At 46.2% G+C, this 57,671-nt stretch carries 50 protein-coding genes, 2 tRNA genes and 1 pseudogene (1 of these 53 running past the window's edge); 17 read left to right on the forward strand and 36 right to left on the reverse strand.

All coding sequences use genetic code 11. From position 1 onward, the window contains the following. Nucleotides 1-186: 186 nt before the first annotated feature. The 6 genes from BUB19_RS22850 to BUB19_RS22875 form a co-directional block, all read right to left on the reverse strand. Nucleotides 187-1,215 carry a PorP/SprF family type IX secretion system membrane protein gene (locus BUB19_RS22850; RefSeq protein WP_317041605.1) on the reverse strand — a complete coding sequence of 343 codons (1,029 nt, stop codon included), beginning with the start codon at nucleotides 1,213-1,215 and terminating at the stop codon, nucleotides 187-189. Then, nucleotides 1,212-3,533 (reverse strand): PKD domain-containing protein, encoded by a 2,322-nt coding sequence (locus BUB19_RS22855; RefSeq protein WP_073098092.1) that lies wholly within the window; start codon nucleotides 3,531-3,533, stop codon nucleotides 1,212-1,214. The genes BUB19_RS22850 and BUB19_RS22855 overlap by 4 nt, the downstream gene beginning before the upstream one ends. Nucleotides 3,534-3,775: 242 nt before the next feature. Then, complete coding sequence (locus BUB19_RS22860) at nucleotides 3,776-5,047, reverse strand: adenylosuccinate synthase (protein WP_073098093.1); 1,272 nt, start codon at nucleotides 5,045-5,047, stop codon at nucleotides 3,776-3,778. A gap of 115 nt (nucleotides 5,048-5,162) precedes the next feature. Beyond that, nucleotides 5,163-5,507 (reverse strand): STAS domain-containing protein, encoded by a 345-nt coding sequence (locus BUB19_RS22865; RefSeq protein WP_073098095.1) that lies wholly within the window; start codon nucleotides 5,505-5,507, stop codon nucleotides 5,163-5,165. Beyond that, nucleotides 5,504-6,001: a Fur family transcriptional regulator gene (locus tag BUB19_RS22870; RefSeq protein WP_073098097.1), complete on the reverse strand. Its 498-nt coding sequence runs from the start codon at nucleotides 5,999-6,001 to the stop codon at nucleotides 5,504-5,506. Before BUB19_RS22870 ends, BUB19_RS22865 begins: the two co-directional genes overlap by 4 nt. A 57-nt stretch (nucleotides 6,002-6,058) precedes the next feature. Further along, nucleotides 6,059-8,278, reverse strand: coding sequence for a RelA/SpoT family protein (locus tag BUB19_RS22875; RefSeq protein ID WP_073098098.1), 2,220 nt, complete (start codon nucleotides 8,276-8,278; stop codon nucleotides 6,059-6,061). A 237-nt stretch (nucleotides 8,279-8,515) separates the two neighbouring features. Here BUB19_RS22875 and BUB19_RS22880 point away from each other — a divergent pair. The 4 genes from BUB19_RS22880 (at nucleotide 8,516) to clpX (ending at nucleotide 12,007) form a co-directional block, all read left to right on the forward strand. Continuing rightward, nucleotides 8,516-8,597: transfer RNA gene (locus BUB19_RS22880), tRNA-Leu, on the forward strand. Nucleotides 8,598-8,690: 93 nt separating this feature from the next. Beyond that, complete coding sequence (gene tig / locus BUB19_RS22885) at nucleotides 8,691-10,019, forward strand: trigger factor (protein WP_073098100.1); 1,329 nt, start codon at nucleotides 8,691-8,693, stop codon at nucleotides 10,017-10,019. Between the two features lie 82 nt (nucleotides 10,020-10,101). After that, a complete protein-coding gene (locus BUB19_RS22890; RefSeq protein WP_073098101.1) occupies nucleotides 10,102-10,773 on the forward strand; it encodes a ClpP family protease in 672 nt (223 codons plus the stop codon). Between the two features lie 7 nt (nucleotides 10,774-10,780). Next, complete coding sequence (clpX, locus tag BUB19_RS22895) at nucleotides 10,781-12,007, forward strand: ATP-dependent Clp protease ATP-binding subunit ClpX (RefSeq protein ID WP_073098103.1); 1,227 nt, start codon at nucleotides 10,781-10,783, stop codon at nucleotides 12,005-12,007. A 23-nt stretch (nucleotides 12,008-12,030) separates the two neighbouring features. Here clpX and lpxB read toward each other — a convergent pair whose 3' ends face one another. The 9 genes from lpxB to BUB19_RS22940 form a co-directional block, all read right to left on the reverse strand. Then, nucleotides 12,031-13,146, reverse strand: a complete 1,116-nt coding sequence (gene lpxB, locus BUB19_RS22900; protein WP_073098104.1) for a lipid-A-disaccharide synthase — start codon at nucleotides 13,144-13,146, stop codon at nucleotides 12,031-12,033. Nucleotides 13,147-13,176: 30 nt separating this feature from the next. Beyond that, on the reverse strand, nucleotides 13,177-13,596 hold the full coding sequence (locus BUB19_RS22905; RefSeq protein ID WP_073098182.1) for a 6-pyruvoyl trahydropterin synthase family protein: 420 nt from the start codon (nucleotides 13,594-13,596) through the stop codon (nucleotides 13,177-13,179). 224 nt (nucleotides 13,597-13,820) lie between these two features. Further along, nucleotides 13,821-16,604: an aconitate hydratase AcnA gene (acnA, locus tag BUB19_RS22910; RefSeq protein WP_073098106.1), complete on the reverse strand. Its 2,784-nt coding sequence runs from the start codon at nucleotides 16,602-16,604 to the stop codon at nucleotides 13,821-13,823. 134 nt (nucleotides 16,605-16,738) lie between these two features. Next, nucleotides 16,739-17,707 (reverse strand): MlaD family protein, encoded by a 969-nt coding sequence (locus BUB19_RS22915; protein WP_073098108.1) that lies wholly within the window; start codon nucleotides 17,705-17,707, stop codon nucleotides 16,739-16,741. Continuing rightward, nucleotides 17,704-18,456, reverse strand: coding sequence for an ABC transporter ATP-binding protein (locus BUB19_RS22920; protein ID WP_073098109.1), 753 nt, complete (start codon nucleotides 18,454-18,456; stop codon nucleotides 17,704-17,706). The genes BUB19_RS22915 and BUB19_RS22920 overlap by 4 nt, the downstream gene beginning before the upstream one ends. A 1-nt stretch (nucleotide 18,457) precedes the next feature. Beyond that, nucleotides 18,458-19,255, reverse strand: coding sequence for an MlaE family ABC transporter permease (locus tag BUB19_RS22925; RefSeq protein ID WP_073098111.1), 798 nt, complete (start codon nucleotides 19,253-19,255; stop codon nucleotides 18,458-18,460). A gap of 55 nt (nucleotides 19,256-19,310) precedes the next feature. Next, a complete protein-coding gene (locus BUB19_RS24605; protein WP_245802936.1) occupies nucleotides 19,311-20,480 on the reverse strand; it encodes a response regulator in 1,170 nt (389 codons plus the stop codon). A gap of 55 nt (nucleotides 20,481-20,535) precedes the next feature. Then, the gene (locus tag BUB19_RS22935) at nucleotides 20,536-23,412 is read right to left on the reverse strand and encodes a PD-(D/E)XK nuclease family protein (RefSeq protein WP_073098113.1); all 2,877 of its coding nucleotides are present in this window, start codon (nucleotides 23,410-23,412) and stop codon (nucleotides 20,536-20,538) included. After that, nucleotides 23,413-26,670 (reverse strand): UvrD-helicase domain-containing protein, encoded by a 3,258-nt coding sequence (locus BUB19_RS22940; RefSeq protein ID WP_143156143.1) that lies wholly within the window; start codon nucleotides 26,668-26,670, stop codon nucleotides 23,413-23,415. A gap of 107 nt (nucleotides 26,671-26,777) precedes the next feature. Here BUB19_RS22940 and BUB19_RS22945 point away from each other — a divergent pair, with 107 nt between their 5' ends. After that, entirely contained in the window at nucleotides 26,778-27,554 is a 777-nt protein-coding gene (locus tag BUB19_RS22945) for a YdcF family protein (protein ID WP_073098117.1), read from the forward strand. 130 nt (nucleotides 27,555-27,684) lie between these two features. On the opposite strand, the gene BUB19_RS22950 is transcribed toward BUB19_RS22945, so the two are convergent. From BUB19_RS22950 to BUB19_RS22960, 3 genes are all read right to left on the reverse strand, one after another. Then, entirely contained in the window at nucleotides 27,685-28,143 is a 459-nt protein-coding gene (locus tag BUB19_RS22950; protein WP_073098118.1) for a CBS domain-containing protein, read from the reverse strand. 352 nt (nucleotides 28,144-28,495) lie between these two features. Further along, nucleotides 28,496-29,257, reverse strand: coding sequence for a copper homeostasis protein CutC (locus BUB19_RS22955; RefSeq protein ID WP_073098120.1), 762 nt, complete (start codon nucleotides 29,255-29,257; stop codon nucleotides 28,496-28,498). Nucleotides 29,258-29,263: 6 nt separating this feature from the next. Beyond that, on the reverse strand, nucleotides 29,264-30,256 hold the full coding sequence (locus BUB19_RS22960) for an isoaspartyl peptidase/L-asparaginase family protein (RefSeq protein ID WP_073098122.1): 993 nt from the start codon (nucleotides 30,254-30,256) through the stop codon (nucleotides 29,264-29,266). Nucleotides 30,257-30,514: 258 nt separating this feature from the next. On the opposite strand from BUB19_RS22960, the gene BUB19_RS22965 reads away from it, so the two are divergent. The 4 genes from BUB19_RS22965 to BUB19_RS22980 all read left to right on the forward strand — a co-directional run bounded on the left by BUB19_RS22965 (nucleotide 30,515) and on the right by BUB19_RS22980 (nucleotide 36,677). After that, on the forward strand, nucleotides 30,515-31,759 hold the full coding sequence (locus BUB19_RS22965) for an ROK family protein (protein ID WP_073098123.1): 1,245 nt from the start codon (nucleotides 30,515-30,517) through the stop codon (nucleotides 31,757-31,759). A gap of 27 nt (nucleotides 31,760-31,786) precedes the next feature. Continuing rightward, a complete protein-coding gene (locus BUB19_RS22970; protein WP_073098125.1) occupies nucleotides 31,787-34,114 on the forward strand; it encodes a PIG-L family deacetylase in 2,328 nt (775 codons plus the stop codon). Between the two features lie 157 nt (nucleotides 34,115-34,271). Further along, the gene (locus tag BUB19_RS22975) at nucleotides 34,272-35,171 is read left to right on the forward strand and encodes an ROK family protein (RefSeq protein ID WP_073098127.1); all 900 of its coding nucleotides are present in this window, start codon (nucleotides 34,272-34,274) and stop codon (nucleotides 35,169-35,171) included. 120 nt (nucleotides 35,172-35,291) lie between these two features. Next, the gene (locus BUB19_RS22980; protein ID WP_073098129.1) at nucleotides 35,292-36,677 is read left to right on the forward strand and encodes a vanadium-dependent haloperoxidase; all 1,386 of its coding nucleotides are present in this window, start codon (nucleotides 35,292-35,294) and stop codon (nucleotides 36,675-36,677) included. Nucleotides 36,678-36,702: 25 nt separating this feature from the next. Here the strand turns inward: BUB19_RS22980 and BUB19_RS22985 are convergent, their stop codons facing one another. The 3 genes from BUB19_RS22985 to BUB19_RS22995 all read right to left on the reverse strand — a co-directional run bounded on the left by BUB19_RS22985 (nucleotide 36,703) and on the right by BUB19_RS22995 (nucleotide 38,530). Next, a complete protein-coding gene (locus BUB19_RS22985) occupies nucleotides 36,703-37,248 on the reverse strand; it encodes a DUF1349 domain-containing protein (RefSeq protein ID WP_073098131.1) in 546 nt (181 codons plus the stop codon). Between the two features lie 71 nt (nucleotides 37,249-37,319). Next, a complete protein-coding gene (locus tag BUB19_RS22990; protein WP_084097594.1) occupies nucleotides 37,320-38,090 on the reverse strand; it encodes a hypothetical protein in 771 nt (256 codons plus the stop codon). After that, nucleotides 38,087-38,530, reverse strand: coding sequence for a hypothetical protein (locus tag BUB19_RS22995; protein ID WP_143156144.1), 444 nt, complete (start codon nucleotides 38,528-38,530; stop codon nucleotides 38,087-38,089). The genes BUB19_RS22990 and BUB19_RS22995 overlap by 4 nt, the downstream gene beginning before the upstream one ends. A 252-nt stretch (nucleotides 38,531-38,782) precedes the next feature. Here BUB19_RS22995 and BUB19_RS24040 point away from each other — a divergent pair, with 252 nt between their 5' ends. Beyond that, entirely contained in the window at nucleotides 38,783-38,965 is a 183-nt protein-coding gene (locus BUB19_RS24040) for a hypothetical protein (protein ID WP_143156145.1), read from the forward strand. Between the two features lie 253 nt (nucleotides 38,966-39,218). On the opposite strand, the gene BUB19_RS23005 is transcribed toward BUB19_RS24040, so the two are convergent. The 8 genes from BUB19_RS23005 to BUB19_RS23040 form a co-directional block, all read right to left on the reverse strand. Beyond that, on the reverse strand, nucleotides 39,219-40,265 hold the full coding sequence (locus BUB19_RS23005; RefSeq protein ID WP_143156146.1) for a hypothetical protein: 1,047 nt from the start codon (nucleotides 40,263-40,265) through the stop codon (nucleotides 39,219-39,221). Between the two features lie 318 nt (nucleotides 40,266-40,583). Further along, nucleotides 40,584-41,315 carry a sulfotransferase-like domain-containing protein gene (locus BUB19_RS23010; protein ID WP_084097596.1) on the reverse strand — a complete coding sequence of 244 codons (732 nt, stop codon included), beginning with the start codon at nucleotides 41,313-41,315 and terminating at the stop codon, nucleotides 40,584-40,586. Further along, nucleotides 41,312-42,226, reverse strand: coding sequence for an aminotransferase class IV (locus BUB19_RS23015; protein WP_073098139.1), 915 nt, complete (start codon nucleotides 42,224-42,226; stop codon nucleotides 41,312-41,314). Before BUB19_RS23015 ends, BUB19_RS23010 begins: the two co-directional genes overlap by 4 nt. A 67-nt stretch (nucleotides 42,227-42,293) precedes the next feature. After that, complete coding sequence (thrC, locus tag BUB19_RS23020) at nucleotides 42,294-43,607, reverse strand: threonine synthase (RefSeq protein ID WP_073098141.1); 1,314 nt, start codon at nucleotides 43,605-43,607, stop codon at nucleotides 42,294-42,296. A 28-nt stretch (nucleotides 43,608-43,635) separates the two neighbouring features. Continuing rightward, a complete protein-coding gene (locus BUB19_RS23025) occupies nucleotides 43,636-44,580 on the reverse strand; it encodes a homoserine kinase (RefSeq protein WP_073098142.1) in 945 nt (314 codons plus the stop codon). A 1-nt stretch (nucleotide 44,581) separates the two neighbouring features. Beyond that, entirely contained in the window at nucleotides 44,582-47,029 is a 2,448-nt protein-coding gene (gene thrA / locus BUB19_RS23030; protein WP_073098144.1) for a bifunctional aspartate kinase/homoserine dehydrogenase I, read from the reverse strand. A 431-nt stretch (nucleotides 47,030-47,460) separates the two neighbouring features. After that, complete coding sequence (locus tag BUB19_RS23035; protein ID WP_073098146.1) at nucleotides 47,461-48,141, reverse strand: GIN domain-containing protein; 681 nt, start codon at nucleotides 48,139-48,141, stop codon at nucleotides 47,461-47,463. Nucleotides 48,142-48,177: 36 nt separating this feature from the next. After that, nucleotides 48,178-48,858, reverse strand: coding sequence for an SDR family NAD(P)-dependent oxidoreductase (locus tag BUB19_RS23040; RefSeq protein WP_073098148.1), 681 nt, complete (start codon nucleotides 48,856-48,858; stop codon nucleotides 48,178-48,180). Between the two features lie 82 nt (nucleotides 48,859-48,940). Here BUB19_RS23040 and BUB19_RS23045 point away from each other — a divergent pair, with 82 nt between their 5' ends. From BUB19_RS23045 to BUB19_RS23055, 3 genes are all read left to right on the forward strand, one after another. Further along, nucleotides 48,941-49,819 (forward strand): mechanosensitive ion channel family protein, encoded by an 879-nt coding sequence (locus BUB19_RS23045; protein ID WP_073098150.1) that lies wholly within the window; start codon nucleotides 48,941-48,943, stop codon nucleotides 49,817-49,819. Then, entirely contained in the window at nucleotides 49,812-50,150 is a 339-nt protein-coding gene (locus tag BUB19_RS23050; protein ID WP_073098152.1) for an MGMT family protein, read from the forward strand. The genes BUB19_RS23045 and BUB19_RS23050 overlap by 8 nt, the downstream gene beginning before the upstream one ends. 328 nt (nucleotides 50,151-50,478) lie before the next feature. Further along, nucleotides 50,479-51,168, forward strand: coding sequence for a sugar transferase (locus BUB19_RS23055; RefSeq protein WP_073098154.1), 690 nt, complete (start codon nucleotides 50,479-50,481; stop codon nucleotides 51,166-51,168). Here BUB19_RS23055 and BUB19_RS23060 read toward each other — a convergent pair. Next, on the reverse strand, nucleotides 51,162-52,610 hold the full coding sequence (locus tag BUB19_RS23060) for a sodium:solute symporter (RefSeq protein ID WP_073098156.1): 1,449 nt from the start codon (nucleotides 52,608-52,610) through the stop codon (nucleotides 51,162-51,164). The genes BUB19_RS23055 and BUB19_RS23060 overlap by 7 nt on opposite strands. Nucleotides 52,611-52,663: 53 nt before the next feature. Between BUB19_RS23060 and BUB19_RS23065 the strand changes: the two genes are divergently transcribed. The 3 genes from BUB19_RS23065 to BUB19_RS23075 all read left to right on the forward strand — a co-directional run bounded on the left by BUB19_RS23065 (nucleotide 52,664) and on the right by BUB19_RS23075 (nucleotide 53,701). After that, nucleotides 52,664-52,951 (forward strand): ATP-dependent Clp protease adaptor ClpS, encoded by a 288-nt coding sequence (locus tag BUB19_RS23065; protein ID WP_073098158.1) that lies wholly within the window; start codon nucleotides 52,664-52,666, stop codon nucleotides 52,949-52,951. An 11-nt stretch (nucleotides 52,952-52,962) separates the two neighbouring features. Beyond that, a complete protein-coding gene (recR, locus tag BUB19_RS23070; protein WP_073098160.1) occupies nucleotides 52,963-53,583 on the forward strand; it encodes a recombination mediator RecR in 621 nt (206 codons plus the stop codon). Nucleotides 53,584-53,624: 41 nt separating this feature from the next. Further along, nucleotides 53,625-53,701, forward strand: a tRNA-Ala gene (locus BUB19_RS23075). Between the two features lie 307 nt (nucleotides 53,702-54,008). Here BUB19_RS23075 and BUB19_RS23080 read toward each other — a convergent pair. From BUB19_RS23080 to BUB19_RS23105, 6 genes are all read right to left on the reverse strand, one after another. Next, nucleotides 54,009-54,557: a dihydrofolate reductase family protein gene (locus BUB19_RS23080; protein ID WP_073098162.1), complete on the reverse strand. Its 549-nt coding sequence runs from the start codon at nucleotides 54,555-54,557 to the stop codon at nucleotides 54,009-54,011. A gap of 68 nt (nucleotides 54,558-54,625) precedes the next feature. Further along, nucleotides 54,626-55,108: a GNAT family N-acetyltransferase gene (locus BUB19_RS23085; protein WP_073098164.1), complete on the reverse strand. Its 483-nt coding sequence runs from the start codon at nucleotides 55,106-55,108 to the stop codon at nucleotides 54,626-54,628. Between the two features lie 10 nt (nucleotides 55,109-55,118). Further along, on the reverse strand, nucleotides 55,119-55,892 hold the full coding sequence (locus BUB19_RS23090; protein ID WP_143156147.1) for a hypothetical protein: 774 nt from the start codon (nucleotides 55,890-55,892) through the stop codon (nucleotides 55,119-55,121). A 253-nt stretch (nucleotides 55,893-56,145) separates the two neighbouring features. Next, nucleotides 56,146-56,391 (reverse strand): toxin-antitoxin system YwqK family antitoxin, encoded by a 246-nt coding sequence (locus BUB19_RS23095; RefSeq protein ID WP_073098168.1) that lies wholly within the window; start codon nucleotides 56,389-56,391, stop codon nucleotides 56,146-56,148. 317 nt (nucleotides 56,392-56,708) lie between these two features. Then, nucleotides 56,709-56,918 (reverse strand): hypothetical protein, encoded by a 210-nt coding sequence (locus BUB19_RS23100; RefSeq protein WP_073098170.1) that lies wholly within the window; start codon nucleotides 56,916-56,918, stop codon nucleotides 56,709-56,711. Further along, the gene (locus BUB19_RS23105; RefSeq protein ID WP_073098172.1) at nucleotides 56,911-57,210 is read right to left on the reverse strand and encodes a DUF4221 family protein; all 300 of its coding nucleotides are present in this window, start codon (nucleotides 57,208-57,210) and stop codon (nucleotides 56,911-56,913) included. The genes BUB19_RS23100 and BUB19_RS23105 overlap by 8 nt, the downstream gene beginning before the upstream one ends. Before the next feature lie 269 nt (nucleotides 57,211-57,479). Here BUB19_RS23105 and BUB19_RS23110 point away from each other — a divergent pair. Further along, a pseudogene (locus BUB19_RS23110) lies at nucleotides 57,480-57,671 on the forward strand (transposase); its annotated part runs 186 nt beyond the window's last position; the annotation flags it as partial.

The raw sequence follows: 57,671 nt of genomic DNA on the forward strand, positions 1-57,671 counted from the left end.
ATAAAATTTGAAAAGATTTCTAAACGCCTCTCCGGTGTTTCCTCGATTTCCCCGTTTGGGATCACAAAGATGATATCTTTTTTCCGGTTTGCAATATGGAAAACAAACAAAAGTGAGAAAAAGGTTCAAATTAGCTGACGTTCAGTTAGAAAAAAATTGAACTACCTCAGAAGAAAGGGAAAGAATCTAATATTTAAAGCCCGGAATGGCCCTGTCATGCTTTTTGCCGGTTTTGTAATTTCTAAAAGTATACCTTACCGACACCTCGTGTGCTCCCCCTGAATTTCTCCAGCCCAGTCTGGAAATGGTAAAGTCATAGCTGTACCCTATCTGCAAATCGTTTGGAAGCGAAAAACCCAGTAAAGCAATCAGGGCTTCGTTGTTTGGCAGGGCATTTTTCGTCGGCAGCCCACGATACCACAATCCGACGATCACAGGCGCATAAAACAATTCTGTACCCAGGTCCAATTGATCGAAAAGCCCCTGCCGCCGGTAATTGAAAGCCAGCGACAGCGTACGCTCATGCAAGGTATTGTTAATCACATCTCCGATGGCTGCACTAAAAAGTTCAAAAGTAACACCACCATGGGCTGCATAGCGGATCGGAAGCCGGTTTTCATTCATTTCCAAAAACGAAGTATAGGGCCGTGTGAGATGATGTGCAGATACTCCAAGCCAGAATTTTTCATCGTAGTAATAGAGTCCTGCATTGATGTCTTCATGGCTTCGCTGGCTGACGTCCGTGACCCAATTTATCCCTTCCCCGACCACAATCCCTCTGTCTATATCCAATTGCGTCCCCAGCACAATGCTCTCTACGTTTACATTTCTGTTCACAAAACTGGCCTGGATGCCTGCATGCAAAAACTTTTCTTCTGCCAGCCGAACCCTGTAAGCGTAGGTAAGACCAACCTCCATGTTTTGCAGTTGTGCGAATGTATCGCGGGTTCCATTGACAATCACCCCTACTCCGCTGTTGCGGTGATCAATAAAATGGTCAAAGTACGCAGAGAAGGTATTGAAACTGTGATCCAGTCCCGGCCATTGATTTCGGTAATTGACGCCTACCCTGGTCCATTCGGTACTACCGGTAAATGCGGGATTCAAATAAATAGGCGCAGCATAAAATTGGGAAAACTGCATATCCTGGCCTGCCAGTTGCCGAAAAGACAGTCCAGAGAAAATCAAGAACAATATGTGCAACTTCCTTATCACCTTATCAACAGAAATTTTCCAGATCTGGTTACGGGCTCCCCTCTCGTCGTTTCAAAGTCTGCCCTGTATACATAGGTACCAGGCGGCAAGTCTGACCCATTCAAGGTACCATCCCAGCCATCGCCGTTAAGATCTGTAGTCTGAAACAACAATTCACCCCAGATGCTGAAGATCTTAAGGTCCATTTCTGCGATTCCCTTGGTTTTGGGTCCAAATAGGTTGTCCTCCTCTCTGCTAGGCGTAAAACCGGAAGGGAACATGACCCGGTAGGTTCGGGTAATGGTAATCGGCATTTGGTAGCTGGATGTGCAATCGGGGCCTGTCTGCACCGTTAGCGTGACCAAAAACTCCCCTTTTTCTCCAAACACATGGGCTGGAGACCGCTGGTTACTGGTATTGCCATCCCCAAAATCCCAATGCCAACTGCGTGGAAGACCTGTAGACTGATCCAGAAACCGAATCCTGTCATCAGCCAATATGCCTTCAGGCGCCTCCTCCTTAAGACCGGTTGCATTGAGCACGTAGTCAAATGAAGCCACCAGAGGGTCATCGGGAACACTCAGCCGAAAGGTGACCGGATCAGACCAACAGGCTATTTCTTTCGGTTTTACGCGTAATAAATAGGCCCCTTCCAGGTTGATCTCTGTGATCATTTCATTCTCGAAAGTATCGCCATTCTCATCTTCCACCTGGTAATCAAATGATTCTCCGTTAAAGTCGGTAATGTAGGTCCTGATATCGGGAAATAGATCCGGCTGACATACAAAGATCGTTTCGGAAATTTCCAAATCCGGAAAATCCGGAAAGATGATTTCAACGGGGTCGGAAACCAAGGGGCATCCCGCTATTGATTTGGCCCGGACCCGGTAAATCCCAGGTGCCGAGACGGTAATTTGCGTCACAGATTCACCCGGCAACACCTGCCCATCCTGAGTCCACTCGATATCTGTCAGCCCATCCGAGGGAAAGAGGCTCAATTCCACATCTGCTCCGGGACATGCATCGAGAGCTGTCAGCGGAAGTTCATTGATAAAGATGCTGATAGGTTCCGGAGCCTGGTTTACAAGCAGCCTGATCCGCCCGCCGGAGGAGGTCATTCCATAGTTGTCTGTTACCGTGTAAAAAACCTGAACTTCATCTCCCTGGAAACCTTCATTGGGTGTAAACGAAAATTGTCCACCCTGCCCAAGATACCTAAATTCACCTTCCTGCAACAGAAGTGCTCCGGATTCGCAATCTCCCTGCAGGCATGGATCATCCGCCTGTTCAGTTATCTCCTCTTGTGTTTCGAAAAAACTCATGCAACTTATTCTCGAATTTACATTAGGCAGGTCAATCGCGCCAGCTGGTAATTCCAGAAGATTTTCCTGACCCAAACAAACAACCATGTCATCCAGGGGTGCTGTTTCCGGCTTCTGTAAATTATCTTCATCGGCTACTTCCACCAATAGGTTGCGGATCTCGTGAATGTTGGTGACTGATCCCGTAGACGCCGCAAAGCCAATTTTCAGTGTTTCAGGTGCCGGATAAGGATAATCCACGTTTTCAAGCAGACTTATCTGGCGCGGGTTTCCGGCAACGGCAGTAAAAATCATTTCTACATTGAGGAGAAATCCAACTCCGGATTCCCTGGGTTGCAATTTCACGATAACTTTTCTGTACCCTGGCTGTTCCGGAGAGGTAATCCTTCTGGTACCTCTGCCCCCTGAACTGATGGTAAAACGCTGGTCCTCCGGCAAACCAAAGTTACCGCCTTCATTGGTTTTTACTCCTGCAACGTATTGATACCCGGTGGAACCCTGTCCGGGCCCTCTCACTACTATGCTGTTTGGGTGGACCGCATTTGATGAGCCGGGAAATCCACCGGTTTTGCCTTCTGACACATTCCCAAAATTGCCAAAACTATCAAAGCCTATTCCCATATACGCCCCGCTTAAGCCTGGACTGCCCTCCTTTGGGGCGTACCCGAGTGATCCTCCGAAGCCTCCCGGAGCAAAAAAATTATGTGCCCCGTCAAACAGAAAGACCGACAGTCCATCTGCCCCATCCCCTCCGTAGCTGAAATACTCAAAGGAGGCTTTCACCCCAAAACCAGACGCAAAAGGAATGTTGATATACACGTAGCCGTTTTGATCTGTGACTGCATCAGTTAACCTCAGCACTCCATCCAACAAACGCGCATCACCACCAAAAATAGTTTGATCCCGTTCTACTTCACCCTGAAATGATTCACAATAAGGAAACCCCTGTTGCCCCCATCCTGCCAAAGGTGGAAAAATCAGCAGCGCGTAAATTGCATAGTGGAATATTTTAGGCATGCTTCAATTCGGGAATCCTGATATTGATCGAATGCGGGCATTTCTCTACCCTCCAGATCTTAAAGCATATTGGTAAGGAAAAGGTTTACTTTAGCGATGCCTAAGTGCTCAGATCAGAATACGGCGCCAATGTTCACGCCGGCAAAATCAGGTAGTTAAGATAGGCAAATAAAAAATAAATCAAAAAAAGGCTTCCTTTAAATAAAATAAAAGAAGCCTTTTTTTGATTGCCTTAAGCCGGCTTATTTCAAAATGGTTTTTTTTCTATCCGGCCCTACGGAAACCATATTGATGGGAACGTTCAGTTCATTTTCCAGAAACTCCACATAATTGATCAACTCATCTGGAAAATCCTTATAGTGTGCTACTTCATCAAGACTGCAGTTCCAGCCCTTCAATGTTTTGTATACGGGTTTGATAACTTCATCCGAACTGCCTGTCAAATAATGATCGGTGACTGAACCATCCGGCAATTCATATCCGGTACATACCCTGATCTGTTCAAAATTATTCAACACATCTGCTTTCATCATAAAAAGTTGAGTTACTCCATTGATCATAATGGAATATTTCAACGCGGGCAGATCCAGCCAACCACATCTTCTGGCCCTGCCTGTGGTGGAGCCAAACTCATTGCCGTCCCGTCGCATTTGTTCGCCCTCTTCATTGAAAAGCTCGGTTGGAAAAGGCCCGCTGCCCACACGGGTACAGTAGGCTTTGAAGATTCCAAATACCTCTCCGATCACCGATGGAGGCACTCCCAGGCCTGTGCATGCTCCGGCTGTCATGGTGCTGCTGCTGGTTACAAAGGGATAGCTTCCAAAATCTATGTCCAGAAGGGAACCCTGAGCTCCCTCAGCCAGAACTTTCCTGCCTGCCCTGATGGCCGCATTTACCTCAAATTCTGTTTCCACCAGATTTAATGACTTGAAAAACTCAACGGCATCAAAAAACTCTCCTTCCAGGGCAGGAAGATCATTTAACTTGTATTGATAGTAATCCAGTATAGAGCGGTGCCGGTCGGAAATGTCAAGATACCGCTCTTTAAAGTCCGGAGCCAACATATCACCTACCCTTAAGGCGACCCGGCCAATTTTATCCTGGTAGGTGGGACCAATACCTTTCAGTGTAGAGCCAATTTTCTTTTCCCCTTTGGATTTTTCATAAGCTGCATCCAATAGCTTATGGGTAGGCAGAATGATCGTGGCCTTTTTGGAAATTGCCAGATTTTTGCGGAAGTCAATATTGAATTTTTTCAGCGCTTCGATTTCTTTTTTCAAGACCACAGGATCCAGAACCACGCCATTACCTATGATATTGTGAATGTTATTTCTAAAAATTCCGCTGGGTATTTGGTGTAAAACATGCTTGATCCCGTCAAACTCCAGAGTATGGCCAGCGTTCGGTCCACCCTGAAATCTAGCCACCATTTCATAGGCAGGTGCCAGGTAATCAACTACTTTTCCCTTGCCTTCGTCACCCCACTGGAGACCTAAAAGAACGTCCATTTTCATTTTTTTATCAATATGTAATTTGTCCTTGATTAAAACCAGCCGTGAAGATTGCCAGTATTGTAAAAATTTACAACTACCGGATGATTTTAATTCAGGATAAAAAAGCTATTTAGTCTTATTTTGATTGGTTGATTGCTTCCTCTAAAGAGTCAAAAACATGAAAAATATTATTGAGTTTGGTGATAATGAGCAATTTTTTCACGTGCTCAGATGGGGAGCTGAGGTAGACCTCCCCTCCTGTGTTTCTCATTTTTGTCAGTATAGTGATCAACACACCTATCCCGCTCGAGCTGATATACCTCACCTGACTTAGATCAACGATACAGGTTTGGATCCCCTCCTGCAATCCGTCAGAAACCAATTCCACCAGCCTGGGCCCTGACTCATCACCTATCAAATCACCCTTGATTTTTAAAATCAGATTCTTGTCTGCTGTGTACGATTCAAATGATGCCTTCATTGACTGGATTTTACGTTTTTTTCTGTAGTTTTTCCTTGTTTAAATTCGCAATTTTCGTCTGTACAGTTTCCGTATAGCAATAAGGAATGGTGAATGATGTTAAAATTCAAGACCTCCCCTACTGTATTTTGGATATTCTGGATTCGCGGGTCACAAAATTCCTTCACGCGATGACACTCCGTACAGATGAGATGATCGTGCTGTTTGTAGCCGTAGGATTTTTCGTATTGGGCCAGATTTTTTCCAAACTGGTGTTTGGTAACCAGGTCACATTCCACCAGCAGATCCAGCGTGTTATACACCGTAGCTCTGCTCACGCGGTAATTTTTGTTTTTCATGCTGATGTACAGACCCTCCACGTCAAAATGCCCGCCCCTGCTGTATATTTCTTCCAAAATGGCGTATCTTTCCGGGGTTTTTCTAAGCTTCTTGTTTTCCAGATAGGCAGTGAATATTTTCTTTACTTTTTCGTAAAGACTTTCATTTGAAGCCATACTTTACTTTTTTTTACAAATATACTGTTCTTATTTGAATTTGGGTGGCTTTCCTGGTTAATCGAATCTCGATACCTTTAAAACCCCCGAAACCCGGGATAGGTTTTGGATCAGGTTCTCCAGGTGATTGGTGCTGTGTACGTACAATTTGATGCTGCCTTCGAAAATGCCGCTATCCGAATCCACCGTGATAGAACGCATATTCACCTTTAATTCGTTTGAGATGACTTTGGTAAGGTCGCTGATCAAACCTACCCTGTCTGTACCAACGATTTTCAGCCCGGCCAAAAATGCGATTTGTTGCTGGCTGGTCCATCTGGCTTTGATGACTCGGTTACCATGGTTGGAAAGCAACTCCAGGGCATTAGGGCAGGCTGTCCGGTGAATTTTGATTCCTTCATTGACCGTGACAAAACCAAAAACATCATCACCCGGGATGGGATTGCAGCATTTTGCCAAAACATAGTCTACCACGTCCATATCTTCTCCGATCAGCAATTGATCGTGTTCGGGCCCTTTGAGGTTTTTGATTTCCTTGGTGAAAGATTTTTCATCAGTCACGTGCATCAATGGCCCTTTTCTTGACTTCTTCTTTTGTTTGAAATCACGGAACGTCTTGATGGCGGTGGGATCAATAATACCGCGGCCTACCTTATAATAAAACTCTGTAGTGGTCTTGGTTTCAAAAAACGCACGAAGTTGCTCCACGACTTCCGAAGAGAAATCGATTTTCATCTGTTTGAGCTTGCGCTGCACGATCTCTTTCCCATCCATCATATAGCCCTTCTTTTCCTCCTTTAATGCATCTTTGATTTTTGCCTTGGCCCTGGAGGTAACTACCGATTTCAGCCAGTCTTCAGTGGGCTTCTGTTTGTTGGAGGTCAGGATCTCTACCTGATCGCCGTTTTTCAGTTTATGCCCGATCGAAACCAATTTCTGATTGACTTTAGCACCAATGCATTTTGCTCCCACCTCAGAGTGTATTTCAAAAGCAAAATCAAGGGCCGTGGCGCCAAAAGGCAGCACCTTCAAATCTCCCTTGGGCGTAAAAACGAAAACTTCATCCTGAAATAAATTCCCCCGGAAATCATCCATGAATTCTATGGCAGACCCATCATTGTTTTCCAACAATGTCCTCACCTGTGTAATCCATTCGTCAAGGCTACCGGCCGCTTTCTCGGGGGCATTCTCCTTCTCCTTGTATTTCCAGTGAGCGGCATAACCCCGCTCCGCGATATCATCCATCCGCTGCGTCCTGATCTGTACCTCCACCCACTGTCCGGTTTGGCTCATTACTGTAGTATGCAGGGATTCATACCCATTGGATCTGGGTGTGCTTATCCAGTCCCGCAACCGGTCCGGATTGGGACGGTAAAAATCCGTTACCGTAGAATAAACCTGCCAGCAATCGGCCTTTTCATTCTCATACGGGGTATCAATAATGATTCGAATTGCAAAAAGATCATACACCTCCTCGAAAGGTATGTTTTGGGACTTCATCTTGTTATATATAGAAAAAACCGACTTAGGCCTTCCCTTGATTACGAATTTAAAGCCTTGATCATTGAGTTCAGTTTCTATAGGGGCAATAAAGGTTTTAATGAATTTGTTTCTGGAAAGCCTGGTATCGTTTATTTTTTTTACAATATAGTTATAAGCCTCGTGATCCATAAATTTGAGATGCAGATCCTCCAACTCCGATTTTATGGAATATAACCCAAGTCTATGGGCGAGGGGAGCATATAAAAACTTGGTTTCAGAGGCGATCTTCAACTGCTTGTGTCTGGGCATGGCGTCCAGTGTACGCATGTTATTCAGCCGGTCAGCCAGTTTGATGAGGATGACACGCACATCATCGGACAGGGTGATCAGCATCTTTCTGAAATTTTCGGCCTGCTGGGAGGTCCCATAATCAAAAACGCCGGCGATTTTTGTGAGACCGTCGATGATCTGTGCCACCTTGGTCCCAAACTCCCGCTCGATGTCTTCCAACTCGAGATCTGTATCCTCAACGACATCGTGCAGCAGAGCCGATATGATGCTGGTCGTACCCAGACCTATTTCCTCTACACAAACCAGAGCCACCTCAAGAGGGTGATAAATGTAGGGCTCCCCCGATTTCCGCCGCATCTCTTTATGTGCCTCGCTGGCCACATTAAAGGCTTTTTTGATCAATTTGGCATCACCGGACTTGAGCAATGGCTTGGCCACCTTCAAAAGTCTGCGGTAACGCTTGAGAATTTCCTTTCGCTCTTCTTCTATATCGACTTTGATCATATGGTACAAGTTATAAAATAATTCCTGCTCAAGGAATGAAATACATAAGTAATATTTCTAATTTTTTTCGATCAAGTTATTGAAACTTTAAAATTGATGGTTACCTTTGCATCCACGTAAAAAAACCGGCCAACAGCCCCATAAGGGTGCCAGCCGGATGAGAAGGCTGAAGAGTTTTCAGGTAAAAATAAAGATAGGCAAACAGACGAAAAGCTTATCATTTATTATTAGTAATCAGCGGATGTGGCGAAATTGGTAGACGCACTAGACTTAGGATCTAGCGCCGCGAGGCATGGGGGTTCGAGTCCCTCCATCCGCACACCCTTTTAGAATCCCTCGATCTTGATCTTCTGCCGAATAGGACATCAGGATGGAGGGTTTTTGTTATCGGTAAACATTAAACGCAAATCCCTTGGAAATTACATTAGACAAACATGCCGCCAACGAGGCTTTGGTCAAAATCAAAATAGATGAGGCAGACTACAAAGAAAAAGTAGATGCCAAAATAAAAGACTATGCCAAAAAATCCAATATCAAAGGCTTCCGTCCCGGAAAAGCTCCCTTTGCTATGGTGAAAAACCTGTATGGCACTTCTGTTTTGGTAGAGGAGATCAACAATATCTTATCCAAACGCCTGAACGATTATCTCAAAGAGCAGGATTTTGAGGTTTTGGGTGATCCCATACCCCAGGATGCCGAAGGCGAGCATATTGACTGGAAAAAACAAAAAGAGTTTGAATTTGACTATAAGATCGGCTTTGTAGAAAAAGTAGCAGTTGATCTTGATCAAAAGCTGGATGTTAAAAACTATCAGGTGGAGCTTTCAGACAAGGAGGTAGACGAAGCGCTTGACAATATCAAAAAGCAATACGGGAAAATGACCAATCCGGAGCTAAGTGAAGAAAATGACTATCTTTACGGAGACCTCAAAGCTGCCGATGGTTCGTATGAGGAAACGCTCACTATTCCCCTGAACGCAGTAGACGGTCGGTCCTTGAAAAAATTTGTAGGTGTAAAAAAAGAGGACAGCATTTCCTTTGACCCTTCCAAAGCCATAAAAGGTGATCTTGCGGATGTATTGAATATTAGCAAGGAGGACGCAGAAAAACTAACCGGAGATTTTACTTTTACGGTGCAGAATATCAACCGTACAGAAGAAGCGCAACTTGACCAGGAGCTGTTCGACAAGGTATTCGGGCCTGATCAGGTAAAAACAGAAGATGAATTTCTGGAAAAGATCAGGACGATCCTAACTGAAAACTACCAAAAGGAAGTCAAAGTGTATAATGAGGAAAAACTCAAAGACAGCCTGGTAGCCAACCACAAATTGGATTTACCGGAAGAATTTTTAAAAGACTGGTTGATTCGCGCAAACGAGGGAAAGTTTAGCAAAGAAGATGTGGAAAAAGAATTTCCTGCCTATACCAAGCAACTGACCTGGTCTTTACTTTCGAATCAAATTGCAAAGGAGAATGAAATAAAGGCTGAGCATGAAGATGTGATCGAAAAAACAAAGGAAATGATTCGCGAGCAGTTGGCTTCTTCTGGAATGGGGTCTCAAATGGAGGAAAACATGGACATGTTCCTTCAAAACTATTTGCAGGGAAATGAAGGCAAAAACTACATGCAGATGCTGACAGCCGTACAGAATGAGAAGGTACTGGAATTTGTCAAAACCAAGGTTGAAATCAAAGAAGAAAAGATAGCGGTAGAAAAGTTTAAAGAACTACTGGAAAACTAATTAAAGAAATTATTTGTTCATTAAAAGTCCTTTTGTAAGGGCTTTTTTTATTTTTGTATCCATATTATCTAGAAAACAAAATATGAATAAAGAAGAATTTAGAAAATTCGCAGTTAAAGGGCAGGGCCTTAGTGGCAATACATTTGACCAATATACCCATAGCGTTGAGAATATGACCCGGGCAGTTATCGAAGAGCGACCTACCAATTTCAGAGAAATTGATGTTTTCTCCAGGTTGATTATGGACCGGATCATCTTTCTGGGCATGGGAGTTGATGACAATATTGCCAATATCATCACGGCGCAGCTATTGTTTCTGGAATCTGTTGATTCTAAAAAAGACATCTTGCTATATATCAACAGCCCCGGAGGCTCTGTGTACGCAGGTTTGGGCATTTACGATACCATGCAATACATCAATCCCGAGGTGGGTACCATTTGCACCGGACTGGCAGCTTCTATGGGAGCGGTGCTACTGGCTGGCGGGGCCGCGGGCAAAAGGGCTGCGCTTCCACATTCCAGGATCATGATTCATCAACCTTCAGGAGGCATGCAGGGACAATCCAAAGACATGGAGATCACCGTAAAGCAGATTCTCGAATTGAGAACTGAGCTGTATGAAATCCTGGCCAAACATAGTGGCAAATCCATCGAAGTAATTGAAAAGGATTCTGACAGGGATTACTGGATGAAGGCTTCAGCAGCTAAAGAGTATGGATTGATAGATGAAGTTTTGACGAAAAAAGAAAAATAAAGCTCGGATGGCGCAAGTAACATGTTCCTTTTGTGGCAGAAATAAGAAAGACGTAGACCTGATGGTCTCCGGAATTTCTGCGCATATCTGTAATTATTGTATCGAACAGGCATTTCAGATTTTAGGCGAAGAAGACAAAACGAAAAAGAATTCGAAAAAGCCTAAATTCAAATTGAAAAAACCGAAAGAATTGACTGCCTACCTGGATGAGTACGTTATCAGCCAGCAGGAAGCCAAGAAGGTTTTGACGGTGGCTGTTTACAACCATTACAAACGATTGGGACAAAAAGATGAAATGGATGATGAGGTGAAAATTGAAAAATCCAACATCATCATGGTCGGGGATACCGGGACCGGCAAAACCTACCTGGCCAAAACTTTGGCCAAGACGCTGGAGGTTCCCTTTTGTATCGCAGACGCCACTGTACTGACAGAAGCGGGCTATGTGGGAGAAGATGTGGAGAGTATCCTGACCCGATTGCTCCAGGCTGCGGATTACAACGTGGAAGCCGCCGAAAGGGGAATTGTCTATATAGACGAACTGGACAAGATCGCAAGAAAATCAGACAACCCCTCCATCACCAGAGATGTAAGCGGGGAAGGTGTGCAGCAAGCCATGCTCAAATTGCTTGAGGGCACTACTGTAAACGTCCCGCCCCAGGGCGGCAGAAAACATCCCGATCAGAAGATGATTTCTGTCAATACCGAAAATATCCTCTTCATTTGCGGTGGTGCTTTTGATGGCATCGGCAGGCATATTGCCAGCAGGCTCAACACCCAGCCCATGGGGTTTAGCAAAAAAAGCAACGCAGAGGTAGTAGACAGAAATAACCTCCTGCAGTACGTGACGGCCCAGGACCTGAAAGCCTATGGACTTATTCCCGAATTGATCGGCCGCCTGCCCGTCATCACCCATCTTGATCCACTGGACAAGGCTACCCTAAAGAGAATACTCACAGAACCAAAAAATGCATTGACCAAACAGTACATCAAACTGATGAAAATGGAAAATGTCATATTGGAATTTGACGAGTCGGGAATTGATTTTATTGTCGAGAAGGCAGTGGAATTTAACCTGGGGGCAAGGGGATTGAGGTCCATTTGTGAGGCCATCATCACAGATGCCATGTATGAGTATCCCTCTATAGAGGAAGAACAAACGCTTATTATTGACCGGGATTACGCCAATGCACAATTTGAAAAATCGAAATTCAAAAAGCTTCAGGTCGCTTAGCTACCTTAACGGATAATCCCGTATCAGGACTTTGTTCCTGTCAATGAATGAAAGATCAGCCTCGCAGTTTCCTGCGAGGCTTTTTTTCTGCCAATTTTTGCGGACACTTCTTCGTACCCGTTCAGAATCTCCTGTCTGTCGGCACCGTCGGCAAGTAGTTTCTCCAAACATGCCCTGACCGTTGCAGCGTTATACCCGTCCTGAATCAGTTCTTCTACCACTTCCTTCCCTGCTATTAAGTTGACCAGGGAAATAAAGGGCACACGAATCAAACTCCTGGCGATGGCATAAGATATCCCACTGGTCCGGTAAACCACCACCTGTGGTACCTTAAACAGGGCCGTCTCCAGGGTAGCTGTGCCAGAGGTTACCACTGCTGCCCTGGCATGATGCAATACATCATAGGTTTGGTCGTACACTACTGTCAATCCGGCGTCCAGCGCAGCCTGGTACACCCCCCCGGGTAGATTTCGCACTCCCGCTACCACCCATTCTACACCTTCAAACGCCGGTTTTAAAGCGATCATGGTATGTAACATCTGGCGGATTTCCTGCCTTCTACTCCCGGGCAACAAGGCTACAAGGTTTTTGCCATCAAGTTCATGTATTTCCAGAAAATCAGGTGCCGGCCGGAATTTTTTCTTTTCATCCAAAAGCGGATTGCCCACATAAGCTACCTCCCAATCAAACTTTTTGAAAAATTCCGGTTCGAAGGGCAAAATGGAATAGAGCTGTTCTACATTTTTTTTTAGTTTGTAAGCCCGGTTTTGGTTCCAGGCCCAGACCTTCGGCGCAATGTAATAGTGAACGGGTATGCCTTGTTTACTGGCAAAAGCCGCCATCTTCATGTTAAAACCGCCAAAATCCACCAGTATCAGGGCGTCCGGCCGGTTTTTCAGCAGGTCCGCCTTGATTTTACTCAGATAGCTAAAAACTCTTCTGAAGTGCAGCAATACCTCAACAAAACCCATCAGGGCGACTTCCCGGTAGTGTGCGACCAGCTCGCATCCGGCCGTATTCATGTAATCTCCTCCCATGCCCCGGAATTCCGCCTCTTCATCAATCTCTTTTATGCTGTAAAGGAGGTTGGATGCATGTAGGTCTCCGGAACGCTCTCCGGCAATGATGTAGTACTTCAACGGTTTGGGATTTGCGGTTTTTGGTCCTGACTATTCACCATAGTATTCCACGAAATTACGAGGTGTTTCGTAGAGCGTGAGTTTGTACAAACCACCTTCCTTAACGAGTTTATCCACCAGCGGCTGTAATATTTTCCAAAACTCCATCACCAGGTTTTCACAACTTGCCATTTTCCCGGACATAAATGACACATCCAGATTGAGGTTTTTGTGATCAACCTTGTCGATCACTTCGCGACGGACCAGGGTACTCAGTTGCTTCAGATCTACCACAAATCCGGTATCTTCATCCGGCTTTCCTTTAATCGTGACAATAAGTTCAAAGTTATGACCATGCCAGTTTTCGTTGGCACAAGGCCCAAAAACGGCCTTGTTTTTCTCTTCAGACCATTTTGGATTCCAGAGCTTGTGGGCTGCATTAAAATGTTCCTTCCGACAAACGTGTACCATCTCCATTTTCGATTAAGCTGCAAAGTTAATAAAAAATGAAAAGATTCCCGGCTGTCCTGCACAAAACAAAATTCGGGACAAGCAAGTACAATATACCTTCAGCCTGTTGTTAAAAATGACCGCATCAGCCCCTGAATGCCTGTGTCGGAATATCTGCGGCATATAAAAAAAAGCAGTACCGCGTGGGAACGGCACTGCTTCATGGCATTACATTTTCGGGCGGATCATGCCTTGAGAAATTGCCTCAAAACATAATGAAGGATTCCCCCATTTTTGTAATATTCGATCTCGATGGCGGAGTCCAGGCGGGCGATCACATCAAAATTAACTGTTGATCCGTCCTCCTTTTTCGCACTGGCCTTGAGCACTTTCAGCGGACTCAATCCATCTTTAATACCGGTTATTGATATTTGCTCCTTCCCGGTAAGTCCAAGAGTTGTGGCCGACTGTCCTTTGGCATACTGCATAGGTAATACACCCATGCCCACCAAATTGGAGCGATGTATGCGTTCGTAGCTTTCGGCAATCACCCCTTTGATACCCAGAAGTGTGGTACCTTTGGCTGCCCAATCTCTGGAAGAGCCGCTGCCGTACTCCTTACCTGCCAGTACGACAAGTGGTACATCATCCTTCTGGTACCTGACAGACGCATCAAACACCGTCATTTCCTCTCCCGATGGCATATGTGTGGTATAGCCTCCTTCCCTGGAGCTGAGTTGGTTTTTGATCCTTACATTGGCAAAGGTACCCCGAACCATTACTTCATCATTACCTCTTCTGGAGCCGTAAGAATTGAACATGCCCTGCTCTACCCCCTTACCGATCAGGTATTTTCCGGCAGGAGAAGTAGGAGAAAATGAACCAGCGGGAGAAATGTGGTCGGTGGTGATAGAATCTCCCAACTTGAGTAGCACGCGGCTGTTTTCAATATCATCCGGCTCGTCTACGGTCTCGGATATTCCCTTGAAAAAAGGTGCTTCTTTTATATAGGTAGATTTATCTGACCACTGGTATACCTGGTCTTCCGGTGCCTTTAATGAGCGCCACTGCTCGTTCCCCTCAAAAATTTCACCATAATTTTTCTTGTAGTCGTTTGGAGAAAGCACCCTGTTGGACACTTCGAATATTTCCTCATTGGATGGCCATATATCCTTGAGGTACACCGGCTCCAGATTAGGGTCGTATCCCAAAGGCTCACTGTTTAAATCCACATCTACCCGTCCTGCAAGGGCATAGGCCACGACCAGCATGGGGGACATCAGATAATTCATCTTCACCTGTGGATGTACCCTTGCCTCAAAATTCCTGTTTCCCGACAGTACTGAGGCAACTACCAGATCGTTGTCTTCAACGGCTTTGGCAATGTGTCTTGGCAACGGTCCGGAGTTTCCAATACAACTGGTACAGCCATAGCCTACCACGTGGAAACGCAAGGCTTCCAGATCGTCCAGCAAGCCTGCATTTTCAAGGTAATCCGTCACCACTTTTGACCCGGGAGCCAGAGATGTTTTTACCCAGGGCTTCACATCCAACCCTTTCTCTCTGGCTTTTCTTGCAATCAATCCAGCGCCAATCATTACACTTGGGTTGGACGTGTTTGTACAGGAAGTAATTGCAGCAATCACGATTGACCCATCGTGCAGGGCAAATTTTTCATTATTGAGTTTGATCACGACGGATTTGAGCCCGTTTTTCAATTTGGTTTCTATTTCAACGTCATTGTCTACCTTGCTTTTCTGGTCTTTTACCGGCTGATTGCCTCCACCTTCAGCAAACCACCTGCTCACATCATCCCGCTTATCAATGGGAATGTATTCCCGGCCATGCACTTCCTTGAGCAGGTAGCCGAATTTGTCTTTAAATTCCCTCATCAGGATCTTATCCTGAGGCCTTTTGGGGCCGGAAACGGTGGGTTCTACAGTAGAAAGGTCCAGCTCTACAACAGTAGAGTAATTGATTTCGTCCTCATTCGCCCGCCATAGCAGGTTTGACTTGGTGTAGTCCTCAACCAATTTGATCTGATCTGCCGTACGGTTTGTTTTAGACATGTAATCCAGTGTCCTGTCGTCGATGGGGAAATAAGTAACCGTACAGCCAAACTCTGGTGACATATTGGAAATGGTAGCTCTGTCGGGAACGGACAAATTATCCAATCCGGGACCAAAAACTTCTACAAACTTACCCACAACGCCATTTCTCCTCAACAATTCCGTGATGGTCAAAACCATATCTGTGGCGGTAGTCCCTAGCGGAAGCGAACCGGTAAGTCTTAAACCGACCACCTCGGGCATAATAAAGTAAATGGGCTGACCGAGAAGGGCAGCCTCCGCCTCTATGCCCCCTACACCCCATCCGACTACACCAATGCCGTTAACCATTGGTGTATGGGAATCTGTACCTACCAGGGTGTCAGGAAACACCTTGCCCTCTCTTGCGATCACGCCTTGCGCCAGGTATTCCAGATTCACCTGGTGGCATATACCCATACCCGGAGGTACTACAGAAAAATTGTTAAAGGATTTCTGAGCCCATTTCAAAAATTCATAACGTTCGCCGTTGCGCTCGTATTCCACGTCTACGTTTCTCTTGTAGGAATAATTGGTACCAAAATAATCTACCTGCACAGAGTGATCCACCACCAGGTCAACTGGAATAAGTGGATTGATCTTTTCCGGATCTTTACCCTTTCTGACCGCTTCGGCCCTGAGTGAAGCGATATCTACTACGGCCGGTACCCCTGTAAAATCCTGCATCAGTACCCGCGCGGGTTTAAAGGGAATATCCTTTTCTGAGGCTTCAGGCTTCCAGTTGAGTAAGGTTTCTATATTTTCCCTGGTAATTGCAAAATCATCAAAATTTCTCAGTGCATTTTCCAACAGAATCCTGATAGAAAAAGGCAATTTTTCTATGGGATACCCCTGTTCCTGAAGGGACTTCAAACTCCAATACTGGAGATCCCCTTTAGCAGTTGAAAGTTTCTTAATGATATTAAAAGGATCTTTAGGCATATTTCAAATAGGTTTTTTTGATAAAAAAAGATTTCAAAAACAATCGAAGATGAAATCAGTCTAGGGCTACAATATAGGTTTTTTTTGGCAGAAATGGAACACAAAAAAAGCGGAAAGTACTCCGCTTTGGCTGTTTATTCTCGATTGGCCTTGTCTCTCTTTCTGAATGCACCTCGAAAAAGCCAGTGGTAGCGCATGGCCTCCAGGGTTTCATTCATCCGCACGGTACCGGTATCCAGATTACCCATAGTACTTTTCAGGTACTCGGCAAACTGCTCATCATTGAGCAACATGCCCAGGGTATTGTCCTCCCGGGTAAGCCCTTCACTGGCTTCATTGAAATTGGCCGCTGCGCTGTCTACTTTTGCACCCGTGGCTTCCAGGGCACTAACCGTATTTCTGAGACTGGCAAAGACCGTGGTATCGTTGATCAGGTCATCCATGAGCCCGCCTTTTTGATTCAGTTTGTCCGAAAAGTCAGCCAGTTCCGAAGTCATTCGGCTACTATTGATGGCGGTACGTTGCAGGTTACCCATCATTTGCCGGAATTCCTGTGCCAGGGTACTGTCTGTGAGAACCGCACCAATGATACCCTCTCCGTTGGCAATTTTGTGGGTCAGTACTTTCAGGTCTTCAGTAATGGACACCAGATTATTGTTATTTTCCTGCAAAGTCTCCATCATTTTATCGGTATCCAGTGGCATTTCAGCGGTGAGCCTGTCCCCGTCCTCTACGGCGGGCACTTCCTCGGCACCACCGTAGATAACGATAATTTTATTGCCTATCAGTCCGTCAGAGCTGATGGTAGCTTTTGAATTCTTTTTGATATACTCCTTAGCGGCAGATTCAATATTCATTTCAATTTCGACCTGGGAATCTCCATAGAAGTTTATCTTCTTGACGGTCCCGATCTTGACGCCTGAAAACCAAACATTATTACCGGTCTGCAGGCCTCCTACATCATCAAATACCGCAAAAACGCGGATGCTTTTTACAAAGGCCTTTTGCTGTGCACCCAGGGTGAGGATGCCGGTAACCAGGATGATGATTCCTATCAGCACAAATATGCCAACGGTAACCGATTTTTTATTGTCATTTCTCATTGTGTGATGAAATTATAGTCATAAAATGATTTAACCCTACCATCCTGCGCGTGTTGAAATACTTCTTCAAATTTACCCTTGGCTCCGAAGACACCATCCAGCAATACCGCCATGCGGTCTCCGGTCACCTTGGCGCAGGTCAGGTCATGGGTGATGATGATTGACGTAGTTTGGTATTTTTCATTCACCTGATTGATCAGGTTGTTGATGTCCATACAGGTAATGGGGTCCAGCCCGGCGGTCGGTTCATCATACAACATGATTTCCGGCTTCAATATCAGCGTACGCGCAATTCCGATCCGCTTTCTTTGACCTCCCGATAGCTCTGAGGGCATCTGGTTGATCGTACCGGACAGACCGACACTGTCCAGTACTTCTTCTACCAATTGATTTTTTTCAGATTTTGAAAGGTTCTTTACATTTCTCACGAGAGGAAATTCCAGGTTTTCCCTCACCGTCATACTGTCATACAATGCACTTGCCTGAAAAGAAAACCCTATTTTTAACCTCAACGCATTGAGGTCTTTCTGAGACAGGTCTTTCACTTCTTTGCCCAACACCTTCACAGAGCCCTCATCCTGCGTAAGCAAGCCCACCATGATTTTGATCAATACGGATTTGCCGCTACCGGATTTCCCGAGCACCACCAGGTTTTCGCCTTTGTAAAGATCGAGGTCTACGCCTTTTAATACATCCAGATCTCCAAATGATTTGACCAGATTCCTTACCTGTATTACCGTTTCTCTCATCTTACAACTGTCTAAAGAAATTGGTTACCTGCAAAGAAAGCAACTCTTCAATAAAAATTAAAAACATCGCCATCACTACCGCTGAATTCGCTGCTTTTCCGACCCCTTCAGTACCTTTGGTGGAATTGTACCCCTTGTAACAGCCCACCATTCCTATAGTAAAACCAAAGAACAGCGACTTGATCATAGAAGAAGTAATGTCCAAAAAGGATATGGCATCAAATACCTGCACAAAAAACGTGCTCAAACTCACCAACTCATTGAAATGCACGTTTACAAAAGCCCCCAATAGGGCCACAAAATCGGTATATAAGACCAGAATGGGGATCATAAAGGTACTGGCCAGTACCCTGGATACCACCAGAAATTTAAACGGGTTTGTCGCCGAAACCTCCATCGCATCAATCTGCTCAGTGACCTTCATAGACCCGATTTCAGCACCGATACTGGAGCCGACTTTTCCTGCAGCAATCAAAGCCGTTACCAAAGGCCCCATAGCCCTTACCACCGCAATCGAAATCAGTGCCGGAAGCCAGGAAGTCGCACCAAACTCGGCAAGGGAGGGACGGGATTGATTCGTGAAGACCACACCTACTATAAACCCTGTCAGCGAAATCAAAGGCAGAGAGTTCCACCCAATCTGATAACATTGCCGGATCACCTCCTTAAATTCGTAGGGAGGAAACCAGACTTCCTGAAAAAATCGTTTGACAAATTTATAAGCATTCTCCAGGCCCATAAAAAATTTATCAATTCGCTTCCCTAATACTTTATCTTTTTTATTGGGCTCTCCCGCCATAGAAAGGTAGTTTTAATATTAGTTACAATATGAACACAAAAATCAACCAATACTTCTAATTGGCCAAAAATTCCGCAATATTTTCATCTTTTAATGGCTTAATCAAAAATCCACTCACCTGACCGAAAGACCTGCTTTTCTCCATGTCGTCCGGATCCAGGGAGGAAGTCAACATCTTTACATCCAACTGAATACCCCTCTCCTCCATAAGTTTCAGGAAATGCCAGCCGTCCATTTCAGGCATATTGATATCCAGTAAAAGTACATCCGCGGGGTTCGCTGCCAGCCAATCCAGCGCTTGGTAGGGATTCTCGAAGAAAAATAAATCCAGATAATTGTTTACTTTCAGTAAGATCCTCTTGTTGATCATGTGCTGCACTTTGTCATCGTCAACAAACACTATACGCTGCTCTTTCTGTTCCAATTCTTTTCCATTTACGTTTTTTTCCATGAGTAACCTGTTCATTTTCTGGACCTCCCTGTCCAGGTTATTGGCTGCAATCTTCAGCATTTCCATTGCCTGCCCACTTGCCGCTGTTTCCTCCACGCTGATCAATCCCAGAATATTAGATACATGGGCTCTGATTTTGTGGGAATTCATATATGAAAAATCCTTCAACTGCTGATTTTGAAGCATCAGGGAATCTGACAATTTCTGAATTTGACCCAGTGATTGGTGCACCTCGGAGTGATCTACCACCAACACCAGAATCATGTCCTCTCTCCTTCGCTTAAACGGAATACCAAAGAGGTCTACATACCTGGGCTCGTAGGCCTTGTCTATCATTACGATGTTTCTATAGACACAATTTTTTCCACTCAGTATCTCCTCGACAATCTTAAAATCATAGAAATGAGATCTGAATAGATCCGGGTTTTGGGTATCGGGATGGCTACCGTAGACGGCTGTCGCCATTTCGTTTGACATCTCCAACCGTTGCCCTTCTTTAGAAAAAACCCAGACACAGTTTGGCAATTTATTGAAGATCTGGAAACGGGTATCTGCTTCAGGATCCCGCAGTCTCCTCACGGAATGAAAAAAGAAATAGGAGTATCCGAACAGGAAGGTTCCCGATATGATCCCATAATCTGTAATTATCTGCCAGGATTTTGTATTCAGGGTTACCAGCTCGAACCACCGGATAAGAAAGGGAGATACAGCGAGCACCAATCCTCCTGTCAAACCCATGCAGAGTATCCAAACTGTTTGAATGGTTGGTTTCATTTTCAAAATCAAAGGCGTAAATATAGTAAATAAGTCTGTAAGTTAAAGCTTTACCTTACCTGCAGCAAATCTCAGAAAAAGGACAGTATTGGCACTTTTTGAGATCGGCTGTCTGATCAAAAACCTGTGTGGGATTAAAAATTTCTTCCAGGCAGGAAGTAAGCTCCTGAAGGTAACGTTCGCTGTAATCGGCATAATCCATGACTTGCTTTTTGCTTTTCGTTCCGGTACCTTCCTGAAGGTAGGGATTAAAGTCCTCCTTAAAGATATCGCGGAGATTATACAAAGCGGGAAGCAAGGGCAATTTGTTTTCCGGAAAATTGGCCTGGTAGAGCAAGCCATAAAAAAATGTCTGCATCGCCGCTTTATTTCTGGAATTATCCTGCCGGTCAAACAAACTTTCTATCGATTTGAAGTCTTTTCTATCCCCACCGGATTTGTAATCCACCAGTCTGATGGCATTTCCGACCCTATCAACCCGATCGATGATTCCTCCCAGTGACACATTGACTACACCATCTGCTGTCTTGATGGGTAGCTGCGCCCTGTATTTCCGGTCTGCTTCCAGTGAAATGATCTCGAAGGGAACTTTGGCGGCATCCTTTTCCAGCACACCAATCAAGTATTTCTGCAGCACATCTCTTGCGATCAGCAGCTGCCCCCCCAAATTAACCTCTTCGTCAGTCTCTAAAAAATACTGGCTGCGGATGGCCTTTTCCACAGCGGGGAATATCAAATCCCTTAACCTCTCAAGGTCACCTGATTCCACCCGGTTACTTTTCTTGCTTCTGAGATAATTGCCATACAAATTCTCCAGAGACAAGTGTACCAGGTTGCCGAAAATTGCCGGGTCAACTTCTTCCTCCACTTTTTCCGGCGTTTCGAGGCCAGCGATATAGGTCAGGTAGAATTTAAGCCGACAATCCAGCCACATGTTGATAGCTGAAGGAGAAAAGCTCATGGCTGGCTGCTCAGGGTCTCTCTTGTCTGTATACCTGGACAAAAAATCGAGGATGGCTACATTCTTTTCTATCGAAATAGCTTTGGCAGGGGTCAAATCAACCGGCACATGAACAACCTTATCCCTCCTGCTTATCTGCTCATTTGCCATCTCTATCTGTAATTGGTGAATGTACCTGCTTTTCTCTGCCACCTGCCCATTTGCACCTGCAGTGGCGTAAATCAGATGCACCTCTTCGGCCCGATGAAGCAAGCGATAGAAAGTATAGGCATAAATGGCATCATTTTGCTCCTGAACAGGCATCCTAAAGGCCCTACGCAGATTAAATGGTATCATTGAGTTCATGCTGTTGGAAGGTGGAAAGCTTCCCTCATTCATCTGACAGACGATCACTCTTTTGAAATCCAGGTTGCGGGATTCCAGTACCCCCATGATCTGCAGTCCCTCCAGGGGCTCTCCCTGAAAAGGCAGTTTTATCTCCGCAAAAACCTGACGGAATATCCGTATGAAAAATTCTACACTCACTGCCTCTTTGATATCCTGATCGAAAATGTCTTTAAGCCGATTCATCTGTTTGTAACATTGCATCAGGTAGGTTTGCTCCATGCTATGCTCCTGCAGTCCTTCAGCCAGCAGCCGGATCAAATCCAAAATCACCTCTATTAAATTGGAAGACAGCAGCTTTTGAAATACCAGGGCAAAAAGTTTTCCTCCGGCAGCTAATTTTGACGCAGGCAGGTATATCGTATTCGTCCGCCTCAGTTCTTCCAGGATTTCTGTTGAAAAATCCGGATTGTTTTCCCGAAGAAATACAGTATGAAGCAGTTCTTTTACCGGTTTGTGATAAAATACCACTTCCTCATTTTCTATCTTCGTATAGCGCTGCAATTCCAGCACTGCTTCAAGGAAAGTATAGACGGGCGTTTGCCTGACGGGATATCCCATCGTCACGTTCACTTGGCGTACCTTATCGGGCAGCAAATTTAAAATGGGGAACAACAACTGCTCTTCAGGCAAAATCACTACTGTCTCCTCTAAATCTTCCAGCTCTCCGAGGCTTTGCTCCAAAAGTCCGGCTACAAGATTTGCCTGGTTGATTTTCAGCGGAACAGTATAGGTCTGAATGCGGGCCTTTCTTCGTTCAATCTGTGCGGGTATCTCCCCGGGAAAAGTAGGACCAAAAACAGGGTCTTTGAGATATTCCCGGAAGAAAAGCCCCGCTTCCTGGGCGGGATCATTGATATAATACCTATCGATGTCCCAAAATATTTCAGCCCCCTGATGCTCAATAAAATACCTGATAAGCTTCTCCTCCGTACGCGTGAATGCGTTGAATCCGACAAAGATATGGTGAGTCGCGGGCATGTCCATCCCTTGCAGTCCTTCTGCTACTTCCCGGTATATGGCTCCTCCATAGGACAGGCCGCCGCTTTTCAGCCGGGCATTGAATCCCTGATAAAGCGGAAACAAGAGATCCCAAAACTGCAGGAACCTCTCCTGGTAGTACCTGTCCCTTTCCTCAAAAGATGCCCAAAAAGCCTTGATCAATGCTATTTGCTCCCGGCTGAGGAAACTCCAATCGCTGTCAAGAATTTTTTGCTCTTTCAGGTTGGTAAATAATTTCTCAGGATTTACCAGGAACTGATCCAGATCGCTAAAGTCTTTCAAGATCATTTCTCCCCAGAAGTAAAAGCGGTCAAATTCTTCTTTTACCTCGGAAAGTGCGGAAAAAACCTGGTACATCTCATATACCAGCCGCAGATTATCTGCAGGTCTCTTACGGGCCATTTCATAAAAAAGGTCTTCTATGGTAGCTATAGCTGGCATCCAGACAGGACCTTCCGCCAACTGCCCCATGTATTTTTTAAAGAAAAGACCTGCCCGTCGGTTTGGCAATATGATCCTAACAGCTTTTAGGTCTCCTCCTCGCTGCAACAGTGTATGTGCTGTCTGTCTTAAAAACCCATCCATTCAATTGACTTTGCTAATTAATCCCGATTCAAGATAGCAGAGATAACCCTCCACTACCAAATCCCTTTCCATTTGCCTCACCAGATCTACATAGCCGCGCACCTGTTTGTGGTGTGTTTTTTGTTCCCTTCCAGTCTTAAAGTCCACTACCTCAATCCGGTCACCCAGGTAAACCAATCGGTCCGGCCTTTTACTTTCCCCTCCCGGAAGCAGAATTCCCTGTTCTGTGTAGACGGTATTACTGCCATCAAACCAGCTACTGAACTTTTCCAACCTACACAATTCGTCGAATTGCGCAGCCAGGGAATCCTTTTCCCCGGCATCAATTCCACCTTCATAATAGAGGCTATCCAATTCCAGCATAAAATCCTCTCTGCTGCGTGAACGCTCTATCAGGGAATGAACCAACAAGCCAAAATCCCGTTTCCGAAACAATCCTGATCCCTCAAAGCTGCCAAACAGGTCTCTGACCTGTAAATTCCGAACCCAGGGCCGGTACTTCCATGCCATAGGCTGATCCCCTTCCAGGCTCTCCGCCATCCTCTCTGACTGGTGCCAGTCTCCCATGTCGAAAACTAGCTTTTCCCGGTCGAAATGGCTGCAAAGATCCAGTTCCAATTGTACCGGAGAGGGAAAGCTTACGGCCTGAAGCAGCAGATCTGCTACCGTTTTCAGCGTACCATTCCCCTTTGATTCCCTGAATGGTGCCATGCCCCAGATAACTTCCTCGGCTCTGGTAAATGCCACATAAAGCATGTTTAGGTTATCGAGATGATGAAGCAGGCTTTCCTTTAAAAAAATCGGTGAAAAAGCAGATTTCATTAGATCATTCCTTATCGTCAAAGGAATGTTAACCCGCTGACCATTCTCTTCCCAATCATAGGCGGTCCAAACCACATTATCCTTTGTCGTATCGAAAAGCTTCCAATCCAGAAAAGGCAAAAGGACAACTTTAAATTGCAGCCCCTTAGCCTTGTGAATGGTCAAAATCCTGATGGCATCGTGCTCCTCGGGAAGTTTAACAGTCCGCCTATGCCCTTGTTGCTCCCACCAGTCCAGAAAATTGCCCAGATCCGCACGATTTTTATCTCCAAAATCATAGAATGCTTCTTTCAGCCCGGAGAGGTAGGCTTTTTCCGGTACATCTTCATTGAAGCCCAAAAGATCGATGATCGCCTCCAGCAAGTCCATTAGCGCCAGGCGCCGGAATTCTGGCAGTTGCTGCGTAAATTTATTGCTGAGTTGCTGGATTGACCCGGGCAGGTAACCGTGCTGAAAGAGCTCAGCCTGTATGTCCCTATCCCATACCCTTGCCCAATGGATCCATATACTGCTTGCTGCCAACTTATCGTCCGGATCATTGACGACTTTCAGGGCAGCCAAAAGGCATTTGATCACCGCAGACCTATTGAGGTACAAAGCTTCGTCAGAGAGTACCTCATATTTTTGGTAGGGATCCTGCTCACCGTGCAACATAAACGCATCTACGACCGCCGCCGCCTGCCCGTTTTTCCTTACCAGAATGGCAATGTCCTGCAAACGGTATCCCCGGGCCAGCAATTGTGCTACCTGCCCGGGAAGCATTTCTAAAGCTACTTCCGCATAAGACCTGTCTGTTTCGGGCAAAATAAAGTCCAGCTTCACCTTACCGGTAATTCCCCTCCTTTCCTGATGCGGGGCCACCTGTTGGGAAATCTCCGCGTATGCCTCCCGGATAATACCTCCTGGCGCAGGATCCGGTGTGGCAGACAAATGGTCTGCCAGGATCCCGGACATTTGCCGAAACAAGCTGTTGTTGAAATAGACCAGCTGAGGCAGACTGCGGTAGTTGGTGGCCAATTGCCTGACGGCTACTCCAAAGTGTCCCGCATCCTGCTCGACCTGCTCCATAAGCAGCCGCATTTCTCCCCCCCGCCAGCGGTAGATCGACTGCTTTACATCCCCTACGATCAGGTTGGATTTGCCCATAGCCAGCGAATTGATCAGCAAGGGTCTGAAACTGGCCCATTGAAATCCGGAGGTGTCCTGAAATTCATCCAGCAGGAAATGGTGAAACTGGTTACCCACTTTTTCATAAATGAAGGGAGCCTCGTTACCGGCAGTGATGGATCGCAGAAAATCATTGGTTTCTGAGATCAGCAACACATTCTCCTCTGCCTTCAGGCCTTCCAGTTCTTCCAGCAAATAGCCAAACAAGCCAAAAACGTAGAGATTCTTGTAAATAACCTCAAGGGTGGTCCAGGTTTTTTCCAGAGATTCAATTTCGGCCAGCATATCTCCCAAACCCTCCTGGTAAGCGGCATGAATGGCAGCCTTCATTTTGCTGGATTTGGTAGCCCAGCTTTCAGGATTTCCGATTTTCTTTTTCTGGGCATCAGTAAGGGTCGGTATGGGCTTTCGGGGATCTCCCAGCTTGTCAAAGAGGCGTGCGAAGCTCATCGATCCCCCCGCAAAATCCTCCCAAACCAAACCATGTCGTTCCCTGATCTGTCCGGCCTTTTCTTTCATTTCTCTGGCCTGATCGCCGAGCAATTTCTTCTGCTGATACAGGTGCTTCCTGAACTGCTGCATGTTTTCAGGCGCTGCAAGAAAGGCCCTCACTTCCTGCTGAACGACTTTAAAATCTTCCTCAAAAATTTTTTTACCCAAATCATGTATGGGTTTTCTGATGTCCCAGGATTTTCCTTCGGTAATTTTGGCAATCGAAAAATTTACCATCCATCGGTGCAATGCGGGATCCTCTGCAGCACGGAGCATGAGCCGGTCTACCAACCTGGACATGACCGCTTCCTGGTCCATTTCGATATCGAATTTGGCCTGCAGGTCTATTTCTCGAGCGAAAGCCCGGATAACCCGTTGAAAAAAACTATCGATGGTGCTTACTGAAAATGCCGAGTAGTCGTGCAAAATAGCCCTCAGTACCCCCGAAGCCCTTTGTGATAATTCCTGAGGACTTAGTTGCCATTTTTCAAGAAGATCCCGATCCATTTGCTGATCCGGATCTACCCCCTCTTTAATCCTCTTCAGCTCCTGTATGATACGTTCTTTCATCTCCTGGGTGGCCTTATTGGTAAAGGTAACCGCCAGTACCTGCCTGAAAGCCAAAGGATGCTCCAGCGCCAGTTTCAGGTAGGCAGTCGTAAGCGTATAGGTTTTGCCCGAGCCGGCCGAAGATTTGAATATTTGAAAGGGAGCCATTTGCATGTGTAAAAAAACCGGTGATTGAATCCTGCCCGTTCCGCTATTGATTGGATTCAAAAGATTGATGTGAAGTTAAAAATAAATACAGCGTAGCCAGACAATAAATCGATAATTTTGTACCATACATCTTTATTTGATAGTTTAACCCTGAAAAATTAAAAAACATGTTCTTTTTCCTTTCCCAGTTGTTCAGCTTCCTCATCATGCCCTTTACCATTTGTCTGATTTTGGTCGGCCTGGGCCTGATTTTTTTCAAAAAATCCTGGGGAAGGAAACTGGTACTCGGCAGCTTCCTGCTGTCCCTGTTTTTTTCTAACAGTTATCTGGCCAACTGGGTGATGTATACCTGGGAAGCTCCGCCAAAAGCGTTTAACAGCCTGCCGGAATACGATCTGGGCATCGTTTTGACCGGGGTCACCCATATCGATAAATTGCCCAAAGACAGGACCTTTTTCAACAAAGGTGCGGACAGGGTAACCCATGCATTGCAATTGTACAAAATGGGAAAGGTAAAAAGGATACTGATTACGGGAGGCCTGGGTTTTGACCCTACAGACCAAACTTCGGAGGCCGAATCGCTGGGTGACTTTCTGCTGTTGGCAGGGGTGGACAAGGGAGATCTGCTTTTGGAAACGGCTGCCAGAAATACAAATGAAAATGCCCTTTTTACCAAAAGACTACTTGAAGAAAAAGGACTTGTGGGTCAGAACAAAGCCTCTTTACTGCTGATTACTTCAGCATTTCACATGAAAAGAGCCGAGTCCTGTTTTATCAGGAACGGGCTGAAGACTGAGACCTTTCCGGTAGATTATTACGCTTCTACTCCAAAACTTAACATCAAATCCGCCATTCAGCCCAGCATTCAAGCCTTTTCGGTCTGGCACATCCTGGTGAAAGAATGGGTGGGTATACTGGTTTACCGGATAATGGGTTACATCTAGCCAGCTTCTAAAAAAAAATGATATGTGCCACCCTGCGCGGCAGGCTGAAAATGCACGCAGGCAAACACAGCAGGGCCCATGGTATGGGCCCGATTACTTTCATCAGATGCTTAACCGCAAATCGCTGAACCTACCAGGTAGATGCCTTCAATTTCGGCATGGCCCTTATGATATCGCTTACACTTATCTGACCAACCAAAACCCCGTCTTTAACCACTGGAAATCTCCGAATCCTCATCGTCAGAAACTGATCTGCTGCGTCAAATATAGAAATATCCGGTGACATGGTGATGACCTCTCTGGTCATGTGGTCTTGAACGGTTCCGGGAAATTTGGGGGTATTGGTATATTGTCCCTTGACAATCTCCTTCAGACAATCTCCTTCCGAAATCATCCCTACCAGATTGCCATCTCCGTCTACTACAGGAGCGCCGGAAATCCGCTTCCTGGTCATTACTATTATTACATGATCGATGCTGTCCTCGGGATGAAACGTTACCAGATTGGTGCTCATGTGATCACTCACCAATAAGGGCTGATTGCTTTTTTTGATAGGGGCCTCCCGTACCCCCTGAAAACTCTTTACCATAACTTTATAGGGTTTATTGAACAGATAATGTAACAAAAAATACCGCTAAATGCAAATAACATTTAGCAGAATAAGAATTGCTTTTAAAAAAATATGCCTGTATGGTCAACCTGACAAACAAAAATTAGTCCCAAAAGCAATTTGCTGATGGGTCAGTTACCCCCCCTCTGCTATATGGTTCTGGTTCTTTTAGCCCTAAAAAAACGGGACTGCACTAAAGGTATATCAGGACCCGCCCAATTGGAAATAAGGACCGTCTCTGAAGACAGGAGTTGGTCTGGAAGACCTTTACTTTTTTCCGGCCTCAGCATGCCGGTAAGCCCGCTCCCTCTAGCCCCCTCACCGGCAAATGTCAGATTTGGTCCAACTGGTCCAATGCAGCCCTGAAGGCACGAATGCGTTGGGGGTCTACGGTCAGCACCTTTCCCTCAGTTTCTTCCAGTAAGGATAATCGGGTGGTCGAATTGGATCGTTTCATGGCTGTCTCTCTGAAGGCCTTTCCGGAACTGTGTACTTCCTGCAGAGGGTCAGATTGATGCAATAACGGCAGATCCGCTGAAGTCAGTCCTCCGCCGGGTAGAATGATTATCCGGCCTGCTGCACGGGTAGCAAGCTTTTTAATTACCCCCATTCCCGCAGCGACATTGTCTGCCCCTCCCGAGGTAAGGATTCTCCTGAAGCCCAGCGACACCAGGATTTCCAGTGCTTTTTCTTTATCCGGAACCAGATCAAAAGCCCGGTGAAAAGTGCAGGGCTTGCCCTTTGCTGCCTTCAACAACACCTGGCATGCTTCACTATCGACCTCTCCTGAAGCGGTCAAAACGCCAAAAACAAAGCCGTCCGCCCCGTGTTGGCCCAAAATATCCATGTCATTTTGCATGGCCTGCAACTCTTTGTCGCTATACAAAAAGTCACCACCCCGGCACCTGATCATCACAAAAACCGGCACCGATACATGCTGTTTGATCACCTTCAACAGACCAGCGCTCGGCGTGGTACCGCCCTCTGCAAAATCAGCACACAATTCCAGCCTGTCCACCCCATTTGCTACCGCCAGCAGGGCTGCTTCTACCGTGTACACGGGGGCCTCAAAAATTATTTTTCCGGATGACATAGGCTGTTATTTGAACCAGCTTTGTGAATCAATTAAAGCCTTTCCCTGTCGGTGGTGCTGGGCAAAGTTGAACCCGGGCCGGATCGCATAAGCACCAAAATCACCCTCTTTATTCAAGGCCAGAAAACCAATCTGGGTATTGTCCAGGTCTTTACTTTTTGCCACAGCCCTTTTAACGGCTTCTTCACAAGCCTCCTGAGGAGTCCTGCCCTGGCGCATCAGCTCTACAATCAGGAAAGCACCACATATCCGGATTACTTCCTCTCCCAGCCCGGTGGCTGTAGCAGCGCCTACTTCTTCGTCCACAAACAAACCTGCTCCGATGATAGGGCTGTCTCCTACCCTGCCGTGCATCTTGTAGGCCAGTCCACTGGTGGTACAGGATCCGGCCATGGCTCCGTTCTCGTCGATGCCTACCATGCCGATGGTATCGTGGTTTTCGATATTGATGATCGGCTGATATTTGGAATTTTTCTTCCAGCGGAGGTAAGCCTCCCGGGCCTTTGGACTGAGTTTCTCCTCCTCCATCGGCATTCCCTCAGCCGCTGCAAAGAGCCTCGCTCCCTCGCCAACAAGCATGACATGGGGTGTCTTTTCCATGACCTTGCGAGCCAGGCTGATGGGATGCTTCACCTGACGGACGAATGCCACCGATCCGCAGGAGCCGTCTCCTTTCATGATGGAAGCATCTAGCGTGACGATCCCTTCCCTGTCAGGCAGACCCTGCAGGCCTACTGAGAGGTTGCTGAGGTCATTCTCCGTCACCATCACTCCCTGCTCTACAGCATCCAACAGCGTGCCCCCACCGTTCAGGACTTCCCAGGCCTTGTCGTTTGCAGGCATCCCATGGTTCCAGGTGGACAATATTTGCGGGGTAAATCGCTGGCCGGATGGGGACTTTTTACGGCTGAGCTCCAAAGATCCGGCTTGTGCTGCAAGGGGTACTCCTGCCAAAGCAGACAGGAAAGAGTGCTTGATAAATTTTCTTCTTCCTCCCATAGTTTTTGTAATAAAGGTAGTATGTGGTCAAAACGAGTAACAAACATGATAAAATATTTTTAAAAAATGGCTTGGCTTTATATATTTTTATAAATAACTTAAATCTGCAGATAGTCGTTTTTTGTTTTGTCTTCGCCCGTCCGGAAATCGGATTTTCAGACAAATTAAAACTATTTCTGTCAAAAGTTATATAAATTTTTTAAATAAAGTTAGGATTAATTAATAAAATTTTTGTTAAATTGCATAAAATTTTACCAGATGAACCTCATTGACCCAAAAATAGTCCTCGACAAGAAAGAGGGAGTTGTTGAAATTAAGAATTATATCAACAAACTAAAAATTGTCAAGGAATTGTATACCCTGGGCAACAACACGGCCAACAATATCTGCCAGTTGGTTGGTATCAGCTTGCCTACAGTTAACCTGTTGCTGGCGGACCTTCTGGAGGAAAACATAGTCGTCAAGGAAGGCAGGGGGCAATCTCAGGGAGGAAGGAAACCTGACCTTTATGGCCTTGCTCCCAATTCCTTTTTTATTCTGGGGATTGACCTGAGCCGGTATGGAGCCAAAGCAGCCATTTACAACACGAAGAATGAAAGGGTGACCAAAGTCAAAACTGTGAAGGTGACCCTCAACAATGATCCCAGTACGCTGGACGAAATATACGATTTTTCCATGGAGGTAATCGCCTCTTCCGGTATCCCGGAAGACCGTGTAATTGCCGTAGGCATCAGCATGCCAGGACTGGTAGATGGTGCCGCAGGTATCAATCACACTCATTTAAAATCTGGCAAAAAGCCATTGAAAGATCAGTTGGAAAGTAAATTTCAACGGAAGGTATTCATAGAAAATGATGCCAGGGCCAAGACCCTGGCGGAATTCAGGTTTGGCAACAACCATGGCCAGAAGAATGTGCTTGGTATTTTTGTAGACTGGGGTATCGGTTTGGGCATCATCATCGACGGAAAACTTTACCGGGGCTATTCCGGCTTTGCCGGGGAATTCAGCCATTCTCCATTATTTGATGCCAAGGAGATCAGTTGCAGTTGTGGAAAAAGGGGTTGCCTGGAATCGGTAGCCTCGGGAGGCGCAGTGGTGCGATTGGCAAAAGAAGCCATTCATTTAGACAAGGATTCCATACTTGCGCGCTTATCAGAGGGAAAAGAAGAAAATATTGATCCTTCTGTAGTGGTAGACGCGGCCACTGCCGGTGACCAGCGGGCGATCAGTATTCTGTCGGATGTGGGATTGGATCTGGGCAGGGGTATTGCTATCCTGATTCAATTGTTTAATCCGGAGCTGATTATCCTGGGCGGGGCCATTGCGGAAGCAAATCAATACATTACCACACCTATACAGCAGGCGTTAAACATCTATTCGATGGCCAAACTGAGGGAAAAAACCGCTATCGAGCTTTCTCAACTGGGTAAGGAGGTAGGGCTCAGGGGTGCCATTGCAATTGTAAACGAACATATATTCGAAGATACGATCAACTCATACTAAAAGAAATAACAAAACAGACCAAAAGATATGTTAGCAAATTACCCACTTTCGAAAACTGAAGAGGCTTTTTTTAAGGATTCAGAGACCGAGTCGATCTCGACCAAAATTCCTTACCTCACCGTCGACAATTTCCCAAAACTTGGGCTACTTACCGCATGCCGGTTTTTAGAATGGGTTTCTACCAATCCTGATGGTGTCATCAGTTTGCCTACCGGCAAAACCCCAGAGTACTTTATCAAATGGACAAAATTTTTACTGGACAACTGGGAAAAGAAAAAAGGTCTGGAAATCAGGGAGAAATACGGATTGAAAGACACCAAAAAACCTGTACTCAAAGATCTTCAGTTTGTGCAGATCGATGAATTCTACCCGATTTCCTCCCAGCAAAAAAACAGCTTCTACCATTATGTAAATAAATTTTACATTGAAGGGTTTGGTTTGGATCCCAAAAAGGCCCTTTTGATCAATAGTGATGAAATCCGGCTTGCAGAGGGAAAATCCTACAGGGAAATTTTCCCGGATTCCAAGGTTGATTTGTCTCTCAGATACCGGGAATACACCAACAACCTGGAACGACTGCAGCAGGAATCCATTTATCTGATAGACCAATGGTGCGGGGAATATGAGGCAAAAATCCGGGAAAAAGGCGGAATCGGTTTTTTTGTAGGTGGAATTGGTCCCGATGGACACATTGCATTCAACACCCGGGGATCGGATATTTTCTCTACTACCAGGCTCACAGAAACCAATTTTGAAACCCAGGCCGTAGCCGCAGGGGATTTGGGTGGAATTGAAATTTCCGCCAACCGGCTGGTAATCACCATAGGTCTGGATACCATCGTACACAATCCCGAGGCCGTTGCGATCATCATTGCTGCGGGCGAAGCGAAAGCGCCCATAGTCAAGCAGTCACTCGAACAGTCCCTGAACAATGTGTATCCGGCCACAGTGCTTCAAAAGCTGAAAAACGGTCGTTTCTACCTGACCAAAGGGGCCGCATCAAAGTTGACCGACAGTGTGGATCAATACTATTTCACCGGAAAATGGACCTTCACCAAGACGGAGCGGGCGGTATTGGAACTGTGCAAAAAACTGCAGAAATATGGTCACAGGATTACGATGGAAGATTTGAAAAACGACAAATACACCAGCCAGATACCCGATCTGAATGAGAATACCGTCAAAGAAGTGATCCAAAGCATAAGCAAAAAAATTGACAAAGGCATGGAAGAGGAAAAAAATGAGGTTTTTCTTCATACCGGCCCTCATCATGACGACATATCTCTGGGAATACTTCCACAGATCACCAAGCAACTCCACGAAAACAGCAATGAGGCGCATTTTGCAGTGCTTACTTCCGGCTTTACTGCAGTCACCAATTCATTCGTAATCGACACTTTAAAAAGCACCAAGAAATTTCTGGATGAAGGCCGTATACAGATGGTCAAATATGAGGATTTCTATGAATCGGGCTATAAGCTGAAAATGGATAAGGATGTGTACCACTACCTTACCAATGTGGCTTCAGAGAATGCAGAAGAGCGCCTGAGGGGACTATGTCACCGCGTAGTGCGGGCGATCGTTTTCACCTTTGGCATCAAGTCCACCATGCAGTTGCGGGACCAAATCAACGAAATCATTACGGTCCTGAAGAACTCCTATGATGGAGAGAAAAACCCGAAAAATATCCAAACGCTGAAAGGCATGATCAGGGAATTTGAGGAGGAATTGGTATGGGCACATTTTGGCGTTCAGGTAAAAAATGTACATCACCTGCGATTGGGCTTCTACACCGGCGATATTTTCACCGAACAGCCGGACAAGAAGAGAGATGTAGAGCCCATATTGAACATGCTACGGGATATCAAGCCGACCAAGCTCAGCCTGACCCTGGACCCGGAAGGTAGCGGACCCGACACACACTACAAAGTACTACAGGCTACCGCAGAGGCCGTCCGCCAATGGAGTCTGGAAGAGGACCTGAGTAATTTCAAGATCATTGGTTACCGCAATGTCTGGTTTAAATTTGATGCGGCAGAATCCAATGTCATTGTACCGGTCTCTCTGGGTGACATGTCGGTTATGGAAGATTCTTTCTCCAATTGCTACCTGAGCCAGGTCAATGCCTCCTTCCCAAGTTATGCCCATAACGGCAAATTCAGTACGCTGGCCAGAAGAACCTGGGTAAACCAACTCAGCGATGTTCAGCTCTTATTAGGAAAAAACTACTTCTATCAGCACCATACGGCTAAGGTAAGGTCCAGCCACGGATTGATCTTTTTCCGTGAAATGGGCGTTGAAGATTTTCTGGTAGAAGCAAGGGAATTGGAGAAATCTACTGAAGGAATGATGTAATTCAACTGACCCTAAATGATATTCGCAGGGGGGAAATACCCCTGTAAATATCCTATTTTCTTTTTACGACATCTATTTCTATGCGAAATTGTGGCGCAGAGCCGGCAGGCACCGGAAAACAATAAGGTCGGGAAATTCCCGAAAATAACGAAACAAAATGAAAGCAAGCAATACGGTACTTGGATTGGACATTGGTGGTACCAAAATCAGCTCCGGCATCATCCGGGAAAATAAAATAGCAGAAAGGATAGAAAGCCGAACCCCTGCAAATTTACCCGAGGACGATATTCTGGAGGCCATTTCGTCGCAAATTTCGGCCTATAAAAAATTCAACTTCAGCTCTATCGGCATCGGAATACCCGGCCTGGTGGACCCCATTCAGGGAATCGTGTATAACCTGGCCAATATTCCTTCCTTTCAAAAAGTCAATCTAAAGGATTACCTCGAAGAAGCGTTTAAGGTCCCTGTGGCGGTCAACAACGATGCCAATTGTTTTGCATTGGGAGAATATAAGTTTGGGCCTGCAATAGCCCACCGCCATGTGGTAGGCATCACGCTGGGAACCGGCATAGGTACAGGCATTATTGCCAATGGCCACCTCTATACAGGCAGGCTCTGCGGCGCGGGAGAATGGGGAGCAGTACCCTACCTGGACCAGACCTTTGAAGACTATTGCAGCAGCAAGTTCTTTAAAAAGCAATACCGGCACAGTGCCAAGAAACTGGCTGTAAAAGCAAAGGCGGGCAATCCCGAAGCCCTGGCTATCTTTGAGGAGTACGGCAATCACCTGGGCCAACTGGTATACCGGCTCTTGCTTACCTACGCCCCTGAGGCAATCGTCATTGGAGGTTCCATCCGCAAAGCTTATCCCTATTTTGAAAAAGGAATGCAATCTGTTATTAACGGATTTCCCTACAAGCCAATCTCGGAACAACTAAAAATCTATGTGTCCGATCTGGATGACTCTGCCATACTGGGCGCCATTTCCATGGTAGAAGAAAATAAGTTTCTGGTAAACACAGGAGGACAATCAACACCCAAGCCCTCCCTGGCCTGACTTTCCCTGAGCCGAAGCAGGAAAGCTCCAGGCAGATCGGACAATTGGCCCGTGCCCCCTTCCGGTACTATTGAGGTTTAGGGAATTATTGAATACATTTGTCCCAAAAAAACCTGGAACATGTCAGGAAAATTGAGCACCTTATGCGTACTGCTGTTGTTGCTTTCCGGAAGTAGAAACAGCTTTGCCGGTTCCGATGGCGGAACATCCCTTCCTCCACCCAAAACTCAGGAGGTAGCCTGGATGGTAGATCATTTGTTTTCCATTACCGAAGTGATGGTCACCGATGTGGCCAGCCCCCCTGGAGCAGCCCGATTTTACAGCTATTCGCTACTTGCTGCCTACCTGGTAATTCAGGATGTGGAAAATCCCCAACAGGAACGACTGCTCAGGCACCTCAATGCTCCCCTCCCCGGTGCACTACCTTTGGCTTCTGCCGAACAAAAAGCAATTAACACTTCCTTTTCAGCGATATATGCCATGCTGGAAGTAGGAAAAAAAATAATGCCCTCCGGTAAAAATCTGACTGCCTCACAGGAAAAGCTGATAGGCCAATTTGTGAAAAACCGAATGCTCAGAAAAAAAGACGTTTCAGAAAATGTCCAATATGCCGAGCAGGTGGCAAATTTGGTTTTGCAGTATGCCAAAAACGACGGATATGCCCAACTGAGCACATTGAAGCGCTACAGTCCATCCTCAGGCGACGGTAAATGGTACCCTACACCTCCGGCTTACCTGCCTGCAATAGATCCGGAATGGCGAACGATCCGGCCATTTTTCATCTCGGATGCAGCCGCTTTTGCCCCCAAACCACCTGCCGCATTCTCTATGGATCCCGGCAGTTCCTTTTACCGGCAGGTGCATGAAGTATATACTGTCACCAGCGGGTTGACAGACGAACAGCGCCTGATTGCCAATTTCTGGGATTGTAACCCCTTTAATGTGTCATACAGCGGCCACATGGCTATAGGTCTCAAAAAAATCTCCCCAGGGGGCCACTGGATGGGTATTACCGGAATTGCCGCCCTGAAAGCAGGTCTTGACCTCAAAAACAGCATCTTTATCCATACGCTGGTGGCCATGGGACTCCACGATGCCTTTATCAGTTGTTGGGATGAAAAATACAGGAGTGACAGGATCCGCCCCATCACGGTGATCAACGAACACATAGACCAAAGCTGGAGACCCATCCTCCAAACCCCGCCGTTTCCGGAATATACCAGCGGCCATAGTGTGATTTCAAGGGCGAGCGCCATCATACTCAGTTCATTTTTTGGGAATGATTTCAGCTTTGTAGATACTTCAGAAGTATTTTTCGGACTCCCTGAACGGGCGTTTGACTCCTTTATTCAGGCCTCTGAGGAAGCCGCCATATCGAGATTGTATGGAGGGATTCATTACAGAGATGCGATAGAAGTCGGCATGAAGCAGGGGGAAGCTATTGCCCTGCATATCCTTGAAAAAATTGACCCGGCGAAGGAAAGGCTGCTTTCGGAAGAAAACTAGCACTGCCTCACAGGTATTAGCAGTCTTAATGCCATTGCAGCGACTCAAATTCGACGTCAAATCCTTCTCCTTTCGGAGAGGCGGCCATCGGTCCTACCTGCAGGCTGGCAGCGGCGGGGAAAAAGGCCAGTCGCATCAATGCAAAGCGGACACCATCGCTGCTACAGGAAATCTCAACGTGGTCTTTGCCGCGCCGGGCCCGGATCCAGAATACTGCAGGGTATTCCGGTAAGTCCACTAGAGACCAATCTGAAAAATCCCTGGTCACCACGACACTTGCTTTTGCTGCCCCGTCTACAAACTCTATCCCTGCCTTGATCCAGGTGGTGGCATCGAGCCGTATCATCAGTCCCGCCTGATCGTACAAATCCCGGTATAATCCGGAAAATTTTAGTGTACAGGAAAATGGGCCATTCATTTCCCTGTAGTAAAAATGGCCATCGTCCTTGACAAAGTCATGCTGCGTAATCCGCCAGAAATCCTTCATCTGATCCGTCTTCACCAGGAGCTTCTTATTCCCGGCAGACCATTTTCGGGGTTCATTGAGCCATTTAAAATCCTGCCAATCCATTTCGTTATTGTTGGGTTACCTTTCTGCTGATGTAGTATCTGCCCCGAGGACCAGCCCCAGGAAACCACAGCCTACTTTCTTTTTAAAGTTACCGTAATTTCACGATAGTACAATACGGTCAAACCCTCAAATCCGGAGTCCGTACCAACAATCAACCACAAATTGCCTTCATCGTCCGCGGTAACCTGCTGAGGGCGATCCCTATTGTCCCGGCTAATGAGCTCGTACACAAAATCGTCTCCTTCAATCCCGATTGTACCCAATCCATACATGTCGGCTCCGTCCTGAGACTGGTTCCCTTTATCGATATTCATGCGGTGGTAGGTTGTCTGAGCTTCGGCGACAGGTTCCGGCACAGGTTCATGATTTACCGCACCAGCTTTCAGAAAAACCGATCCCCCGGGGCTACCTCCTATGCCTACCGAATTTTCAGGGTAGCTGGAGGCCAGCTCTACCTCGAAGAAAACCTCGTAACGGCCGCCGGGTTCCAGTCCTGAAATTTCCTTTTTCAGGAACATGAATAAATCATCACTTCTGTTGTGCCCCTGAAGCCGGATGGCCTGTCCAGATTCTCCTGTTTCCCCGGGGAGGGCATCCAGTGCTACTTCCAGTTCGTAACTATCCAGACCATCCACCGGGAGGTCTGCAAAGCCTCCCTCCCAGCCCTCCATGCCAGAATCAAAAACGTCAGCGACTACCCGTTCGTCCCGGGCCGGAGGCTCGTCCTCATTCACACAGGCGGTGGCGATACATACAAAAATCAAGGCAAGGATAAACTGTATTGGCTTTAAAACTGCAGGCATTTGCTTGCTATTGATTAGTATGTGTTCCGAAAGTTTCATATATATCTGGGTTTTAATGTAAGCGTTCTTTCTCCATACAGTTTCAATTTTCCATAGGAGATTTCCCCGGCATGAATGGACTCCAGGGCATCAATCAGGGATTCGGAAAATTGACTATCGCAACATTGCTTGTTGATATGTTGCATTCTTTCAAAGCTAAATGCACCTTTCTCACGCTTATGCCGATAGACGCCATAAACCTGCCTGGCTTCAAGTTGAACGGTAAAAATCGAGTCGTTGACAAACTCCAGGTAATATCTTGGCCCATTCAACAATCTCCCGGATGCATCTGGATTTGCCTCCGGCACAAACTCCCAGGCAGATCGGGAGAGGGATACTACCTGTCCCTGGTTTGCCGGTTTTCTTTCTCCTTTACGTAAGGGATAAAGAACACCGCTAAGAAGCAAAGTCCAAATAAATACGATATAGTACTTCGTCATAAGCGATACCATTTACTATCTATTTTCTATCTCCCATCAGGGGTGCTGTCAATGACCCACAAATAGCCTTCTTTTTTGATTCGAAAAAGGCAGACCGTGGAAATCCAAATGTATCCCCAGTGGGGGCGGCTTCAGGCAGCCACAAAATTTGAATTTTCCCTATTATCAGAGACGCAAAAACCTTTCCATTTGCTACAGAATTTCGTGGCATGGTTTTAGCCACCATATCCTTCGTTAACCAACAGTAAAAATATGATACGTTTACCACATCCAGCCATTACCCAAACTTCGATGTACTTTAACGGAGACAAGGTAGACAAGAGGTCCAACAGGAAGACGCCAGGCACCGCAGGGGATGGTCCACGCCCCCCAAAAAGACATGAATATCCGGAACAGGAAGATGAAAAAACTGAAAAGAAAAAGAAAAAAGATTAGCCAGAAAAATACTATAAACCTGAGGGCTGCAATGAACGGATAATATTAAGAAGTAGAAAATTGATTGATTGTGCGCTGTCTGTATTGTGGCTGGAAATAGCGGCCTGGCGGCCCACACAATCCATTTGTTTACGGTCCAACGGTTTAAATGCATGGTTTCTGAGTCATCGTCCCATCAGGGCGCTCCATATATCGACACTCGAACCCAGGCTGAAACAGGATGATCTGAGATTAATGAGTTGACAGCAGAGACCTAGTTGACGTCAATTACCATCTTCCCCAGAGAGACGACCACTTTCAGCAATCGGTCATGTATGTTTTTCCTGGCGGTAGCGTACGACTCTTTATTGTAGCAATCGGTATAATCGCTCAGGTGAAGAAACAGCTTCTCACCACCATCAGTAAGTTCCACGCTAATTTTCAGGCCACTGGAATATTCCAATTGGACCATATCCATCTGACGCAGCTCCGGTTCACTTTTGCGGCCGGTCAACTTGTTGAAGAAAACCTGCTTTTTGTAGTCTGAAATGCTCACCAACTCTTCGTGCATGGCGTCGGAAGGTGGCTTGGTTCGAAAGCGATCGAATATTTTTTTGTTTTCTCCTTCAGAACTGATGTTGAAGGTTTTTTCACCGTACAGTTTATACCGGATTTGAATGTCTACGTGAAAATCATAAAGACTTTTTTCCTGTCCTTTCAATTTTTTAACCAGAGAATGAATGAGGTCAAACTGTTTTTCCACATTGACATCCTTGTCCAGATCCATGATTACATGGTTTTTTTCATCAAAGGCAAGATACTCAAGAATGCCCTCATCCATGCCCATAATCCTTTCCTTCAGATCTTCGTAACCTGCATGGGATTCTTTGTACGCGCCATTATTTTTAGTGATGATTTTATCTATCTGCTGGGAAAGGATCACACTTTTAACTACCAGCTTGGTTTTATCTTCATCCAGTCCGGGAAAGCCGGCATCCGCCAAAAAGGCCTGGGCAAATAAAGCCGCCTGCTGGTGGGCATTAAAGACCAGAAATCTTTGCTCCGGATTGGGATACCCGATGATGGTTCTTTTCAAATCATGATCAAAGCCCAGAACAAAGTCAAAATCCTGTCCTTTGATCTTTTCCAATGCAGGCAATAAAAACTTATAGTTGAGGTTTTCGTCAGAGACCTTTTCAGTATCATAAAACAAGGATTCCGCCGGGCATTCGCTGGCAAACTTTGTCCCTTTGGCTGGTTCCGGCAGGTAAATTAAACCCTTGGGCGTAACATTAACATCAACAGGCTGGTCGTTATCCATTGCTATACTTTTTTCTTGTTTGCGTATGTACCTTGGGTACATCTCCGATGTGCTGGCCCGGACAATATTTCGTTTTTCTCCTGAAATTCCGGGCGGAAGGATTAATGTTCAAAATTATGTTTTAAAAAACCACAAAACAAGTATGAAACCCATCCTTTGATAAATAATCTGGATTTCAAACATAAAATTGGGGTGGATTGGTCCAAATGAACAATTTTCGAAAACATAGGGTGAGTTCATTGCGCAATTACCTTAAAAAATCACAGTTGACCGCTGAATTTTCAGGCTTGTTCCTACGCTTGTCTGCAAAACCGGGCCTCAGACTGAAAAAGCCAGGATTTTCCGGTACAGGGGCTCGCAGTCGGCCAATAATGGTAGCAGATACTCCGGAAAGGCTTCTTCTTTTGGCTGATAAGGTTGAAATCCCGTAGATTTGTGCACATTCTGGTACCAATACCGGGCCCACACGCCGTCTTCGGGGATAGGGCCTGCTTCCCACTGCAGCATGTGCGGATCAAAGGGGATCTCACAGGATTCGCATAGTTTCCTGAGCTGGCCTTCGGTGTCCTGTAAGAATTTTTTTGCATCCAATACCAGAAAAGGGAATTTGTGCTCCTGCAGGTATTGCAGTAAGTCCCACTGCATGGCATAGCCGATGTCCTCCATGGCTGGCTTTTCTATGACCTTGGAAAACGACAGCAGCATTTCCTTTGGCTCTCTGGTCAGGATGATATTGATTCCCTTTCCCATGAACGACCAGTCTAATCCAATCAGGTGATGGGTCATGTTTTTGAAAAATGCTACGGGTTTTTCAAAGGTCCCCAGCATGTGACTGACTACTTTGTCCCCATCGTTTTCCATGCAGGAAAGGATTTCATCCGCTCCGGGGTGCAGGGGTTTGGCAGGTGAAAGCCTGAGATAGTGGGCATAGAGGGGCTCATCTTCCACCAACGTATCCTTTCTGCTCGCAAATCCATACATCAGGGCGGTGGAGATGTTCCTCGGTCCAGACCAGAGGAAAAGTCTTTTGGTCTCTTGTAAGGCACTCATCGCTGTATTTCCTGTTCAATTAAATTCTCATAGCCTGTCCGGATTTGCCTGGTGATCGGTCCTGCTCCCGTAGCCCCTATGGGCTTACCGTCTATTTTAATCACTGGAGTTAGCCCCCCAAAGGTTCCGGTAACAAAGGCTTCGTCGGCTCCATACACATCAAAAAGGGAAAAGTTCTTTTGCAGGCAGGTGATGCCATTTTCCCGGCAGATGCGGATCACGTTGCCTCTGGTGATACCATTCATGCAATACTGACCGGTGGAAGTCCATACCTCACCGTCTTTTACCATAAAAAAATTGGTCGCATTGCAGGTGGACACAAAGCCGTGGATGTCCAGCATCAGGGCTTCATCTGCGCCAGCTTCCAGGGCTTGAATGAGGGCCTGGACCTCATGTAGCTTGCTATGGCAATTCAGCCTGGGATCCAGATAATCCGGAGACCCACGCCTGATGGTGCTGGTAAACAGGCTGACCCCCTGATTTTTACTTTCATCGCCAGCTTCCTTGTGCTCTGCAATGATGACCAGGTTTGGCCCTGAAATGGTCAGCCTGGGATCCTGGGAAGGCGTGGCCTTAATGCCACGGGTGAGCATTACCCTCACATGTATATGATCCTGCATGCCATTGATATCAAGGGTTTTTTGGATATGTCCTACCAATTCCTCCCTGGAGAAGGGAATAGGTATCCCGACCACCTTGGCCGATTGCCACAGACGATCCAGGTGTAGATCGATAAACACAAGGCAGCCCTTGTGAACCCTGAATGCTTCCCAAACGCCGTCCCCCACGAGGTATCCGCTATCGAATACCGATATTTTCGCTGCTTCTCTGGGAAAAAATTCCCCGTTGATAAAGATTTTCACCGACTTGTTTCTCGCATCCTCTTTTGCCTGATGTGTACCCTTGACCATAGATTTCTGAATGTTTTGCTATTTTAAACCCGAAATATGCACTTCGGAACGCTATTGCATACCGTTTCTAATTATTTACCGGCTTTCGACGCGAAAGCAGATATTGTTTGAAAGCCTGGTAATCGTTTTCCATGGATTCCACTTTTTTATCCTTTTCGAGAAAAGCCTGCAATCGGTCCGGAAGCTCAAGCTCAATGGAGAGGGTTTCCTCCACTACATTCCGGAATTTACCGGGATGGGCCGTTTCCAGAAAAATACCCGTATAGGCATAGGGATCGGTTGCCATAAAATCCTTTAATCCCAAATAGGCCACTGCACCATGAGGATCCATGGTATAGCCGGTCTGCGCCCTGACCTCCTGCATGGATTGCCGGGTCATTTCGTCCGTGTAAAAACAGCCCTTCACTTTTTCCCGAAGTCTTGCGGCATCATTGCCAAAAAGTGCCAGTAGCCGGTAGAAATTGCTGGGATTGCCCACATCCATGCTGTTGCTGATGGTCTGGAGTGAGGGCTTGGCCAGGAATTCTTCTCCCTGGAGGTAGTCAGGCACCACCTTGTTGATATTTGTGGCGGCGACGAAATTTGCTACCGGCAAACCCATTCTTTCTGCCAGAATTCCGGCAGCGAGGTTACCGAAATTGCCACTGGGAACTGAAAACACCAATTTTTTATCCTTTTCAGGTAGTCGGGAATAGGCATAAAAATAATAGAGACACTGGGGGATCCACCTTGCAATATTGATCGAATTGGCGGATGTCAGCAACATGTGTTGGTTCAGTTCGGGATCCAGAAAAGCTTGCTTGACCATTTTCTGGCAATCATCAAATACCCCGGCCACTTCTATTGCACGGATATTTCCCCCAAGGGTGGTGAATTGTTTTTCCTGCAATTCGCTTACCTTTCCGGAGGGGTAAAGGATGATCACTTCCACCCCTTCTACTCCGAAAAATCCATTGGCTACGGCACTACCGGTATCGCCGGAGGTAGCCACGAGTACTTTCAGCTCACGCTTTTCCTGGAGCATGCTCATCAGACTGGAACAAAACCTGGCACCAAAATCCTTAAATGCCAGCGTAGGGCCATGAAACAGTTCGAGCGCATAGACGTTTTCTTCTACCTTTACCAGAGGGGCATCGAAGCTGAGTGTGTGATCGACCAGCGCTTTGATTTGCTCACTGTTCAGGTCCTCTGCAAAGAGGGCCTCAACGATTTCATAGCCCATTTCCCGGAATGAAAGTTCGGGAAGGCGATCGAAAAAAGTTTCAGGAAGCAAGGGGATTCTTTCCGGCATGTACAGGCCCTGATCAGGTGCCAGTCCTTTGATGACGGCCTCTTTCAGATCGACCTGATGGGCTGGATTATTGGTACTGTAATAGTTCATGTCAAATGGTATCCTGGGGTAAATAGGTTCAGATCTCTTCTTCCATGATATAGGCCCCGCGGGTATTGATAGCGGAAACATACAAGTCTATGGGAAGCTGCATTTTATCGAATACATTTTGGGCCAGCCTACTGACCTCCCAGGCGATTTCTTCAGAGGGAGAGAGGATAAAAATGGTAGGTCCGGAACCGGAAATACCGCATCCCAGTGCACCGGCAGGCTTGATCCCCTCTTTCACTTCATCGTATCCGGGTATCAACACCGAGCGGGAAGGCTCTGCGATCACATCATTAAGGGAACGGCTGATAAGTGCCATGTCTTCCTGAAACAGGCCAGCTACCAGGCCTGCGATGTTTCCGGATTGGGTAGTGGCATCCTGCAGAGAAACATTTCGCCGGAGCACACTTCTGGAATCGTAGGTATTGAGCACCAGGTGAGGATGGACAAGGGTGCAATACAAGCCCCTCGGCACATGCAGGGGAATTACATCCAGGGGCTGGTACTCGCGGATCAACACAAAACCGCCCAGGAGCGCCGGCGACACGTTGTCGGCATGTGCGGCCCCACAGGCAATCCGCTCGGATTCCATGGCAAAGGGAAGGAGGTCCTTCTTCTCAAACGGGTTTCCCAGCAGGGTATTGGCAGCCACCAATGCGGCTACAGCACTGGCCGCACTTGACCCCATACCGCTGCCCAGAGGCAAACCTTTGTACAGATCAATTTCCAATCCTCCTGAAAAATCCAGTTCTTTCAGCATGGCCATGATGGCTACACTACAGGTGTTTTTCTCCGGCTCGTAGGGCAGCTTGCCTTTATCACCGCTGATTGTCTTTACCCTTACACCGGGACTATCCGAAAGGCTGACACTTACTTTATCTCCAAGGTCTTCCACCGCAAAACCCAGAATATCGAAGCCACAGGAAACGTTGGCCACAGTTGCCGGGGCGAAGGCGGTTACTTTTTGCTTTTCCATCTTACCTAGAATAATTGCCTAATCTGATGATATCCGCGAATACGCCGGCAGCAGTTACATCTGCTCCTGCCCCGGGGCCCCTGATGATCATGGGAAATTCGTGGTACCGTTCGGTGGTAAACAATATCATGTTGTCGCTGCCCACCAGAGAATAGAAAGGGTGCTTGCTGTCTACCGATTTGAGCCCTACTGTGGCTTTTCCATTTTCCAGTACAGCCATAAACCTGAGTTTCTCATTCTTGTTATCGGCCTCAGCCAACAGCTCCTTAAAATGCCCGTCATGTTCCGCCAGCTTTTTGAGAAATTCATCTACCGACTCTATATGGGCACAATCCTCTGGTACCATACTTTGCACGGACACATCCTCAAAATGCAATTCCTGCTCAGCTTCTCTTCCCAGAATCAGGATTTTTCTGGCTACATCCATTCCGCTAAGGTCGTCGCGGGGATCAGGCTCGGTATAGCCTTTTTCTTTGGCCTGTGCCACTACCTCGCTGAAAGGAATACCTTTGCTCAGCTCACTGAAAATGTAATTCATTGATCCACTGAGTACGCCCTCGATTTTGAGTACCTTGTCTCCACTCAGGATCAGGTCCTGAAGGGTGTTGATCACCGGCAGGCCTGCTGCGACGTTTGTCTCATAAAAAAACTTGATATTCCGCTGGCCGGAGAGTTTTTTCAATGACTTGTATTTTTCCAGCGATCCCGAGTTTGCTTTTTTATTTGGGGTGACGATAGCTACCTTGGACTCCAGCACCCTGTCATAGGTATCTGCGACTTCCTGGCTGGCAGTACAGTCTACCAGTACCGAGTTGGAAAAATTCATGCTGTTCATGGTATTCAGAAATACCGGCAGGTTCATGGGCAGGTCTTTTTCTGAAGGCACGGGAACGGTACTCAGGTCAAAACCATCCTCATCAAATGCCATATACCTGGAATTCGCCAGACCGTGGATTTTGATGTCCAGCATGTAGTCTTCCTGCAATTTACTCAGTTGGCTCTGGATCATTTTAATCAGCGTCTTTCCGATCAGTCCCACGCCCACTAAAAACACATGCAAGACCTTGTTATCCGATAAAAAGAAGGCCTCATGCAGTGCATTCAGTCCCTTCTGGAGATCTGATTGCTTGATGACTGCGGAAATATTCAGCTCAGAACTTCCCTGTGCAATGGCTGAGACGTTGATATTGTTGCGGCCCAGGGCCTGGAAAAGCCTCCCGCTGGCACCCGGAAAATGCTTCATGTTTTCCCCCACCACAGCGATCACTGCCATGTTTGGCATGATCTGGACCTTGTCCATCTCGCCGGCAAGTATTTCGTAATGAAATTCTTTCTCCAGTACTTCCCTGGCCGTCTCCGCATCTTCACTTTTGATGGCGATGCATATGCTGTGTTCGGAAGAGGCCTGACTGATCAGCACCACGTTGATAGCGGCCTGGGCGAGTGTCCCGAATACCCTGCTGCTCACGCCGACCACTTCCACCAGACCGGAACCCTGCACATTGAGCAGGGAAATCTGGCTCAGGGAAGAAATGCCCTTAATCAGCTTGTTGGTTTCGGAAGTTTCACAGATGAGCGTGCCCTCGTCCTCAGGTCTGAATGTATTTTTGATAAAAATGGGCACTTTACGCTTCATGGCCGGCTGCATGGTGGCAGGAAATACCACCTTTGCTCCGAAATGCGAAAGCTCCATCGCTTCATTGTAGCTGAGCTGGGGTATGGTGATGGCCGAATATACCAGCCTGGGGTCTGCCGTCATCACTCCCGAGACATCGGTCCAGATCTCCAGTGCCTCAGCTTTTAATGCTGCGGCAAAAATCGCTGCCGTATAATCCGATCCGCTCCTGCCCAGGGTAGTAGTCTCCCCTTTGGCGGTAGAGGCAATAAAACCCGTGATTACCAGCAAACCTTTGTGTTTGGAGTAATAATCGTAGATCAACTGATTGGTGGTGGGGAATATTACTTTTGCGTTGCCAAAACGGTCATTGGTTCGGATCAGATCTCTGGCGTCCACAAAATGGGTGTTGAGCTGGCTTTCTCTCAATGCCTCCGCCATGATAAAGGCAGAAATACGCTCTCCGAAACTCACTACATAATCTGAGGTGCGCGGAGAAAACTCCTTGATCAGGAAAATGCCATGGTACAGGTCTTCCAACTCATTGAACCTGATTTTGACAAAGGTCAGTACCGCAGATTGCTTTTGTACCGGAATCAGGCTTTTGACCAGCTGCAAGTGGCGTTTTTCCATGGACAGCAACAGGGGCTGGTATTCCGTATCATTTTGCCTTGCCAGCCTGGCACATTCCAGCAAATCTTCAGTCACTCCTCCAAATGCTGAAAAAACTACAGCTATGTCACTTTTTTGGGAGGCTTTCTTTACAATGGAAAGAACATTCTTTATCCTTTCCAGATCAGCGATAGACGAACCTCCGAATTTTAATATTTTCATTGCTACTTATTATCGGTTAAAATGTAATGGAAAAGGCCGGCAGAGGACCTTTGGGTACTGGAGTAATATGGATCAAACACGGGATTACCCCGTAATAAATGTGGTGGTGATGCCGCTAAAAAATAGTATGCAGTTTGCCGTCCGAAAAGATTCGGAATTCGAAAGATTTGAAATAATTTTTACTGCGAAAACCATGCTTCTTTGTTTGAAGAGACAATTCTAAGGACAAATTTTATATATCACAAGTTTTTTTGGCTAGAAATACCCTTCCGGTGGCTGATAAAAAACTGATTACCAATCCCCGAAAGCTTGGCGGACAACCAGCGTCTTTTTCGGAGAACAGGGCCTGCACTCCAGGTGCCGGGTCCTTCTGAAAGCGACTTCTTTATCCACCTCAGGTCTGCGAAATATTCCTGGCTATCAAACCATGCCTAATAGGCTTCAATCGTGCCTCCTATGCTTTCCTTGACGTCTATTTCACTGGGGTCTCCCTTGTATTTGATGCGCCCTCGGGTGGCTGCCGTGCCCTTTAGGGATTCCGTTACTTCAAACGAGCCAAAGGCATTGGTATTCGTCCTCACTTCGGCATGTTTTACCACCAGGTTTTCACCATCAATCTCCGCATTCGTGAAGGCATTGTAGTCCAGCCGGTCTGCACCTCCCTTCACATACATTTTCGAATTGGTTTTGGCTTCCAGAAAGAGTTCTCCTGCCTTCACTTCTGCTTCCAGATAGGCATTGGTAGCGGTGGAGAGGCTGATGGATTTGCTTTCCAGCGCCTCCCGGATGAAGGCTTTGGCGCCGGTAGTCACCTCTACCATCTCCAGCCGGGCATAAGTGACCTTTACTTTTACGGAGCTGGATTTTGGATTGGTTCCTGAGATACCGACCTCGAGCGTCCTTTTATTTACATCAGCCAGTATTTCCTCCAGGCCTATACCCGAGGCGGTTATTTCTATACTGTGCTGGTCTCCGCGGACAAATTCTGCTTCAATGGCATTGTTTACCACTACCTGGTCAAAGGCTTTTAATGTCCTGGTTTCGGTAGCTGTCTGGGCCTGCAGCCCGGAAAATGACCATAAAAGGACAAAAGCTAAACACAAATTTTTCATAACAATGTTGGGTTTTCAATTGGAGTCGGCGCAAGGTTAGTATACGCCACCATATAATTTAAATGTCATGTTTCGGAGCGCCGCATTGCTTGCTGCATAATGCATGGCTTCGGCGATTTCGGAAGGCTTCACCCATTGCCCGAAATCTGCATCCGGCATGGACTCCCTGTTTTGCGGAGTATCGATAACGCTGGGTACAAATACATGGGAGCGCACCTTGATGTCTGCCGTTTCATTGGCGACAAATTCCGCCAGATCAATTACCAGGCCCTTGCTCAGGGCATATGCCAGCACATCTTTACCTTCACTCGGCTGCAGTGCGGGTTTGGCTCCTACGAAGAGGAAGGTACCATTGTTGGCCTTTTTCATTATCGGCAGGAAATATTTTACCATGTTAAAAGCGCTGAAGAAATTCAGGCGAATCATTTTTTCCAGGTCCCGGCTGCTGGTATCCATTATACCTCCCATGCCAAAACCTCCCACCAACAGGGCCATGCACTCGAGTTCACCGTATTGCATCTGGTATTCTTTACTAAACTCCTGCACTGAAGATTCGTCCGTAACATCCACCTGATACACATCATCTGCATCCTCCACTTCATGGCCGCTATCAGGTTCGATTATCGCAATCACTTTAAAACCTTCCCGCTTGAATTTGGCCACTACCGCTTTACCCAGATTTCCTGCGCTTCCTGTGATGATAATATTTCTATTCATGCTATTATTTAGTTTGGTTACAATCCGATACTTTTGCAAGACGAATGCAAAAACATAAAATTAAGATTTATTTTTAACAAACATGGTGGAATTGGGAAAAAGCAAGATTGAGGCCACGGAGAAACGAAAGCGGATCCTATTTGTCTTAAAGGTGCTCGCTTACCTTATTTTGGTCTTTCTCCGGGAATACCTGGATTGGTACAACGAACGGTTGCTGACCCGCCTCACCCCCTTGATGGATGCGCTGTCCCTGCTCCTCGCCGGAAGTGTACTGATATCGCTGGGGAGGCTGTTTCTGGTGCGATTTTATCTGCGAAAAAAACGGTCGGACTCCCTGCACAGCAATTTCGTTCTCGGGATCAATTATATCGCTAGCCTGTTGAACGTAATCGTTTTCCTGTTTGCCATCATGATCTTTCTGCAGATCAAACCCGGGGAGTTTCTGGGTAGCATTACTCTGGTGGCAGCGGCGATCGCCCTGCTTTCCAAAGATTACATTACCAACATGATCAATGGGCTGATTATCATGTTCTCTGACCAGATCACTCTGGGTGACTTTATTCAGGTAGCGGAGCACAAAGGAAAAATTCAGGATATCACCCTGCTCAACGTGGTATTGATCAATGACGACAGCGATCTGGTGATGGTGCCGAACAGCCTGATCCTCGCCTCACACGTGATCAACCACAGCCGGCAGAGTGTGCGAAGGCTGACTTTCGAATTCGAACTAAAAAACCAGGCAGGCCTTAATGTAGACCATACAGAACAAAAACTTCGCAAAGTCATCAAAGCCTACGGACATGAAATCCGTTCACAAAACATTTCGCTCAAAGCCCTCGAAATACACAAAGATGTGGTAAAAATGAAGCTTCAGGTCCAGCTCAACACCGGCTCCAAGGAAACAGAAAGGAAGATCAGAAGGGTCATCAATCAGAGCATCATCGACCTCAGCCATGAATGAGTCCAACACCAATTTCTTCGAACTTGTCTACCAGGTAGTGCGGCTCATTCCCAGGGGCAGGGTATGCACCTATGGAGCCATCGCCAGTTATCTGGGAAGCAAAGGCAGCGCCCGAATGGTAGGCTGGGCCATGAATGCGGCCCACCAATACAATGACATCCCTGCACACCGGGTGGTCAACAGGAAGGGATTGCTTACCGGTAAGGCGCATTTTGGAGATCCGGGCCTGATGCAGCGGCTGCTGGAAGGGGAAGGCATTGAGGTGTCTGGCGATCAGGTCGTGGATTTTGAAGAGCGATTCTGGGATCCCGGCAAAAACCTGCAACTGTGAGCTGCTTGATCGCCGGGCTTTTCCTGACAATTTGAATGCGTCACCATCCGGGTGAAAAATATAATCTCAGAAAAAATTTCTAATAGAAGCAAAAATGTTTAAATTTTACCATATTCTTATTAATACAGTTTCAAAATTAAATTTTTGTTAAAAAAACAGCTTCATATATTATCATTTTTAAAAACACATGCAAAATATTAGGAAATTAAAAACCTTTATTCTACATTTGAAATGCATTTTTAAAAATATAAAAATTTGCGGTAGGTATTGTGGCATGATAATGGTTAGGGGACAACTTACCATTTGAAATATTCTAAACTGAAAGACTATGGCCTCGACAATTACGGAGAGAAAACCAGTAACAAAAAGTATCAATACCAGAGGAAGATTTTTCAAATCCTTCCCGGATGTATTTTTCGACGAATCACAGTTATTTGTGAAACGCAGTCTGGATCTGGTTTTGAGTATTGGGTTGGTGGTTTTTGTTTTTTCCTGGCTTTTTCCGATCATCGGGTTGCTGATCAAAGCTACCTCCAAAGGACCGGTATTCTTTCAGCAACTCAGGCATGGTAAAGACAATGTACCCTTTTACTGCCTGAAATTCAGAACCATGTATCTGAATGACCAGGCAGATGTCAAACAAGCTACCAAAAACGATCCCAGAGTCACCTGGATCGGAAAATTCTTAAGAAAATCCAGTATGGATGAATTGCCCCAGTTTTTCAACGTCATCAAGGGCGATATGTCCATAGTAGGACCCAGGCCGCATGCGGTACCCATGAATTACAAGTTTTCAGCAGAGATTGACAATTTCATGTTCCGCCACACTGTCAAGCCCGGCATCACCGGACTTGCGCAGGCAAAGGGATTTCGGGGAGAAACCAGGGATTTTTATGACATCTATTCCCGCTGCAAGCTTGACATCTTTTATGTCAACAACTGGTCGCCCTTCCTGGACCTTAAAATCATCTTCTGGACGATTGTTTCTATGCTGATCGACAAAGACAAAGCCTATTGATTGCTGCGACTTACCAGCCACAAGCCTGCAAACATAAGCATCCCGTTTAGAATCAGCAATTCAAACCCAAATTTGTAGCCTCCAAACCAGGCTTCGGACTGCAGCGAGAGCAGATAGGAAATCAGCGGAGCCAGCACTGCAAGTACCGGTACCCAGCGATCCCTTACCTGCTTTGTAGTAAACAAGCCGAAACTGTATAGTCCCAGCAAGGGCCCGTAGGTATATCCTGCAATGGTAAATACCGCATTGATCACACTCTGGTCATTGATCCAGCGGAATCCCAGAATCACCAGAAACATCAGCAAGGTAAATCCCAGGTGTACCTTTTTCCTCATGCCTGAGGCTTTCTGCCGATCATATTTTTTGTCAATCTCCAGAAAGTCGTAGCAAAAGGAAGTGGTCAGCGCTGTAAGGGTTGAGTCCGCACTGCTGTAGGCTGCAGCGGTGATGCCCAGGACAAATACCAATCCCACAAAAGTGGAAAAGTAAGATGTGGCCAGCAAGGGATACAAGTCATCCGTCCTTTCCGGCAGTGATATTTGGTTCGCTTCCGCATACATGTAAAGCAGGACGCCGAGAGCTAAAAAGATCAGGTTAACCACAACCAGAATATTGGTAAACCAAAACATGTTTTTTTGTGCGTCTTTCAGGTTCCGACAGGTCAGGTTCTTTTGCATCATGTCCTGGTCCAGCCCCGTCATGACGATTACAATGAAAGCGCCGGAAAAGAATTGCTTGAAGAAATTGGTCTCGGATTTCCAATCCCAGTCAAAGATCCTGGCATAGGGTTGCTCCGAGACGGTAAGCATCAAATCTCCCAGGCCGGTCAGTCCCAGTTCCTTTGCCACCAAAACGATACTTACCACCACCGCCAAAAGCATAAATAAAGTCTGCAGGGTATCTGTCCAGACCACTGTTTTTATCCCTCCCCGAAAGGTGTACAACCAGATCAGGACGACGGTAATCAACACAGAAACCCAAAACGGGATCCCCCACTGATCAAACAGAATGAGCTGCATGACGCCCGCCACCAGAAACACCCTGATAGAGGACCCCAATGTCCTGGAAAGAATAAAAAAAAAGGCACCGGTCTTATAGGACCAGAAGCCAAAGCGGCTTTCCAGGTAGGCGTATATGGAAACCAGGTTGAGCCTGTAGTAAAGGGGTAAAAGCAGTTTGGCGATGACGGTATAGCCCACTGTATAGCCCAATACCAATTGGAAATAATAAAAGTTGCTGTTCCCTACCTCGCCGGGTACTGAAATAAAGGTGACCCCGGACAGAGAGGCTCCAATCATACCAAAAGCTACCAGGAACCAGGGAGACTGCCGGTCACCGGTAAAAAAGGTATCTGCGGTCAATTTTCTGGAAGTAAACCAGGAAATAAGGAACAAGAGTAAAAAATAGGACGTTATGACAATTAATACTAAATTTGAATCCATATTGACCAAGGCTAAAGGCCGATAAAGTTGTGATTAATTATTAACTTTGCAAAATGAAACCTTTAGAACATTCAGTGGAAAACGAAGAAGAATTACTACTCGATGAACTGGTAGATACAGAAGAGCATGATCTGGTGGTATTCAATGATGATTTCAACACATTCGACCATGTCACCAAGATTCTGATCAAGGTTTGCAAACACAGCCAGGAACAAGCTGAGCAGTGCACAATGATTATCCATTACAAGGGAAAATGCTCCGTAAAAAAAGGCAGCATAGGCAAGCTAAAGCCCATGTGTGAATCCATCCTTGATGCCGGCATCCAGGCCACCATAGTATAAATTCCCTTCCGGTGAATTTTTCTTCCAAACTCATTGAGAATGCTGTAACCGAGATCAGCCGCCTGCCAGGCATAGGTAAAAAAACAGCACTCAGGTTGACCCTACACCTGCTCAAACAAAAAGCGCCAGTCACCTCCGCACTGACAGAGGCATTGATCAAGCTTAGAAACGAAATCCGTTATTGTGCTATTTGCCACAATGTCGCAGACAAAGAAGTCTGCAGCATCTGCGAAAGTACCAAAAGGGATAAAAGCCTCATTTGTGTAGTAGAAGACCTGCCTGATGTGTTGGCGCTGGAAAATACCAACCAGTACTCCGGCCTTTACCATGTGTTGGGAGGCGTCATCTCACCTATACAGGGAATCGGTCCAGATGAAATCAATATAGCTTCCCTGATGCAAAGGATACTGCATCCCCCTTCAGGCACGCCGGTAGAAGAGGTGATTCTGGCCCTGCCCGCGACCATGGAAGGCGATACGACATCATTTTTTATTACCAGAAAACTCAAAGACCATGGCGTCGGGGTAAGCACCATTGCAAGGGGGATACCTGTGGGCAGTGAACTGGAATATACGGATGAAATCACCCTGGGAAGAAGTATTCTTTCGCGCATAAAATATTCAGCGGAATAATTTGGGGAATAGAATTCCCTACATATATTTGCACTCCCATTGGGGGATTAGCTCAGTTGGCTAGAGCGCTACACTGGCAGTGTAGAGGTCATCGGTTCGAATCCGTTATCCTCCACCAAAATTCACAAAACCCTGTAGCTGGCTGCGCTACAGGGTTTTTTGTTGGATCAGAGTACAGGTCAGTTCTCTGTTTTCAGTGCAGGACTCCCTGTAAAAACTCCGTTCCGGATAAATCGGTGATTTGCTGCATGTCCTCAAAATAAAAAATTAATTCCCGGTACGATCAGGCAGTCCACTGCCCTGCCACTTTGGCATTGTCATGCATCGGCCTGGTTGGGAAAAATAGGCATTCAGGCAAAGCCATTAATGGTACTAAAAAACCTCTCGAAGGCAGGAGTCTGTAGCGGACCCCTGCGCCTGAAAAACTAAACTCCCTGTATCCCTGCACGCCTGTAATGCAGTTGTACCAATCCTGTTTCAAAGGATCTTGCCTTAACCAAAGTCAGGTCCTGTTCGGGTCTGTCATCGTTAAACAGGCGAATGCCCTCTCCCAGGAGTATGGGTATGACTGAAATGATAAACTCGTCGATAAGATCCTCCTTTAGCAATGCGTTGACTATTTCGGCACCTCCATCACAATAAATATTTTTTCCCCCGGCTGCTTTAAGCTTCCGGACAAGTGAGGGCAAATCATCCGTATAGAATTTTACCCGGCCTGTATCTGGTCTGGGGCTTCTTGTCATGACGTATACGTCACGCTGCCCATTGTCATAGTGGGAGGAACCTATTTCCCTGAGCACATAATCGTAGGTTTTTCTTCCTAAAATTATGGTGTCAACGTTTGCAGTAAATGCTGCGTAACCATAATCCTCCCCTTCTTTTTCAACCGATTTCAGGAAGCTGAGATCGTCATTGGGCCTGGCAATATACCCGTCCAGACTCATGGCTATGTACAAGGATAGGGTTCTTTTCATTTTTCAATTGATCTTTTACAGGATTTTCGTTCAAATATAGCGATTGGAAAGTTTTCAGGAGCGACAGATTACCTACGTTTCAATTCGTAAATGAAACAAACGGAACTGCCAAATTTTCTCTCTTCGACAAACTCAAACCCTAATCTTTCATAGAACCTATGGGCTTTTGTATTGGATTTAAGCGGGTCGACAAGTATACCCTCTACCTCCTTACTCCGGAAACACCTTTCGATGGCGAGCTCCATCATGGATGTGCCATAGCCTTTGTTGAGGTGCTCTTCCTCTCCTATCCATATATCGATGGCTCTTTTGTTCCCATCTATGTCTCCCCAATAGTGCGTTTCTTCCCGTTGAGGGTCAATGATTTGAATAAAGCCAATCGGCTGTCCGTCCAGCTCTGCCATTAACTGCTCCCGCCAGTGAGGACTGCGGGTTAGTTCAAACTCCCAATTCCAATCATCATCCGGATCACAATCAATCACATGCGGTTTGGTGTCCCATAATTTCAACAATCCGAGATCAGATACCGATGCCTCCCGCAATGCTATCATCGGAAATCGTCTAATTTATGGTGTACCTGAACCCAACAGAGACGGTAAAAAAGTTGAGCCAGTTCCTTACATATCCGTCCCCGGGCCCGTCAGGCGCTGATGTACCCACAGCCCCTCCTCCGAGATACCTCAGGTTAAAGAATGAAGTTACCGGCTGGTCAAATTCTATCCCTGTCCTCAGGCTGGCGTCCAGAATGGCACCCACGACCTCGTTATCACTTCCATTCAAATAACTCACCGGGGCATATATACCATCCGCCTCAAATTCTGCGAAAGTTCGTTTGCCAAGTTCTCTCCGCGCCTTTATTTTGACTGCAGGTACCGGGCCTACGTCTCTATTGGTCCGGTACAGGTTGCCATCATTCGATTCAAAGGAAATGGTGGCATTGCGTAGCTGTAATGAGCCTCCGAGCGCAAACTTAAAGGTCTCGCTATCCGGCACCAATTCTCTCAAATAGCTGATCCGGTAAAAGGGGAAATTATAGAGTAACTTAACACCGCTTGAGGCAGGGAAAGTCAGGTCGTCCACAATTAAGTCCTCCTGTAACAGCACTTGTGTTTCCAGGCGCAGGGGTTGGTAAAGCAGCACGATGGTATTTCTTTCTTTGTACCGGAGCTCCAAGGAAAATCTACTCACGGGAAACAACACATTCTGTCCCCCATCTTTTCTGTAATCGAAGTAAGTACCACTATTGCTGAACTGTACTTTGTGATCGAGCACTCCTAAGTATCCTATTTCTACTATCCCACTTAGTTGAATATCCCCGGAGGGATTGGTTGTCATGCGCCCGGAATTTTGAGCAAAGGCGTTGGTAAACAGGGCAGTGAACAAAAATATTGATAGTATTCTTAACATCCTTTTTATTTTTCAATTACAATGATTCGGTAGTCGGTTTCAGGTTTATTTCTATTCTCCTTGTTTTCGCATACGTAGATGAACGCATTATCGACTAATTGTTTGGTGTTTTTTTTACCACACAGATACAAATTCACGCTTCAACCCACCTAAGGCAAAACCAGCGTCGACCGGATCGTTGTTATCTGTTCGTTACTTTATACGGTTTTCCTTTTTCGTCATAAGTTGTCCATTCACCAACAGGCGCTCCTCTTTCAAATTGTCCGGAACGTTTTATAGTGCCGTCTATGCGGTACCATTCCCAATAGCCATCAGGCTTGCCGTCTATAATTTTTCCTTTTGACCAGATCGTCTTGCCATTTGCGTGATATTTTATGGTTTCTCCATTGATCACTTCCGATTTCTTTGGGGTAATTGCCTTTGCCATGGTAGTCTATATAAGGTTAATTGGCTGTTTATGGACGAACTCTTTGGGTCCGATTATTAACTGGTATTTTTTTAACACCCTTTCAATGGTATTCCATTTTCGGGTGGTGCGGGGCTGGAAGGTGTAGCCAGGAAAATCGAACCTGACATTTTCACGTTTTATACCTCCTCCTTATCATCTCTTCCGGTATATGATGACCTCCTTCTTATACTCTTGTTTCCACTCTTGAAATAGCCAATTCTTCCGAATTTAGCCAGAAAAACAAGCAGGTCACCTGGTAATCCATTTCTTTTGTGTGTTTTTTCATAAAAAAAACCTCAAAAGTTTAAGGTGTACTCTATAAAGGCGGGGTTCTCATCTACCACCCATTTCATATATAACTTGTTTCCTTTGGTAAATCCACCGGTAGGCATAAAATCCAGTCCCTCTACGACAGTTTCTCCAATGAGATTAAATTCTTCATCGTAAGCAAAGAGGTAAATATCCTCAGTGTACTTTTTCAATGCTTCATTTAATTCCCTATTCATTCGGCCCGTCTTTTTCGAATTTGTGGCGCTTCAATAGTTTGATAGCATTGAGATCGATCTCGTGGACTTCTAGCTCAGGCTCAAAGTAGGTAAACAACCGGTTTCCATCCTCACTTAATTCAAACATGTCATATGCTCCCGGCATGAAAATTTCCTCTCCTACGTCCACTATCAGCGTATCAACGGAAAAGGAAAAATTTCCCAGAATATTTTCAGATGCTGCTTTTTCAGATTCTCTGGCACTACAGGAAGCAAGCAAAGCTAACGATGAAAATAGAAGTAGTTTTTTCATAAATTATTAATAATTAAAAGTTAAAATGGTACAGCCCAATTCGTCTTTCCTATTGACATAAGCCCACAGTTTGCCTTCTATGAAGAAAAAGAGGGAGTGTATTGTTTTTAATTCAGCCTGTTTGCCGGGGTGTGTCATTTAGTTAGTTATTCAGCATGTGGCACGACGTCTTCTAATATGGCAAGTAGCGTGCAAATAGACGCTAACTTTTCGGATAGGTCTTAATTTAGGTAAATATACAAAAAGCTCAGATTCAGCACTTAAAACATTTTGGCCATCCGAAGGCTGTGCTCGAATACCTGGGACGCTATACCCATAAAGTAGCCATCTCCAACCACAGGGTACTAAACATCGGCCCCGGAAAGACCGTGTTCGCCTACAAGGATTACAGGCTCGGAGCCAAAAAGATGGAAATATCACTGGACAATATGGAATTCATCCGTAGATTTTCCATGCACATC

The organism is Cyclobacterium lianum, from assembly GCF_900143075.1.
In the GTDB taxonomy this organism is placed as follows: domain Bacteria; phylum Bacteroidota; class Bacteroidia; order Cytophagales; family Cyclobacteriaceae; genus Cyclobacterium; species Cyclobacterium lianum.

Excerpts from the sequence above, each read along its gene's own strand:
- BUB19_RS22855 (WP_073098092.1), bottom strand. The coding sequence starts at position 3,533 with ATGCCTAAAATATTCCACTATGCAATTTACGCGCTGCTGATTTTTCCA.
- BUB19_RS22860 (WP_073098093.1), bottom strand. The coding sequence starts at position 5,047 with ATGAAAATGGACGTTCTTTTAGGTCTCCAGTGGGGTGACGAAGGCAAG.
- BUB19_RS22865 (WP_073098095.1), bottom strand. The coding sequence starts at position 5,507 with ATGAAGGCATCATTTGAATCGTACACAGCAGACAAGAATCTGATTTTA.
- BUB19_RS22870 (WP_073098097.1), bottom strand. The coding sequence starts at position 6,001 with ATGGCTTCAAATGAAAGTCTTTACGAAAAAGTAAAGAAAATATTCACT.
- BUB19_RS22875 (WP_073098098.1), bottom strand. The coding sequence starts at position 8,278 with ATGATCAAAGTCGATATAGAAGAAGAGCGAAAGGAAATTCTCAAGCGT.
- BUB19_RS22890 (WP_073098101.1), top strand. The coding sequence starts at position 10,102 with ATGAATAAAGAAGAATTTAGAAAATTCGCAGTTAAAGGGCAGGGCCTT.
- clpX (WP_073098103.1), top strand. The coding sequence starts at position 10,781 with ATGGCGCAAGTAACATGTTCCTTTTGTGGCAGAAATAAGAAAGACGTA.
- BUB19_RS22905 (WP_073098182.1), bottom strand. The coding sequence starts at position 13,596 with ATGGTACACGTTTGTCGGAAGGAACATTTTAATGCAGCCCACAAGCTC.
- acnA (WP_073098106.1), bottom strand. The coding sequence starts at position 16,604 with ATGCCTAAAGATCCTTTTAATATCATTAAGAAACTTTCAACTGCTAAA.
- BUB19_RS22915 (WP_073098108.1), bottom strand. The coding sequence starts at position 17,707 with ATGAGAAATGACAATAAAAAATCGGTTACCGTTGGCATATTTGTGCTG.
- BUB19_RS22920 (WP_073098109.1), bottom strand. The coding sequence starts at position 18,456 with ATGAGAGAAACGGTAATACAGGTAAGGAATCTGGTCAAATCATTTGGA.
- BUB19_RS22925 (WP_073098111.1), bottom strand. The coding sequence starts at position 19,255 with ATGGCGGGAGAGCCCAATAAAAAAGATAAAGTATTAGGGAAGCGAATT.
- BUB19_RS24605 (WP_245802936.1), bottom strand. The coding sequence starts at position 20,480 with ATGAAACCAACCATTCAAACAGTTTGGATACTCTGCATGGGTTTGACA.
- BUB19_RS22935 (WP_073098113.1), bottom strand. The coding sequence starts at position 23,412 with ATGGATGGGTTTTTAAGACAGACAGCACATACACTGTTGCAGCGAGGA.
- BUB19_RS22945 (WP_073098117.1), top strand. The coding sequence starts at position 26,778 with ATGTTCTTTTTCCTTTCCCAGTTGTTCAGCTTCCTCATCATGCCCTTT.
- BUB19_RS22950 (WP_073098118.1), bottom strand. The coding sequence starts at position 28,143 with ATGGTAAAGAGTTTTCAGGGGGTACGGGAGGCCCCTATCAAAAAAAGC.
- BUB19_RS22955 (WP_073098120.1), bottom strand. The coding sequence starts at position 29,257 with ATGTCATCCGGAAAAATAATTTTTGAGGCCCCCGTGTACACGGTAGAA.
- BUB19_RS22960 (WP_073098122.1), bottom strand. The coding sequence starts at position 30,256 with ATGGGAGGAAGAAGAAAATTTATCAAGCACTCTTTCCTGTCTGCTTTG.
- BUB19_RS22965 (WP_073098123.1), top strand. The coding sequence starts at position 30,515 with ATGAACCTCATTGACCCAAAAATAGTCCTCGACAAGAAAGAGGGAGTT.
- BUB19_RS22970 (WP_073098125.1), top strand. The coding sequence starts at position 31,787 with ATGTTAGCAAATTACCCACTTTCGAAAACTGAAGAGGCTTTTTTTAAG.
- BUB19_RS22975 (WP_073098127.1), top strand. The coding sequence starts at position 34,272 with ATGAAAGCAAGCAATACGGTACTTGGATTGGACATTGGTGGTACCAAA.
- BUB19_RS22980 (WP_073098129.1), top strand. The coding sequence starts at position 35,292 with ATGTCAGGAAAATTGAGCACCTTATGCGTACTGCTGTTGTTGCTTTCC.
- BUB19_RS22985 (WP_073098131.1), bottom strand. The coding sequence starts at position 37,248 with ATGGATTGGCAGGATTTTAAATGGCTCAATGAACCCCGAAAATGGTCT.
- BUB19_RS22990 (WP_084097594.1), bottom strand. The coding sequence starts at position 38,090 with ATGAAACTTTCGGAACACATACTAATCAATAGCAAGCAAATGCCTGCA.
- BUB19_RS22995 (WP_143156144.1), bottom strand. The coding sequence starts at position 38,530 with ATGACGAAGTACTATATCGTATTTATTTGGACTTTGCTTCTTAGCGGT.
- BUB19_RS24040 (WP_143156145.1), top strand. The coding sequence starts at position 38,783 with ATGATACGTTTACCACATCCAGCCATTACCCAAACTTCGATGTACTTT.
- BUB19_RS23005 (WP_143156146.1), bottom strand. The coding sequence starts at position 40,265 with ATGGATAACGACCAGCCTGTTGATGTTAATGTTACGCCCAAGGGTTTA.
- BUB19_RS23010 (WP_084097596.1), bottom strand. The coding sequence starts at position 41,315 with ATGAGTGCCTTACAAGAGACCAAAAGACTTTTCCTCTGGTCTGGACCG.
- BUB19_RS23015 (WP_073098139.1), bottom strand. The coding sequence starts at position 42,226 with ATGGTCAAGGGTACACATCAGGCAAAAGAGGATGCGAGAAACAAGTCG.
- thrC (WP_073098141.1), bottom strand. The coding sequence starts at position 43,607 with ATGAACTATTACAGTACCAATAATCCAGCCCATCAGGTCGATCTGAAA.
- BUB19_RS23025 (WP_073098142.1), bottom strand. The coding sequence starts at position 44,580 with ATGGAAAAGCAAAAAGTAACCGCCTTCGCCCCGGCAACTGTGGCCAAC.
- thrA (WP_073098144.1), bottom strand. The coding sequence starts at position 47,029 with ATGAAAATATTAAAATTCGGAGGTTCGTCTATCGCTGATCTGGAAAGG.
- BUB19_RS23035 (WP_073098146.1), bottom strand. The coding sequence starts at position 48,141 with ATGAAAAATTTGTGTTTAGCTTTTGTCCTTTTATGGTCATTTTCCGGG.
- BUB19_RS23040 (WP_073098148.1), bottom strand. The coding sequence starts at position 48,858 with ATGAATAGAAATATTATCATCACAGGAAGCGCAGGAAATCTGGGTAAA.
- BUB19_RS23045 (WP_073098150.1), top strand. The coding sequence starts at position 48,941 with ATGGTGGAATTGGGAAAAAGCAAGATTGAGGCCACGGAGAAACGAAAG.
- BUB19_RS23050 (WP_073098152.1), top strand. The coding sequence starts at position 49,812 with ATGAATGAGTCCAACACCAATTTCTTCGAACTTGTCTACCAGGTAGTG.
- BUB19_RS23055 (WP_073098154.1), top strand. The coding sequence starts at position 50,479 with ATGGCCTCGACAATTACGGAGAGAAAACCAGTAACAAAAAGTATCAAT.
- BUB19_RS23060 (WP_073098156.1), bottom strand. The coding sequence starts at position 52,610 with ATGGATTCAAATTTAGTATTAATTGTCATAACGTCCTATTTTTTACTC.
- BUB19_RS23065 (WP_073098158.1), top strand. The coding sequence starts at position 52,664 with ATGAAACCTTTAGAACATTCAGTGGAAAACGAAGAAGAATTACTACTC.
- BUB19_RS23080 (WP_073098162.1), bottom strand. The coding sequence starts at position 54,557 with ATGAAAAGAACCCTATCCTTGTACATAGCCATGAGTCTGGACGGGTAT.
- BUB19_RS23085 (WP_073098164.1), bottom strand. The coding sequence starts at position 55,108 with ATGATAGCATTGCGGGAGGCATCGGTATCTGATCTCGGATTGTTGAAA.
- BUB19_RS23090 (WP_143156147.1), bottom strand. The coding sequence starts at position 55,892 with ATGACAACCAATCCCTCCGGGGATATTCAACTAAGTGGGATAGTAGAA.
- BUB19_RS23095 (WP_073098168.1), bottom strand. The coding sequence starts at position 56,391 with ATGGCAAAGGCAATTACCCCAAAGAAATCGGAAGTGATCAATGGAGAA.
- BUB19_RS23100 (WP_073098170.1), bottom strand. The coding sequence starts at position 56,918 with ATGAATAGGGAATTAAATGAAGCATTGAAAAAGTACACTGAGGATATT.
- BUB19_RS23105 (WP_073098172.1), bottom strand. The coding sequence starts at position 57,210 with ATGAAAAAACTACTTCTATTTTCATCGTTAGCTTTGCTTGCTTCCTGT.